The organism is Paenarthrobacter sp. 10N417 (assembly GCF_056394745.1).
Genome location: NZ_JBFTIL010000010.1, coordinates 1 through 57,671 on the forward strand (window position 1 = coordinate 1; position 57,671 = coordinate 57,671).

Annotated in this window: 49 protein-coding genes, 1 pseudogene and 1 riboswitch (1 of these 51 running past the window's edge); of the genes and pseudogenes, 33 read left to right on the forward strand and 17 right to left on the reverse strand. The window is 61.6% G+C overall.

Features of this window, described 5'->3' with window-relative positions; all coding sequences use genetic code 11:
* Positions 1-266 precede the first annotated feature (266 nt).
* Positions 267-791: a hypothetical protein gene (locus AC1DCM_RS13790; protein WP_477518659.1), complete on the forward strand. Its 525-nt coding sequence runs from the start codon at positions 267-269 to the stop codon at positions 789-791.
* Between the two features lie 152 nt (positions 792-943).
* On the opposite strand, the gene AC1DCM_RS13795 is transcribed toward AC1DCM_RS13790, so the two are convergent.
* Positions 944-1,657, reverse strand: a complete 714-nt coding sequence (locus tag AC1DCM_RS13795; protein WP_477518660.1) for a hypothetical protein — start codon at positions 1,655-1,657, stop codon at positions 944-946.
* A gap of 339 nt (positions 1,658-1,996) precedes the next feature.
* Between AC1DCM_RS13795 and AC1DCM_RS13800 the strand changes: the two genes are divergently transcribed.
* From AC1DCM_RS13800 to AC1DCM_RS13855, 12 genes and pseudogenes are all read left to right on the forward strand, one after another.
* On the forward strand, positions 1,997-2,353 hold the full coding sequence (locus AC1DCM_RS13800; protein ID WP_477518661.1) for a hypothetical protein: 357 nt from the start codon (positions 1,997-1,999) through the stop codon (positions 2,351-2,353).
* Positions 2,354-3,637: 1,284 nt separating this feature from the next.
* Positions 3,638-4,127 (forward strand): annotated as a pseudogene (locus AC1DCM_RS13805) (recombinase family protein).
* Between the two features lie 354 nt (positions 4,128-4,481).
* Positions 4,482-5,465, forward strand: coding sequence for an ABC transporter permease (locus tag AC1DCM_RS13810; protein ID WP_442019360.1), 984 nt, complete (start codon positions 4,482-4,484; stop codon positions 5,463-5,465).
* Positions 5,465-6,424 carry an ABC transporter permease gene (locus AC1DCM_RS13815; protein WP_477518662.1) on the forward strand — a complete coding sequence of 320 codons (960 nt, stop codon included), beginning with the start codon at positions 5,465-5,467 and terminating at the stop codon, positions 6,422-6,424. The genes AC1DCM_RS13810 and AC1DCM_RS13815 overlap by 1 nt, the downstream gene beginning before the upstream one ends.
* Positions 6,421-8,568 (forward strand): ABC transporter ATP-binding protein, encoded by a 2,148-nt coding sequence (locus AC1DCM_RS13820; RefSeq protein ID WP_477518663.1) that lies wholly within the window; start codon positions 6,421-6,423, stop codon positions 8,566-8,568. Before AC1DCM_RS13815 ends, AC1DCM_RS13820 begins: the two co-directional genes overlap by 4 nt.
* Positions 8,569-8,642: 74 nt before the next feature.
* The gene (locus AC1DCM_RS13825; RefSeq protein ID WP_477518664.1) at positions 8,643-10,370 is read left to right on the forward strand and encodes an ABC transporter family substrate-binding protein; all 1,728 of its coding nucleotides are present in this window, start codon (positions 8,643-8,645) and stop codon (positions 10,368-10,370) included.
* Positions 10,371-10,611: 241 nt separating this feature from the next.
* Positions 10,612-10,881 (forward strand): type II toxin-antitoxin system Phd/YefM family antitoxin, encoded by a 270-nt coding sequence (locus tag AC1DCM_RS13830; protein WP_477518665.1) that lies wholly within the window; start codon positions 10,612-10,614, stop codon positions 10,879-10,881.
* A complete protein-coding gene (locus AC1DCM_RS13835; protein ID WP_477518666.1) occupies positions 10,878-11,135 on the forward strand; it encodes a type II toxin-antitoxin system RelE family toxin in 258 nt (85 codons plus the stop codon). Before AC1DCM_RS13830 ends, AC1DCM_RS13835 begins: the two co-directional genes overlap by 4 nt.
* 14 nt (positions 11,136-11,149) lie before the next feature.
* Complete coding sequence (locus tag AC1DCM_RS13840) at positions 11,150-12,220, forward strand: Gfo/Idh/MocA family protein (RefSeq protein WP_477518667.1); 1,071 nt, start codon at positions 11,150-11,152, stop codon at positions 12,218-12,220.
* A 116-nt stretch (positions 12,221-12,336) separates the two neighbouring features.
* Complete coding sequence (locus AC1DCM_RS13845; RefSeq protein ID WP_477518668.1) at positions 12,337-13,044, forward strand: hypothetical protein; 708 nt, start codon at positions 12,337-12,339, stop codon at positions 13,042-13,044.
* A gap of 181 nt (positions 13,045-13,225) precedes the next feature.
* Positions 13,226-13,774, forward strand: a complete 549-nt coding sequence (locus AC1DCM_RS13850; protein ID WP_442004459.1) for an RNA polymerase sigma factor — start codon at positions 13,226-13,228, stop codon at positions 13,772-13,774.
* Complete coding sequence (locus tag AC1DCM_RS13855; protein ID WP_477518669.1) at positions 13,771-14,703, forward strand: hypothetical protein; 933 nt, start codon at positions 13,771-13,773, stop codon at positions 14,701-14,703. The genes AC1DCM_RS13850 and AC1DCM_RS13855 overlap by 4 nt, the downstream gene beginning before the upstream one ends.
* A 107-nt stretch (positions 14,704-14,810) precedes the next feature.
* Here AC1DCM_RS13855 and ald read toward each other — a convergent pair whose 3' ends face one another.
* Complete coding sequence (gene ald / locus AC1DCM_RS13860; protein ID WP_216926266.1) at positions 14,811-15,929, reverse strand: alanine dehydrogenase; 1,119 nt, start codon at positions 15,927-15,929, stop codon at positions 14,811-14,813.
* Between the two features lie 208 nt (positions 15,930-16,137).
* Between ald and AC1DCM_RS13865 the strand changes: the two genes are divergently transcribed.
* Together AC1DCM_RS13865 and AC1DCM_RS13870 are read left to right on the forward strand one after the other, a co-directional pair.
* Positions 16,138-17,352, forward strand: coding sequence for a PucR family transcriptional regulator (locus AC1DCM_RS13865; protein WP_477518670.1), 1,215 nt, complete (start codon positions 16,138-16,140; stop codon positions 17,350-17,352).
* Between the two features lie 129 nt (positions 17,353-17,481).
* Positions 17,482-18,402 (forward strand): AEC family transporter, encoded by a 921-nt coding sequence (locus AC1DCM_RS13870; protein WP_477518671.1) that lies wholly within the window; start codon positions 17,482-17,484, stop codon positions 18,400-18,402.
* A gap of 244 nt (positions 18,403-18,646) precedes the next feature.
* Here AC1DCM_RS13870 and AC1DCM_RS13875 read toward each other — a convergent pair whose 3' ends face one another.
* On the reverse strand, positions 18,647-20,026 hold the full coding sequence (locus tag AC1DCM_RS13875; protein ID WP_477518672.1) for a hypothetical protein: 1,380 nt from the start codon (positions 20,024-20,026) through the stop codon (positions 18,647-18,649).
* 2 nt (positions 20,027-20,028) lie between these two features.
* Positions 20,029-20,179: riboswitch (cyclic di-AMP (ydaO/yuaA leader) on the reverse strand.
* A gap of 410 nt (positions 20,180-20,589) precedes the next feature.
* On the opposite strand from AC1DCM_RS13875, the gene AC1DCM_RS13880 reads away from it, so the two are divergent.
* Positions 20,590-21,657, forward strand: coding sequence for an ATP-dependent DNA ligase (locus tag AC1DCM_RS13880; RefSeq protein WP_477518673.1), 1,068 nt, complete (start codon positions 20,590-20,592; stop codon positions 21,655-21,657).
* Positions 21,658-21,762: 105 nt separating this feature from the next.
* On the opposite strand, the gene AC1DCM_RS13885 is transcribed toward AC1DCM_RS13880, so the two are convergent.
* The 4 genes from AC1DCM_RS13885 to AC1DCM_RS13900 all read right to left on the reverse strand — a co-directional run bounded on the left by AC1DCM_RS13885 (position 21,763) and on the right by AC1DCM_RS13900 (position 24,851).
* A complete protein-coding gene (locus tag AC1DCM_RS13885) occupies positions 21,763-22,038 on the reverse strand; it encodes a DUF6480 family protein (protein WP_477518674.1) in 276 nt (91 codons plus the stop codon).
* Between the two features lie 148 nt (positions 22,039-22,186).
* A complete protein-coding gene (locus tag AC1DCM_RS13890) occupies positions 22,187-23,005 on the reverse strand; it encodes an alpha/beta fold hydrolase (RefSeq protein ID WP_477518775.1) in 819 nt (272 codons plus the stop codon).
* A 1,107-nt stretch (positions 23,006-24,112) separates the two neighbouring features.
* Entirely contained in the window at positions 24,113-24,319 is a 207-nt protein-coding gene (locus AC1DCM_RS13895) for a hypothetical protein (RefSeq protein WP_477518675.1), read from the reverse strand.
* A 124-nt stretch (positions 24,320-24,443) separates the two neighbouring features.
* Positions 24,444-24,851, reverse strand: coding sequence for a helix-turn-helix domain-containing protein (locus AC1DCM_RS13900; RefSeq protein WP_477518676.1), 408 nt, complete (start codon positions 24,849-24,851; stop codon positions 24,444-24,446).
* Positions 24,852-25,119: 268 nt separating this feature from the next.
* Here AC1DCM_RS13900 and AC1DCM_RS13905 point away from each other — a divergent pair, with 268 nt between their 5' ends.
* From AC1DCM_RS13905 to AC1DCM_RS13940, 8 genes are all read left to right on the forward strand, one after another.
* Positions 25,120-26,190 (forward strand): LacI family DNA-binding transcriptional regulator, encoded by a 1,071-nt coding sequence (locus AC1DCM_RS13905; protein ID WP_442004470.1) that lies wholly within the window; start codon positions 25,120-25,122, stop codon positions 26,188-26,190.
* Positions 26,191-26,270: 80 nt separating this feature from the next.
* Entirely contained in the window at positions 26,271-27,947 is a 1,677-nt protein-coding gene (locus tag AC1DCM_RS13910; RefSeq protein ID WP_477518677.1) for an ABC transporter substrate-binding protein, read from the forward strand.
* Between the two features lie 135 nt (positions 27,948-28,082).
* The gene (locus tag AC1DCM_RS13915) at positions 28,083-29,060 is read left to right on the forward strand and encodes an ABC transporter permease (RefSeq protein ID WP_477518678.1); all 978 of its coding nucleotides are present in this window, start codon (positions 28,083-28,085) and stop codon (positions 29,058-29,060) included.
* Between the two features lie 10 nt (positions 29,061-29,070).
* On the forward strand, positions 29,071-30,006 hold the full coding sequence (locus tag AC1DCM_RS13920; RefSeq protein WP_477518679.1) for an ABC transporter permease: 936 nt from the start codon (positions 29,071-29,073) through the stop codon (positions 30,004-30,006).
* Positions 30,003-30,983: an ABC transporter ATP-binding protein gene (locus AC1DCM_RS13925; RefSeq protein ID WP_477518680.1), complete on the forward strand. Its 981-nt coding sequence runs from the start codon at positions 30,003-30,005 to the stop codon at positions 30,981-30,983. The genes AC1DCM_RS13920 and AC1DCM_RS13925 overlap by 4 nt, the downstream gene beginning before the upstream one ends.
* On the forward strand, positions 30,980-32,125 hold the full coding sequence (locus AC1DCM_RS13930; protein WP_477518681.1) for an oligopeptide/dipeptide ABC transporter ATP-binding protein: 1,146 nt from the start codon (positions 30,980-30,982) through the stop codon (positions 32,123-32,125). The genes AC1DCM_RS13925 and AC1DCM_RS13930 overlap by 4 nt, the downstream gene beginning before the upstream one ends.
* Positions 32,122-33,675, forward strand: coding sequence for a glycoside hydrolase family 32 protein (locus AC1DCM_RS13935; RefSeq protein ID WP_477518682.1), 1,554 nt, complete (start codon positions 32,122-32,124; stop codon positions 33,673-33,675). The genes AC1DCM_RS13930 and AC1DCM_RS13935 overlap by 4 nt, the downstream gene beginning before the upstream one ends.
* A 127-nt stretch (positions 33,676-33,802) precedes the next feature.
* A complete protein-coding gene (locus tag AC1DCM_RS13940) occupies positions 33,803-37,471 on the forward strand; it encodes a glycoside hydrolase family 32 protein (protein WP_477518683.1) in 3,669 nt (1,222 codons plus the stop codon).
* Between the two features lie 218 nt (positions 37,472-37,689).
* Here AC1DCM_RS13940 and AC1DCM_RS13945 read toward each other — a convergent pair whose 3' ends face one another.
* Together AC1DCM_RS13945 and ptsP are read right to left on the reverse strand one after the other, a co-directional pair.
* Positions 37,690-37,968 carry an HPr family phosphocarrier protein gene (locus AC1DCM_RS13945; RefSeq protein WP_216926282.1) on the reverse strand — a complete coding sequence of 93 codons (279 nt, stop codon included), beginning with the start codon at positions 37,966-37,968 and terminating at the stop codon, positions 37,690-37,692.
* A 29-nt stretch (positions 37,969-37,997) separates the two neighbouring features.
* Positions 37,998-39,698: a phosphoenolpyruvate--protein phosphotransferase gene (ptsP, locus tag AC1DCM_RS13950; protein WP_477518684.1), complete on the reverse strand. Its 1,701-nt coding sequence runs from the start codon at positions 39,696-39,698 to the stop codon at positions 37,998-38,000.
* A 129-nt stretch (positions 39,699-39,827) separates the two neighbouring features.
* Here ptsP and AC1DCM_RS13955 point away from each other — a divergent pair, with 129 nt between their 5' ends.
* From AC1DCM_RS13955 to AC1DCM_RS13970, 4 genes are all read left to right on the forward strand, one after another.
* Positions 39,828-40,550, forward strand: coding sequence for a TetR/AcrR family transcriptional regulator (locus tag AC1DCM_RS13955; protein WP_477518685.1), 723 nt, complete (start codon positions 39,828-39,830; stop codon positions 40,548-40,550).
* Between the two features lie 66 nt (positions 40,551-40,616).
* Positions 40,617-42,647: a PTS mannitol transporter subunit IICBA gene (locus AC1DCM_RS13960; protein ID WP_477518686.1), complete on the forward strand. Its 2,031-nt coding sequence runs from the start codon at positions 40,617-40,619 to the stop codon at positions 42,645-42,647.
* Entirely contained in the window at positions 42,647-43,795 is a 1,149-nt protein-coding gene (locus AC1DCM_RS13965) for a mannitol-1-phosphate 5-dehydrogenase (protein WP_442019138.1), read from the forward strand. Before AC1DCM_RS13960 ends, AC1DCM_RS13965 begins: the two co-directional genes overlap by 1 nt.
* Positions 43,796-44,049: 254 nt before the next feature.
* Positions 44,050-44,388, forward strand: coding sequence for a DUF8129 domain-containing protein (locus AC1DCM_RS13970; protein WP_477518687.1), 339 nt, complete (start codon positions 44,050-44,052; stop codon positions 44,386-44,388).
* A 76-nt stretch (positions 44,389-44,464) separates the two neighbouring features.
* Here AC1DCM_RS13970 and cycA read toward each other — a convergent pair whose 3' ends face one another.
* The 5 genes from cycA to AC1DCM_RS13995 all read right to left on the reverse strand — a co-directional run bounded on the left by cycA (position 44,465) and on the right by AC1DCM_RS13995 (position 48,317).
* Complete coding sequence (cycA, locus tag AC1DCM_RS13975) at positions 44,465-45,925, reverse strand: D-serine/D-alanine/glycine transporter (protein ID WP_477518688.1); 1,461 nt, start codon at positions 45,923-45,925, stop codon at positions 44,465-44,467.
* Between the two features lie 161 nt (positions 45,926-46,086).
* Positions 46,087-46,848 (reverse strand): ABC transporter permease, encoded by a 762-nt coding sequence (locus AC1DCM_RS13980; RefSeq protein WP_477518689.1) that lies wholly within the window; start codon positions 46,846-46,848, stop codon positions 46,087-46,089.
* Positions 46,845-47,624 carry an ABC transporter ATP-binding protein gene (locus AC1DCM_RS13985; RefSeq protein ID WP_477518690.1) on the reverse strand — a complete coding sequence of 260 codons (780 nt, stop codon included), beginning with the start codon at positions 47,622-47,624 and terminating at the stop codon, positions 46,845-46,847. The genes AC1DCM_RS13980 and AC1DCM_RS13985 overlap by 4 nt, the downstream gene beginning before the upstream one ends.
* Positions 47,621-47,986 carry a DUF1048 domain-containing protein gene (locus AC1DCM_RS13990; RefSeq protein ID WP_477518691.1) on the reverse strand — a complete coding sequence of 122 codons (366 nt, stop codon included), beginning with the start codon at positions 47,984-47,986 and terminating at the stop codon, positions 47,621-47,623. Before AC1DCM_RS13990 ends, AC1DCM_RS13985 begins: the two co-directional genes overlap by 4 nt.
* Position 47,987: 1 nt before the next feature.
* Positions 47,988-48,317, reverse strand: coding sequence for a PadR family transcriptional regulator (locus AC1DCM_RS13995; RefSeq protein ID WP_431117042.1), 330 nt, complete (start codon positions 48,315-48,317; stop codon positions 47,988-47,990).
* Positions 48,318-48,402: 85 nt separating this feature from the next.
* Between AC1DCM_RS13995 and AC1DCM_RS14000 the strand changes: the two genes are divergently transcribed.
* From AC1DCM_RS14000 to AC1DCM_RS14010, 3 genes are read left to right on the forward strand one after another with little or no spacing between them, the layout of a single operon-like run.
* Positions 48,403-48,927, forward strand: coding sequence for an N-acetyltransferase family protein (locus AC1DCM_RS14000; protein WP_477518692.1), 525 nt, complete (start codon positions 48,403-48,405; stop codon positions 48,925-48,927).
* A gap of 49 nt (positions 48,928-48,976) precedes the next feature.
* Entirely contained in the window at positions 48,977-49,426 is a 450-nt protein-coding gene (locus AC1DCM_RS14005) for a MarR family winged helix-turn-helix transcriptional regulator (RefSeq protein WP_477518693.1), read from the forward strand.
* A gap of 33 nt (positions 49,427-49,459) precedes the next feature.
* Positions 49,460-50,698 carry an MFS transporter gene (locus tag AC1DCM_RS14010; protein ID WP_477518694.1) on the forward strand — a complete coding sequence of 413 codons (1,239 nt, stop codon included), beginning with the start codon at positions 49,460-49,462 and terminating at the stop codon, positions 50,696-50,698.
* A gap of 52 nt (positions 50,699-50,750) precedes the next feature.
* Here the strand turns inward: AC1DCM_RS14010 and AC1DCM_RS14015 are convergent, their stop codons facing one another.
* Positions 50,751-52,220, reverse strand: a complete 1,470-nt coding sequence (locus AC1DCM_RS14015; protein WP_477518695.1) for a sugar porter family MFS transporter — start codon at positions 52,218-52,220, stop codon at positions 50,751-50,753.
* A gap of 342 nt (positions 52,221-52,562) precedes the next feature.
* Entirely contained in the window at positions 52,563-53,777 is a 1,215-nt protein-coding gene (locus tag AC1DCM_RS14020) for a CaiB/BaiF CoA transferase family protein (RefSeq protein WP_477518696.1), read from the reverse strand.
* A 121-nt stretch (positions 53,778-53,898) separates the two neighbouring features.
* On the opposite strand from AC1DCM_RS14020, the gene AC1DCM_RS14025 reads away from it, so the two are divergent.
* Positions 53,899-54,738 carry an IclR family transcriptional regulator gene (locus AC1DCM_RS14025; RefSeq protein WP_477518697.1) on the forward strand — a complete coding sequence of 280 codons (840 nt, stop codon included), beginning with the start codon at positions 53,899-53,901 and terminating at the stop codon, positions 54,736-54,738.
* 86 nt (positions 54,739-54,824) lie between these two features.
* On the opposite strand, the gene AC1DCM_RS14030 is transcribed toward AC1DCM_RS14025, so the two are convergent.
* Positions 54,825-56,285 (reverse strand): purine-cytosine permease family protein, encoded by a 1,461-nt coding sequence (locus AC1DCM_RS14030; protein ID WP_477518698.1) that lies wholly within the window; start codon positions 56,283-56,285, stop codon positions 54,825-54,827.
* A 266-nt stretch (positions 56,286-56,551) separates the two neighbouring features.
* Here AC1DCM_RS14030 and AC1DCM_RS14035 point away from each other — a divergent pair, with 266 nt between their 5' ends.
* Positions 56,552-57,671 carry the 5' portion of an acyl-CoA dehydrogenase family protein gene (locus AC1DCM_RS14035; RefSeq protein WP_477518699.1) on the forward strand. Its footprint extends 71 nt past the window's final position, so only the first 1,120 of its 1,191 coding nucleotides appear in the window; the start codon lies at positions 56,552-56,554; its stop codon lies beyond the right edge, outside the window.

The following is a 57,671-nucleotide window of genomic DNA, read 5'->3' on the forward strand; positions in this document are numbered from 1 at the left end:
GCTATTTTGGCTCTCGGAGGAGTTTTCAATAACGCACTGACGCCTCTCTCAGTAGCGGTCCTGATCTTGACGGTTGCCGGTTCTGTGCTGATGTGGATGCCAGCATCCAGCGGATACATCCGACAGTGTGGCCCCTCCGGCGATTAAGCGCCTCCTCGCGAGCCCCAGCTCTAGAGCCCGTAGAGCGGTGCCTTCCTTCCTCCGCTGGCCTCAATGTCCGGTAAGGGATCGGCTTACGCTCATCAGTCCTTAGCATGCCCACGGCTATGTCGGGTGACGTGGTGCTCAATGCCGTTTCCGGCAGTGGCAGTTTCCTGCTGGATAATCAGGGCATGCTGATTCGAGAGTCCAAGGCCCAATTGGAGCAGATGCTTGCGGTGACAGGGGCCGACGAACGCATCGGCGCTCGGAATCCCGGTGCCGTGATGAACGTCTTCGAACGTTTCGCGGCTATACCGGCCAAAGATTGCGCCCCTGGGGACGAAGATGGCGATGGCGTTCTTGCCCAGTTCGGGACCTACGGGGCGCGGGGCATCCAGGAATTCAACGTGGATCTCACACGTCAGTTCATTGAAGCCGGTGACGACGATGCTCCGATGTGGCAGCTGTCATGCACGTTCTACTGGGATCCGACTCCTGAGACCGTTGCACTGGGCGGTGGCAGCCTGTGGTCCTTCGGCTCTCAGCTCGAAGACTTCTTCAGGAACGCTGCGCTGCTACCCGGATGGGGATGGGCGCTTGGCACAAATGAGCGGCCCAAGTCTCTGGAAATCACACTGGACCAGGTCTGAGTGAGCCCAGGGCTTAATGCTGAGCCCGAGATTTGCACCGAGCTATCTGGCAACCGAGAGTCCTTTCGAAGCGGCCGCCCGCTAATGGATCCTCTTCCGGACGGTAGCACCGAAGCAACTATGGAGGTGCCAGCGCGAGTGGAAGAGCTCCCTTAGGCCACAAACGCAGGTGGATGGTTTGTATGTATAAGGTCGACGCCTTGGATTTCTGGTCGCCAAAGGAGTGCATGCCTTTGTCCATCGGCGATTATGCTCAACTCCACGCTGTCTCCCTTGCGTACGGGTCCAACAGGGCTAGCGAATCGATAGAAAATACCAAAGGTGCTTGGTTCTCCTGAGACGCCGTCGGCCACTAGCCAAAGGATAACGCCAGCGCGGCCACCGGACTTATTTACAACCGTGGCTCTAATTTTCCGCCATTGAACACCGGAGGCGACGAGTCTGCGGGCAGCGCCAAAATCGGTGAGTTCCGTCCACAGCGCGAAAGCGACCGCGAGCGGTGCCACCACAAGAAACACCGCAAAGAGTATGGGGTTCGGATGGCCCGCGTCATCGATCCCGTCGAGCCAGATGTCGTGAGGATCAGATGCAGCGACGTTGATCCGGGCGTGCGATCCAACCGGTGGCAGGGTGATGCAGTAAGCATTAGTCTTGGCGACGCCGTGCAGCGCTTGCTCATCTACGGTGTAGCTCAGGTCGAGTTGGCACGAGGCAGTGCGACTGCGCGGACTTTCCGTTTGTGCCGTAACGGTTCCCTCGATCGTGGTGTAGGTGGCTGTTGCATGATTGATGCCGGCAACTACGGCCCACCCTAGCCATGCCGTGACGGTTCCGATGACGAGTATGGCTGCGGAGCGCTTTATCAAAAGTCTTCTGCGTAGTCGACTGCCTTCCCAGACTGGCTGTTCGCGGTCGGGCAGAGGGGAAGCTTGAAGGCGTGTCTGCTCAGTTATCTGTACCCAGTCACTCCCTGAACCTTGGGATTCGGAATCGATCAAGGCGTCGGTTTCTTCGCGTCGCACGGCATTCTTTTCCTCCAATGGAGCGCGTTCTGGATGCATCAGTGAGCGCACAGCACAGGCCCCTTGAATGAAATCACCCTACCGGGAGTGCGTGCCAGCGTGGCTATTACACGCTAACGTGGGCTGCCCGTAAGCCGGTGGCTATAAGGACACTCGGCACGGGACACGCCTTATGATCCAGCTATGACCGTTCCGGATCTTTCTGCAAGCCAGCGCATCCTTTTGTGGCAGGCAGTCGAGGACTATGGAGGTTTATGGGAATCCCCTTGGGAACTCCGAGCACTCTACCCTTCTGCCAGCGAGGAATACCTAGCGATGGAGGCAGCGAAAGCTGCCTCGGAACTCCTCAGCATGGGACTGGTTGAGCTCTACTACTGCCAGGAGCCTTACGGCGCAATGAGGCTGATCCCTGATGCTAAGGCCGCCGAGTTGCTTGGCACCAGCGACGTCTGGAGAGTGCCTCTACCAGGGGGCATTTCTGTGCGGTTTTCGGCAACAGAAGAGGCCGCCGCCATCTTCTTCAACAAGAACTGGCCTTAAACCCCATTCGGCTAGACCATCAACCAAGCGAATCTCTCTCGGAAGTCATCAAAGCACTTCGGGCAGACCCACGTATAGGAATCATCGCTAGTCACCCAGGCCTCGTTGTACTCGGCGTGCCCAGTCCGGTCATCTGATATCTCCGTCGAGCAGAAATCGCAGTGATCGTGGTCCCAGCCCTCCCGGTATGGAGTCCATGCAGTAAAGCGCATTCTGCGCCCAGCGAGATAACGCTCCTGCCCCATCAAACGCCAATCTTCGTCCACGACTTGAGAATACTGGCTCTAGGTGTCGGCTGGCAGGATGACCATGACGAATGCTGCACATTCGTCCGCACGGTAGCCGATCCTCCACCGGACGCGGCCATATTCTGCCCACGCCCATAGGGTCCGACGCCGGTTAGTCTGAGTGTATAAAGGCCTCGCGGAACTCTTATCGCTGCTCCCGTGCTGGTGATTATCGTGGTTGCAGTAATTGTGACCTGGGCAAGTTTCGGTGACCGCCCGGGCCCCATGACCACTGCGGCGCTCAGCAGCGTCCTCGGAAATGGATACGGAGCACTAACTTGGTGAGCAATTTTGCAGAGCGTCAGCTCCTGCCTGGCGTGACGGCCTATGAGCTTCTACTGTGGCGATATCGATGCACAACGGCAGGGTTGGTCGTGCTCGCAATAACGTTTGTCTGCAGCGTATCGGGTATACCGCAGTCCTGGTTTACGACGCTTTTGATGGTCGCAATCGGTTTAACATCGCTTCCGCTAATCGTTCTCATCGGTAGCGTCGGAATGCGGGAAAGAGCTGAACGTCAAGCTGGTTACACAACGCAAAGATTCGGGAGCAAAAAGTTGGAACAGCGGGACCCTTACCTAGGGCGCATCATCCGGCGTCCCGGCGAACCGTACCTCTCCCGAGACGAGTTCCTTCAGATAGTAAAAAACGCAAAGACTACGGCGGAACGGCTGGAACCAAGACCGTAGAAGCGCACAAGGTGCGCAGCGGGGTAAGGCAGCAGCTAGGGTCTCCGCAGACCCAAAGACCCCAGGGCTTTAAGGGCCAGGTTGTTCGTGCCGAACGCGCCCGTTAGCCGGTCGATCACCGTGCCCAAGAAGCGCGCCGCCACGTCCCATTTAGTTACTGGCCCAGACCATGTACGTAAGACCCGCACGATGAAATGCACGATGATGGGGGGATTACTGCAACCTTGTTTGCTATGGCTGGAATGAGAATCGGCTATGCCCGGGGCTCGACAAACCACCAGGACCTGACCGCCCAATGAAACGCTCTCCTGGCCCTTGGTTTGAACAGAAGCAGATCTTCGTCGATCACGGACCGGCGGGAGCGAACCGCGTCCGCCCAGGCCTCCGTGAAGCGATGGCGGCATGCCGAGCCGGCGACACGCTCGTGGTGACAAAGCTCGACCGACTGGCGCGGTCCCTTTCCGATGCCCGGGACATAGCCGATGAGCTGACGGAAAAGGGGTAGTCCTCAGTCTCGGCGGCAGCACCCACGACCCGACTGACCCGGTAGGCCGGCTGCTGTTCAACGTCATGGGAATGGTGGCCGACTTTGAGGCGGATCTGATACGGATGCGCACCCGCGAGGGCTTGGCGGTCGCTAAAGCGAAGGGACGCCTGAAGGGAGAGCAGCCAAAATTATCCAAGRCGCGCCGCAAGCATCTTCTGACGCTGCACGACGTCGGGGAGCACACCCAGCCTGAATTGGCGGAGCTATCCCGGACCACGGTGTACCGCGAGCTCCAAAGGCGCGCCATGTGAAGATCGACGCGTTGATCGACCTCCTTGCGGGCTGCGCCATGCGACAAATAGCGCCGTGAAAAAGCCGCCACGTACAGCCAAAAGTCAGAGCCTCCGCCGTCGAAATCGTGACGCGAAAACAGATAACAATCTGGCTGCAGGCGTGAAACCGGCCCTCATTGAGCGAAACGTGAAGCAGTTATTGTGGTAGTTTCCTCTTGAATGTGACCCATGCCATACAAGGGCGGTGTTCACGTGGAGGGGTCTTGGGGGGCCATCACCCCTCATGCCAATTCGTAGCTGACGCCGGCCACAGCCGGGAACCGCGGAAGGACGAGCATTGATCTTTGCCACGATCCAGGGCAGCCGCCCGACATGCTGAAATATCTGACGAAGCGGTCGGGCATCTACCTGATCATGATCTTCCTGACCACGAGCGCGGGCTATTTCCTGGCAGTATCAACGCTCAAACCCGCGGTCCTGGAACAGGAGAAGATCCCGCGGCCAACCCCGGAACAGGTGGCGGCCTCCTTCCGTGGACTCGGCCTGGACCCCGACGCCAGTCCTTGGGAAAGGTACATTGGGTGGCTCGGCGGCATCATCACCCGCTGGGACTGGGGGCGCAGCCCAAACGGGGCATTCGTCAACGCGGAATTCGCTGACCGGGTACTCGTGTCCACTCGCCTGTTTATCGCCTCCATCATCCTGACGCTGATCATCGGCGTCGCGCTCGGCGTTTATTCAGCAGCGCGGCAATACAAGTACCAGGACCGCGTGATCACGTCCTACAGCTACCTGGTGCACATCCTTCCGGCACCGATCGCCTACTTCCTGGTCCAGTTGGGCGCAATCAGCGTCAACGAAACCGTAGGCCAGCGCATCTTTTTCGTCACTGGAATCTCGACGCCGGGGATCGACCCGGGGTGGCCGGCTTTCGTTGACCTTGTGGCCCACTACGCCGTGCCCACCTTCGCGATGACCATCTTCGGTTGGGCCGGTTACCAGATCGCCCAGAGGCAGTATCTCCTGGACAACGTGAATGCTGACTTCGTCCGCACCGCCAGGGCAAAAGGGCTTACCCGCAACCAAGCCATCCGCAGGCACGCCCTGCGGGTGTCCTTCATTCCCGTCGCGCAGAGCATTGCCTTCACCATCCCCGCGATCTTTACCGGCGGCTTCTTTGCGGAGGCGATCTTCGCCTGGCCCGGCATCGGACTGTGGAGTATCCAGTCGATCGGTCTTCAGGACGTCAACGTCGCCACGGCAACATTGGCCTACGGCTCGGTGATCTTCGCAATCGGCGCCATCCTTGCCGACTTCGCGACGACGCTGGTCGATCCGCGAGTGAGGGTCCAGTAATGACGAACATCATTGATCCCATTGCGGAAATCGACGAGTCAAGGGTTGCCGACCAGGACGTCGTGATTGGGAAGTCCCGCATTATCTTCCGTCGTTTCATGCGGAACCGTACCGCCGTCGCCGGTTTGTTCATCTTCCTGGCCCTGTTCCTCTTCTCCCTGTTCGGCGGGTTCCTGACCCCCTGGAACAAAGACACCATTGATCCCCTCAACATCGGCATGGGACCATCACCGGATCACTTCCTGGGTACGTCGCAGGCCGGCATTGACCTTATGGCGCTCATCGTTGAAGGCACACGGATCTCCATCTTTATCGGCCTGATCGTTGGCGGCGTATCTGTCCTGATCTCCGCCGTCTACGGCTGCACCATGGCGTTCTTCGGCGGCAAAGTGGACGCCGTGATGTTGTTCATCCTTGAAGCCCTCATCATGATGCCGGCCATTCTGGTGGTGGCAGTGGCGACAAGTGGTGGCGGGGGACTCAAGGAACTTCCCAGTTGGCTCCTGCTGATCATCGTTTTGTTGTTCTTCAGCTGGATGGGTACCGCCCGCCTGGTGCGCTCCTTGTCGATGTCCCTCATGCAGCGGGACTACGTCAAAGCTGCCAAGTACATGGGTGTTCCCTCCCGCAAGATCGTGTGGCGCCACCTCGTCCCGAACATCGGCTCACTGTTGGTCCTAGATTTCACCCGCGGTATTACCGGTGCCGTCTTGGCGGAAGTGGCGTTCTCCTTCATCGGCATCGGTATCAAACTCCCCGATGTCAGCCTGGGAGTCCTGATCGGCCAAGCCACCGGCCAGGTGTCCTCGTTCCCGTGGATGTTCTGGGTACCGCTGACCGTCATGTTCCTCCTGACCGGTTCGCTCGCCATGATGAACGACGGCCTCCGAGACGCCTTCGACCCCAGCTCCAGTTCCATCGGTCGGGCCAAGACCAAGACCGCAAAGGCTGCCAAATGAGCACCAACATCTCCCACACGCCTGCAGAGCGACTTCGCGACGCCGGGCTCTACGCACCCGGCGACGCCGTCCTTAGCGTCCGGGACCTCAACGTCCGCTTCAATTCCGAGAACGGCGTTGTCCACGCAGTGCGCGGCGTCGATTTCGACCTTATGCCGGGCAAAACCCTGGGCATAGTGGGTGAATCGGGCTCAGGAAAGTCCGTCACGTCCATGGCCATCATGGGACTCCTCCCCGAGACCGCTGACATCTCCGGTTCGGTGCGCTACAAGGGCAAGGAACTCCTCGGCCTGAGCGACAAAGCGATGTGCAAGCACCGTGGCAGCGACATCGCCATGGTGTTCCAGGACCCGCTATCGTCTCTGACCCCCGTTTACACGGTGGGGAACCAGATCATCGAGGCCCTGACTGTCCACAACCCCACCATGAGCAAACAGGCTAAAGAAGCCCGCGCCGTCGAACTTTTGCGGATGGTGGGCATCCCGAGCCCCAAGGACCGGCTGAAGGCGTTCCCGCACGAATTCTCCGGCGGCATGCGCCAGCGCGTGATGATCGCCATTGCTATCGCGAACGATCCGCGGGTACTCATCGCGGATGAACCCACGACGGCGCTGGACGTCACCATCCAGGCGCAGGTGCTGGAAGTCCTGCACACAGCGCAAGAGGAGACCGGTGCCGCCGTCGTCATGATCACCCACGACCTCGGCGTCGTAGCGGGCATGGCCGACGACATCATGGTCATGTACGCAGGTAAGCCGGTGGAAACCGGGACTGTGGAGGACATCTACTACAACCCCCGCATGCCGTACACCATGGGTCTCCTCGGCGCCGTCCCACGCGTTGACACCGCCAACAAGCAGTCGCTGGTTCCGATCGAAGGCACGCCACCCAACCTGGCTCTTCCCGTGACCGGCTGCTCGTTCGCGCCGCGCTGCCCGCTGGCCAGCGAGGCCTGCCTCCACGGTGAGCCCGAGCTCTTTTCGGTCCCGGGTTCCGAAGGCCACCGGGCCGCCTGTATCAAAACGGACGAGCTGTCCGGCGACGCGGACGCGCACCAGATTTTCCAGGCGCCGCCCAAGCCCGTGTCAAAGTTCGACGGCGTTGCCCGCCTTGAGCGCGACAAAGTCCTTGAGCTCAAGGACGTGAAGAAACACTTCCCACTGCTCAAGGGCGCGCTGATCAAGCGCCGGATCGGCACGGTCAAGGCCGTCGACGGGCTGAGTTTCGACATCCGCGAAGGTGAATGCCTCTCAATCGTGGGCGAGTCGGGTTGCGGCAAGACCACCACGTTGCTGGAAATCATGGAGTTCCACCCGGACCAAGTTGGTGAAGTGGTCATCGGCGGCGTGAGCAACAAGGTTGCCACCGACTCCAAGACCAAGATGGCCATGCGCAAGGAAATGCAGATGGTGTTCCAGGACCCTACCGGGGCACTGGATCCGCGCTTCACGGTGTACGAAGTCCTTGCCGAACCGCTGGAGAACCTTGGCATGCCCAAGGCCGCCGTCCGGAAGCGGATCATGGAACTCATGCGGCTCGTGGGCCTGCAGGCGGACCACGTCAACCGTTTCCCCAATCAGTTCTCCGGGGGCCAGCGCCAGCGCATCGGCATCGCCCGGGCGCTCGCGGTGAATCCAAAACTCGTGGTGCTGGATGAACCCGTTTCCGCATTGGACGTCTCCGTCCAGGCCGGCGTTATCAACCTGCTGGACCAGCTTCGCGCCGAACTGGGCCTGAGCTATCTGATGGTTGCCCACGATCTCTCAGTGGTCCGCCACATCTCGGACCGCGTTGCCGTGATGTACCTGGGCAAGATCGTGGAAACCGGCGATGTGGATGAAGTCTTCGACAATCCGCGGCACCCCTACACCAGGGCCCTGCTCTCTGCCATCCCAGTACCGGATCCCAATCTGGAACGCACACGTGAACGCATCATCCTGCAGGGCGATCTGCCCAGCCCGCTTGATGCGCCAAAGGGTTGCAATTTCGCAACGCGTTGCCCCGTATTCGCCGCACTACCTGCCGCCAAGCAGGAGAAGTGCCTTACTCTGGAGCCGCCACTTGCTTCAGAAGGTCAACAGGAGTTTGCATGCTTCTTCCCGGACGGGGAAATAGATGCCGACATGCTGGTGGTGCATGCCTGACGACAAATGACTCATTGATTGAACCCTGTATTCAATTCGTAAAGATTTCCAGTCGTAAACATGAAGGGCAAACCATGAAGAAGTACACGACGATCGGCGGCGTAGCAGTTGCAGCAGCACTATTGCTGACCGCTTGCGGCGGGGGAACGCCGTCGGGTCCGGCCTCCCAGAAGGCCGAAGAAGCTGGCGGCGACATCAGCAAGCTCATTAGCGTTAACGCCAAGGAAGCCAAAGACCTCCAGCAGGGCGGCACTGTCACCCTTGCTGTGGGCAGCATTGGCCCGGACTTTAACGGCTTCTCCAATGTGGGCAACAGCGCAGACAACTCGGCGCTGATGACCCCGGTTAATACGGCTTCCATCAACAGCGGCGGCATTGGCGGCTGCTGGAAGTTGGACTTCGACGGCAAAGCAGAGCCCAACAAGGACTTCTGCGAAGACGTCAAGAGCGAAGTCAAGGACGGCAAGCAGACCATCACCATCAAGGTCAACGACAAGGCGACCTGGAACGATGGAACGCCGATTGACGTCAAGACCTTCGAGAACACGTGGAAGATGCTGAAGGGCGACGACAAGTCAATCGACATCGTTTCCGCCGGCGCCTACGCATTCGTTGACTCGGTCAAGGCCGGCGCCAACGACAAAGAAGTCATTGTCACCACCACCCAGCCGGTCTTCCCGCTGGAAGGCCTCTTCTTCGGCCTGATCCACCCCGCAATCAACACCCCGGAAATCTTCAACACCGGTTTTGCCGGCAACATGCACCCCGAGTGGATGGCCGGCCCGTTCAAGGTTGAAAACTACGACACCACCGCAAAAACGGTCACCATGGTTCCCAACGACAAGTGGTGGGGACAGAAGCCGGTCCTCGACAAGGTCGTCTGGCGCCAGATGGAACCCAGCGCTACGATTGCCGCCTTCAAGAACGGTGAAATCGACGCCGCCAATGGCCGTACGCTCGGCCGCTACAAGCAGCTCGAAGGTACCAAAGACGCCGACGTTCGTCGTGGCCAGCGCCTGTTCGCAGGTGGCCTCAACCTGAACGCCAAGCGCCCGGCCCTTACTGACGTTGCCGTGCGCAAGGCGATCTTCACCGCAGTGGACCGCAAGGCCATCCGCGATGTCCGCTTCAACGGCCTGAACTGGTCCGAGGAAAGCTCGGGCTCCATGATGCTCATGCCGTTCTCGGAGTACTACCAGGACAACTACCCCGTGAAAGACACCGGAACTGAGCAGGCCAAGAAGGTCCTCACCGATGCTGGTTATGCCCCGAATGACAAGGGCATCATGGCGAAGGATGGCGTCCCCGTGGCCTTCAAGATCACCAACTTCGGCGACGACCCCACCACGGCCGCAACCTCGCAGACCCTGCAGAAGCAACTCCAGGCTGCCGGAATGGATGTCTCCATCGACCAGCGCGGTGACGCTGACTTCGGCAAGGTCATTGGTGGCCGCGAGTTCGACGTAACCATCTCCGGTTACACCGTGGGCGCGGATGCCACGGACGCCGTGAAGCAGTTCTACGATTCATCGACCAACGAAAACGGTCTTGGCGATGCTGAGCTCGACGCCGAAATCAAGCGTCTTGCGACTATTGCTGATGACGCTGAGCGCAACAAGGCTGCCATGAACGTTGAGAAGAAGCACATGGAGAAGTACTTCTCCATGGGCACCGTCCTCAACGGCCCGGAGATCCAGTTCGTGCGCACGGGCCTGGCCAACTATGGCCCGTCCCTCTTCAAGAGCCTGTCCAACGTCCCGGACTGGACCACTCTTGGTTGGGAAAAGGGCGCCAAGAAGTAACGCTCTGCTCTGGGCCTAAGAACACCGGAGGGCTTAGACACAAGAAGGCCGGGAGCTTCCCTGAACTGTTCATTGGTTCGGGCGGCTTCCGGCCTTTCCCGTGCCATCCCTCTCTCACGTCCAACTGCCTTTCCCCGATCGTTCTCTCAGGTCCTGCCTCCTTTTCCGGATCCCTCTCTCACATCGCCTGTACATTTCGTCCCTTATGTACATTAGGTACAACTGGCGCTAGGATAGGCGCATGGGTGCTGCCGACTACTTCGTAGGTGTTGCTGACCTGAGAGTCCATCTCTCAGATACGATCAATCGCGCCGCATACGGGCACGAGAGGATCAACATCACGCGTCGGGGCAAGGTTGCGGCGGTGTTGATAAGCGCCGAGGACCTTGAACGTTTCGAGCGTCTCGAAGACGAAGCGGACGTTAGAGCCCTCAAGGAAGCTAAAGCAGAAGACGACGGTACCCGCGTAGGTCTTGACGAACTCCTGAAGGAGAACGGCATCAACCGTTGAGTTCGTATCGTGTGGAGTTAAGCAGCGGCGCGGCAAAACAGCTACGGAAGCTCGACCTTCCAATTCGGCGAAGATTGCTCCTGGCGATCGCCGATCTGGAAAGCAACCCTCGACCCGACGGGGTGAAGAAACTCAATGGCACATCAAATGCTTGGCGGATTCGAATAGGCGACTACCCGGTGCTCTACGAGATTCACGAAGACGAACTCGTCGTCCTGATCTTCCGCAGCGCGCACCGGCGGGAGGTTTACTGAATTAGCCTTGGGGCATGACTTCCAGGCCGATTCGCACCGCCATCGCAGGTTTTGGGTTATCGGGCAGCGTATTCCATGCGCCCTTCATTGCAAGCAACACTTCGTATGACCTTGCCGTCATTGCCACATCAGACGCCCAAAGGCAGGCAAAGGCGGCTGAACGGTACCCGCAGGCCAAGGTAGTCAACACGCCGCAGGACATCCTGGCACTGGCCGACGAACTGGATCTCGTCGTTCTTGGCACACCGCCTGCGACTCACTATCCGCTGGCGAGAGCCGCGCTGGAAGCCGGGCTCGACGTCGTCGTCGATAAGCCGTTTGTTGTCCACAGCTCGCAAGGCGAGGAACTGATCCAACTCGCCGCAGCAGCGGGCCGCGTCCTCACTGTCTACCAAAACCGCCGCTGGGACGGAGACGCGCTCACCCTGAAGAAGCTGCTCGACGCCGGGACGCTGGGTACCGTGACCAGATTTGAAGCGGGGATGGAGCGCTGGGCACCGGAGATCGCCAAAGCCTGGAAGGCAAGCGCTACTGCCGAGGATGGCGGTGGGGTCCTCTTCGACCTCGGTGCACACGTGCTGGACCTGGCCGTCCAGTTCTTCGGACCGGCGCACGTCACCTATGCCGAGATCTTGGCACGACGTCCGCAGGAGAAGGCCGACGACGACGTCTTCATCGCGCTCCAGCACCAATCCGGCGTCGTCAGCCACGTGACTCTGAACCTCAACAGCCACCTTCACGGACCGCGTTTTCGCGTGCTGGGCACGAACGGTGGATTTGTAAAGTTCGGCACCGATCCACAGGAGCCCTTTGTTCTTGGCGGTGGGCTGCCTGCCGATCCTGAGTACGGTGTCGAGCCTGCCGAAAACTACGGGACCCTTGAATCGGACGGGCAGCGCCGAACCATCCCCACCGAGCGCGGTGCCTATCCTGAGTTCTATCGCCTCCTGGCCGAAAAGATCGACGACGGCGGTGCGGCATCCGCGCGTTCCGCACCTGTGGATCCGGCTGACTCGGTGGAAGTGCTGAAGCTGATCGAACAGGCGCGTGCCGCGGCCCGAAAAACTATTTCGAGGAAGGCGTAACCTCAACCGTGCCCGGAACGATGTAGAGGGAGTGCGGGCCACGTCCGCACGCTGATCATCCGGCAGCGACCCAAACGCTGCCGGGGCAATCCCCACATCGTTTGTCGGAGGCTTTTATGTCCTTGTTCACTGTCCTTGCCACCAGCAAAGTCGCCGCCGGCGTCCTGGCTGCCGGAGCTGTAGCTGCCGGCGGAACCGGTGTCGCTGCCTTCAACGGCGCTCTTCCCACCGAAATTCAGCAGAGCGCCCACGACCTCGTCGGCGCACCAGCTCCCCTCGCCACGAAGGCAGCTGACGCAGCCGAGGCTGGCCAGGCCAAGGCGACTGACGCCGTCGAGACCGCACAGGCAAAGGCAACGGACGCTGCCAAGGCTGGCGAAGACAAGGCAACGGACGCTGTTGACGCTGCGAAGTCCAAGGCTGAAGACACTCTCGCTACAACCCCTGAAGCATTCGGTCTCTGCACCGCCTTCATCCATGGTGGACTCAAGGCTGACACCAAGGTGCCGGGTTTCCAGTCCATCGTGGTGGCCGCAGGCGGCGAAGCCAACGTTGAATCGCACTGCCAGGCCGTAGTCGACGCCGRCAAGGCTGCCGGTCTGAAGGCTGACGGCTCCGCAAACGCAAACGCGAATGCTGACGCTTCGGTTGCATCCAAGGTGCCTGCCGTTCCGGCTGTCCCGGCCGTTCCGGGAACGGACGGCGCCCCGGCTGTCCCCGCAACACCGGCCGTCCCTGCAGCACCTGCCGCCCCTGCGCTGCTGACGCAGGTGCCCACCGATGTTCCTGCCGCTCCGGGTGCAGGCCTCGATTCGGTCCGCTAAAGACCCAGAGGTTACGGTTTAAGGGTGGGGCTCCTTGGCTTGGACCGAGGAGCCCCACCACTTTACGGACGGCGGAGTACGTAACAGACCGCAGTGGCAATGGATGTCCTGAGCCCGGAAAACAACCGGGGACGGTGCTCCAAAGAGGCCGCTGCGCTGCGCGGGATGGAGGCATCCACGGGTGCTAAACCCACTAGCTGATGAATATGTGCAGACGGACGAGGACGATCCCGCTCTGCTCTTCACCGATGCCTACAACCAGTTTTCAGGGCCGGTTTTCGGTTACCTCCGAGCCCGTGGTGTGGACGATCCCGAAGCCGTCACGCAGGACGTCTTCCTTGCCCTGTATCCGAAGCTGCCGGACCTGGAGGGCGGTCTCCAAGGCGCCAGGACCCTGCTGTTCTCGATCGCCCACGCGCGTATGGTGGACCATTATCGCAAGCGCGAACGCACCCCGGATTCAGCTCCGTACGAGGCTGAGTTGGACGCGCGACGGGCGCCGTCGGCAGAAGACCAGGCATTTGGCCGCGGCAGCCTGGGCGTCACGGAACTTCTGGAGGACCTCGCTGCAGATCATCGCGAGGTTCTGGCATTGAGGGTGGTGGCTGACCTCTCGGTGGAAGAAACGGCGGCCATCATGGGCAAATCCCAAGGGGCAATAAAACAACTGCAGCGCAGGGCATTGAGTGCACTGAGGAAAAGTGCACTACGAAGGAATGGCACACCATGAGTGAACACATCACACCCGCCGGACGGCGGAGCGGTCGCACCGACGGTTCTCCGGGCGAGCAGGCCGTTGACCGCCTGTTGGCCGATTCCGGACTCGACGACGCCCTCGACATCCGTGCCGAACTTCTTGAACTGCGCTCCCTCGCCAGCACCCCTCCGACGCCCTCCGCGGCCGTCCGTGCGTTGATGATCAGCGACCCGGCTGCCAGCAGCAGAAGCACGACGGCGGAGGTCACCTCCGCGGTGGCAGGTGCACCGACGGCGATACTTACGTCAGTCCAAGGGCCCACTGACCCAACCCCGACTGGCTCAACCCCGACTGACCCAACCCCGACTGACCCAACCTCTACTGACGAACTCGCGGCCCGCCGTCGTCGTAAGCGCCGTGCTGCGATCGCCGGGTTCGCTGTGGCAGTGTCATTGGCAGGCGGTGCTACGGCTGCAGCCGCTTCCGAGGGCGGCATCCCGGGAGCTTTCCAACACCTGGGCTCCACAATCGGCACAGTAGTTTCGCAGCTCACGCCAGGATCAGGCAATGGATCAAGGCAGAATCCTGGTTCCCCCTCAGAGCAGGAGCGTGGCCGCACTGTGACTCCCGCGTACCCTTACCCATCCGGTCACAACCCAGCGGGCAACACGCCGACCGGGAAAACTGCCAACCCCAGCCAGGAGTCTCAAGACGGCACCAACGGAGCGTCAGGACACCCTAATGAACCCAAGGCTCCCAACGGGGGAATGCCCGAAACACCGAAGATCCCCGGAAATGGTCAGCCCGGCAACATCAGCATCCCGACTCCCGCGGCGCCCATCACGCCTCCCGGCATCGAGGCGCCGAACGTAACCCCACCGACCCTTCGGCAATCGGATATCCCCGTGCCAGTCCCCACTCACGTTGTCCCGGAGGAACCAGTCACTCCCGGCAACGGCTAGAGAGCCCGTTGACGCTCACCAATCCCCAGAGCGTGGAAAACCCGCTGTTTCGTCGCTGGGCAGCGACGAAACAGCGGGTCAGCGACTTGTCAACGCAAGGGCAAAGCCTAGGCGGTAACCACGCTGTGCCAGTCGGCCACGAGGGGCAGGTTGTGCGCCTCCGAAACCGAGTGGTGTGCCACGTGGCCTGCAGCGATGTTGAGGCCGGCGGCCAGGGCGGGGTCGCGGTCGAATGCGGCCTTGACGCCCAGGTTGGCCAGTGCCACGGCGTAGCGCAGGGTGACGTTGGTCAGTGCGTACGTGGAGGTGTTGGGAACAGCGCCAGGCATGTTGGCAACGCAGTAGAAGATCGAGTTGTGGACCTTGTACGTCGGTTCCTGGTGGGTGGTGGGATGTGTGTCCTCGAAGCAACCGCCCTGGTCCACGGCGATGTCCACCAGGACAGAGCCCGGCTTCATTCGGGACACAAGTTCGTTGGTGACGAGCTTGGGCGCCTTGGCGCCGGGGATCAGGACGGAGCCGATCACGAGATCTGCGTCGACAACTGACTTCTCGATCTCGTAGGCGTTGGATGCCACGGTCTTCAAGCGGCCCTGGTAGAGGGCGTCGAGTTCCCGCAGCCGGTTGATGTTGATGTCCATGATGGTGACATCAGCACCGAGGCCCAGTGCCATGGCGGCGGCGTTGGTTCCCGCAACACCTGCGCCGAGGACAACAACTTTGGCCGGGCGTACGCCCGGTACGCCGCCAAGGAGGATGCCCTTGCCGCCGGCCGGTGCCATGAGCGAAGAGGCGCCGACCACGACGGACAGGCGCCCTGCGACCTCTGACATCGGGGCGAGCAGCGGAAGGGTGCGTCCTTCCTGGACCGTTTCGTAGGCGATGGCCGTGACACCGGAGTTGATGAGCTCGGCGGTGAGCTCGGGCTCGGCGGCCAGGTGCAGGTACGTGAAGAGGATCAGGCCCTTGCGGAAGCGGTGGTACTCGGCCTTGATGGGTTCCTTGACCTTCATAACCATGTCGGCCCGGCCCCAGACGTCGTCCGCGTCGGCAACGATTTCGGCGCCGGCGATCGAGTACTCCTCGTCCGTGATACCAGAGCCCAAGCCCGCGCCCCGCTCAACCAGAACGGTGTGTCCGTGAGTGCGGAACTCGTGGACACCGGCGGCCGTGATGGCTACGCGGAACTCGTTGTTCTTGATTTCTTTAGGGACGCCGATGATCATTTGCTGGCTCCATCGTTAGCGGCTTTTTCGGCCGGATATTTGCTGCGGGCTGTGATTCCAGAATAAATCCGGCTGTGAGGCAGGCGACATGATCCTCCAGCCCAGCTGAAGCGAAATCCCTGTAAATTCAAGGATCTTCTTCCATTGAGGTCGACATTTGTCGAGTGCTAGAGCGTCAGGTGTCGCCTAGTGTTGGTACGCTTTCTGGATGCAGCAGGACGTCGAGGAGATCGTTGAACGCGTGGCGCTAAAGCTGGGCAGGGGGCTGTCCCTGGAGGACCTCGACGGCGTCCTCCTCGCCTACAGTTCCAACCAGTCACACGCCGACCGCGTCAGGGTGAACTTCCTCCTGAGCAAACGCGTGCCGAGCGATGTCAGTGCCTGGCAGCTCTCGCACGGCATCTCGACGGCGGTGCGCCCCGTTGTTGTTCCGGCGAACGACGAGCTGGGCATGCTCGGCCGGGTTTGCGTCCCGCTGCTGGTGCGGGGTTTTCGGGTGGGCTACTTATGGGTGCAGCAGGACCTTGAGGAGCAAACCGCGACGGCGATACTCGCCGAATTGCCCGGCGTGCGTGACGAACTGGACCTGTTGGCTGGTTTGTTGCTCGATTCCAACACAGCCGAATCAGAGTTCCGAAGGAGGCGGGAGCAGGAGTTCCTCTCCGCCTGTGCCGGCGAGTCGAACGCAGTGGCAGCGGTGGCCGGTTGGAAGGAGATCCAGGGCCGCGGTCCGTGGCAACTGGTGACCGTCCTGGACGCGGATGGTGGGGGAGCCGACGTCGACCCCATTGCCGCAACGCTAACCCACCGGACAGCAGCGTTGCAGTCCACCATTGGTGTCAACGCCGCGTTATTCAGCGCTGGGACGGAGACGCATTCCGTCGTCCTGTTCCGGGAATCCGGTGGCCGGGCGGATCACGCCCAGGTCCTGGTGCACTATCAATTGGAGCTCGCCAAGCGGGCGGGCCGCGCGGTGGACCGGGTGATCCTGGGCATTAGCGAGCCGTTCCAGGTCATCCGGCAATTGGCAGGCGCGTACAGGCAATCGAAAGTGGCAGCACAAGCCGCAGCCGTGGATCCACCCCTTGGGGAACTGGTGGAGAGCCGGGCGGTTGGCGTCTATCAACTCTTCGATCGTCTTCAAGCGCCGGGCGGCTGGGATGACACGGGCTCCGTTCATTTCCGCACCTTGGAAGACGCGGACAAGAACGGCGAACTCCTGCCAGTGCTGGAACTGCTCTACGACAACGACAGCTCCGTGCAGGACGTAGCAGCGAAACTCCACTTGCACAGGAGCAGCATCTACAACCGCCTCGGCCGGATCCGCCAACTCATCGGCGCTGATCCGTTGAGCGGTGGGATCCGGCTCGAGCTGCATGCTGCACTAAAGGCCCAGCGGTGGGCCTCGCGCCCCCGGATCTAGCGGGTGTCGTGCCGGTGAGTCGCCAAGTGTTGTGGAACGCGTGTTGGGGAACGGTAGCGCTGAAGTGGACACCCACGCAGGCGTCCCCTACGCTGAGAAAGCGGTTTCTCAACAATTTTTAGGAGCAAGGTGGGCGGCGTTGTCTCGGGGATCCTCATCGTCGCCTCGGTCATCGCGGTGGGCTATTTCGCCGCCCGCTACAAAGTGCTGGCCCCTGATGTCCAAAGCGCACTGACTCGAACGGCCTTCTACATCACCAATCCTGCGCTGCTGTTCACCGTGGTAGGGAAAAGCGATATCCGTGCCGCACTCGGGGTTGACGCCCCTCTGGCGCTCCTGTCAGCAGCCGTTATAGGCCTTCTCTATTGTTTGCTGAGCTTCGTGTTCTTCCGGCGGCCGGTCGCCGAAACGGCAGTTGGTGCCATGGCCAGTAGTTATGCCAACGCGAACAACATTGGCATTCCTGTCTCGTTGTATGCAGTGGGCACGGCGCAGCACGTTGCTCCAGTCCTTCTGGTTCAACTCCTGATCATGGCACCCTTCTACCTCAGCGTCCTGGGCGTGGCAGGTGGTACAAAAATCTCCTGGAAACGAATGCTGTTGCAGCCCTTCTCCAATCCCATGATTATCGCCTCGGGGCTGGGAGTGGTGATGGCTCTTACGGGGTGGGAGGCACCCGAACTCGTCCAGAAACCCATCGACATGCTGGCTGGCGCGGCCGTGCCCATGGTTCTGTTGGCTTTTGGCATGTCGCTGGCAGGCAAGGCACCTCTCCAAAAGGGGGATGGCCGCGTGGAGACCGTGGTGGCAACCACCCTGAAGGTGGCGGGCATGCCCGTGGTGGTCTGGGCGCTGGGACGCTTTGTGTTCGGCCTGGAGGGGCAGCACCTCCTGGCCAGCGTCATCATGGCAGCCCTTCCAACCGCCCAGAACGTTTTCCTTTTCGCTTCTCCCTACGGACGCGGAATGACAATGGCCAGGGACGTCATCCTCTGCACAACGGTGCTCTGCATCGGGGCACTGGTCATGGTCGCGTGGCTGCTGGGTTAGAAACGCCATGCCAGGAACAAGAGCCACACGAAACAAAAAGCGAGACGGAACAGATGAGGCAGGCACTCGCGCGGGTGCCTGCCTCATCTTGTTACCGTGATTGCTGTAGCTGTGATTCCTTAGGCCCGACGCAGCCGTTGGCAGCTCCAACGGCCCATCCGATTGCGGAAGGTGGCAGTGCGGCTGCTGCTGCAGTACCGGCCGTGCCATCCGACGTGCTTGCTGGTCCTGGGAAGTTGTGTGCTCACTTCAAGATCCCTGTGGCGCCGTCAAGTATGCCGTCCAGGTCCAAGGCTGAACCACTTGACGGCGTGGTGGCATTTGGATTTCCGGTTGGCTTTGGCTTCGGTGCCTGAGTCTGGGTTGGAGTAGGCGTCGGAGTAACCGTGGGGCTGGGCGTCGTTGTGGCGGGTGGGGTGGTAACCGTGTCCGACGGAACCGGGCTCGGGGCCGGCTGGGTTGGGACAGGAGTTGTCACGCCCGGCACAGGAACAACAGCCGACGGGGCCGACGAAGGGACCCAAACGGGATCCGCGAGTGAAACTTGCGGAGTCGGAAGTGACGACGACGACCCCTGAGCGGGTGCCTCTTCTGACGACTGCGTTGCAACAGTTGCCGGCTGTCCGGCCTCGCTGGTCGCCGACGACGCTGATGCAGTAGAGCTGGACGAGCTGGGTGCGGGGGTGGCCGAGGTTGACTGCCTGCTGTCGCCACCCGTCTTTGCGTCACTGGCTTCCTGAGCCGGTGTTTCCTGCCCGAAGAAGGGAAGCTCGAAGGCCCGGCTCATGGTGCCAACGGTCAATACCAGGCCCAATGCCCCAGCGACGACTGCCATGCGCTGGCCCATTGTCTTGACCGAGGCGGCCTTGGTGAGGACTGCATGTGGTTCGTGGCTGAAGGACGACGCTCCAAACGTGGGGACAACGCCCGTCGGGGACTCGGCAACCGTTGTCGCGGAAGGGGCTGTCCCGCTCCCGGATGCTTGGGCACGAAGGGCTTTCCGGCTTGCGAGACCAGCTGCCGCGGTGGCGGCTGCCGCGAGCTGGGCAGGGCTCTTCGCCTGTGCCGGCGAAGCAGGAAATGCCGGAGCCGCAGGCGTGGGAAGAGGGGTGGCAACGGTCGGAATTTCAGCTGTGACCGGATCCCCAGGGCCGGGCGTGGGCGCCTGCACTATCGGGATGGCAGCGGTGGCGGGCTCGGGTTCGTGCGCGGCGGGGGTGGGTGCAGCAGCAGCCACCATCGGGATGGCAGCGGTGGCGGGCTCGGGATCTGCAGCCGGTTCGGGAGCGACCGGCGTGGGCGCCAGAACTGTTGGAATCGCAGCCGTAGCCGGCTCCAGAGCAGCGGAGTCTACTGGGGCAGTTTCTGCCGGAGCTGTTTGAGGAGCGATTACAGCTTGGGCTGCCCGTTCACGCTCTGCCGCGCGAGCGGCTGCGCGCGTGGTGGGCGCCGCAGAGGTGGGAACAGAAGCAGTGGCGGGTTCCGGCGTCGTGCTTGTAGAACCTGTTTCTGCTTCCGGCGTGCTGGTGGAGGATCCGCTGGGTTGGGCCCGACGGCGTCCGGTTGGTTGGGTACGCTCGCGCGCTATTTGGGCGCGGCGCGGCTGATCCATGGTTGGGGACATGGTGGTTGCCTCTCAACGCCTGCGAGGTTAGCTGTCGGGTTCGGACGAGGCCGTCCGGCCGCACATGGCGGCTTCACCCCAAGGGCCTATGGAAAATCAGGCCCGGGAACTCTGGGTCCCCCGTCTCTGCCGCTAGTCTGGCGGATCCCGGTTTGCGGCAGAGCTCGGCGTCAACCCGGAAGCGGCCCAGCGGAGATACGGGTCGCTCTTAGACCGTACATGAGCGCCATAGTAAAGTCACATTAATGTAACGGGCGGGACGCCTTCCAGCGCGAAGGTCCGCTAGGACTTAGGCTCCGGGGCCGGAGCCGGGGCTGGCAGCTCTTGCTGGATCCTTTGGACTTGGTGTGCGTAATGGGTCTCGGGTCGGAAAATTTCGTCCGCCACGCCCAGGATCCCACCCGCGGCGCCGCGCCGGACTTTCCCCTTGCTGTTCTGTCGCGAGACCCAGAACCAAAGGGCCGCAATGAAGGCAGGTGCTGCCAGTACAGCCACTAGAACGGCCAAGATATCCATCGCCCAAGACTAGCTTCCGCCGCGGCTGGCAGGTAGAACATAGTCGTATGGACCTCCCAGTGATGCCGCCCATTTCGCCCATGCTTGCCAAGTCCGTTCCGTCGATCCCTGATGTGGGCCATTTTGAGCCCAAGTGGGACGGGTTCAGGACCATCGTTTTCAAAGATGGTGACGAGATCATCCTGGGCAGCCGCAACGAACGTCCCATGACGCGGTACTTTCCCGAGTTGGTGGAAGCCCTTCAGAAGAACCTCCCGGACAAATGCGTGATCGACGGCGAGATCGTCCTCATAGCTGACAACAGGCTCGATTTCGAGGGCCTTCAGCAGCGCATCCATCCTGCCGATAGCCGTGTGCGGATGCTTGCCGAAAAGACACCGTCCTCCTTCATTGGATTCGACATCCTTGCCCTGGGCGGGGAGAACCTCATGGACAAGCCGTTTTCGGAGCGTCGAGCCGCCTTGGAGAAGGCAATGGCCAAGGCTGAGGCGCCCGTGTACGTAACGCCTGCCGTGACAGAACTTGATCAAGCGCAGGAGTGGTTCGTGCAGCTGGAAGGTGCTGGGCTTGACGGCATACTTTCCAAACCGCTCGGGGGGACGTACCAGCCGAATAAGCGCGTCATGTTCAAGACCAAGCATAAACGGACCGCGGACTGTGTGGTGGCTGGATTCCGGTGGCACAAAACGGGAAAGGTTGTGGGGTCGATGCTGCTCGGGCTATATAACGACGCCGGCCAGCTGCAGCACGTGGGGGTGGTGGCTTCATTTCCCATGGCCAAGCGCGAAAGCCTGGTGGCCGAACTTGAGCCGTATCAGACGGAATTCAGCGAACATCCTTGGGGCCAGTGGGCCGATCAAGGAGACGCGGCAGCTACAGGTTCTCGAATGCCGGGCGCACAGAGCCGGTGGAGCGCCGGTAAGGACTTCTCCTTTGTTCCCCTCCGGCCGGAACTCGTCATTGAGGTTGCCTACGACTACATGGAGGGCGAGCGGTTCCGGCACACCACCCAGTTTCGTCGGTGGCGGCCGGACCGGACTCCGGAGAGCTGCACTTACTCGCAACTCGAAGAGCCTGCTGATTACGACCTCGGGGAGATCCTGAGACTGCCGTAGCCTTGGTTGGTCCTCGGTTGTGGTTCTCCGTTGTTGGACCGCTGTTAAGTCGTTGAGCCGCTAATACGTTGTTGCCCAACAACGTAACAGCGGCTTGGCGACGACCTACTCTTCGTGCCCCTGGTCGCTGCTCATGCTGTCCTCTGCAGGCGGGGTTTCGCCCGGGGGTACGCCGCCCCCAGGCTCAAGTCCTGTGACGTTGCCATCCAGGGGGTCGGGGTTGGCGGAAGCTGCGGGATCGTCCTCTTCGTCCTGGCGCATGTCTGGGTCGGTGTGGACATCATCCGGATCGCCGGCAGTGTCGCCCGCGGTGTCGTCCGGCTCGGCTGCGCCCGAGGCGCCGAAGGTCCGGGGATCGTCCTCTGGGTCATAGCTGGTCATGGTCGCCCTTCCTAAGCAAACTTACTATAGTGCTTGCCCGGCCAGCCTAGTCTCCAGATCGCAAACCCAACAAGGGGCACCCATGCCGGGATTCGCCGTCGTGCACTAGTGCATGACTCCGGCGGGACGCCTAACTCTTGCGGGACACCTAACTCTGCCGGGATGTCGCCGCGACAAAGCTCCTGATAGCGTCCGCCACGGCCTTGGGGCGCATGTGCTGTGCAACATGGCCCACGCCCGGGATCTCCACCAGCCGCCCTTGAGGAATTGCCCGCGAGAGGCGAAGAGCCCAGTCCGGCCCCGCGACGTGATCGCGGCTCCCTCGGAGCACCAGCACGGGAGTTCGGACTTTGGCCAGCTGCTTCTCCGTCGGGTACTTCATCATCACGGGCAGCTCCGTGAGGTACCAGCGCGGCCCACATTGCAGGTAGTCCGTGACCACAATCCAGTTGGACGATGGGCTTTCGCGGAGTAGGCCATCCAGGAACAGGGCCAGCGACTGCCGGGCCACGTTCTTGTGCCGGGAGTCCACCACAGGGCCCATGAGCGCCAGCTGCTGAGCGCATTCGGGCTCGTGGAGGGCCGCTTCGATAGCGAACTGCACGCCCATGGAATGCCCCACCAGAATGTACGAATCGATGCCGCACGCCTTAAGTGCCTCAGCAATGAATGCGCCATAGTCCTCAACGGACAGTTGCCGGCCGGGTTTCGGAGTCCCGGCAAAACCCGGAAGATCCAGCGAATAGGTGGGGACGCTGGCGGCAAGGACGGCATGAAGCCTGGCCAGGTAGCGGTGCGAAACGCCGATCCCGTGGATGAGGACATAGGCGGGCTCCCTCTGGTCCCCGGATTCGAGAGGCTCGGGGTTGGCATGGCCGCCCGGCCGCGGCGGTGCCGTTCCATGCGTCCAAAGAATCCGGCCGGTCAGCCCGCAGGCCTCGACGTCGGCAGATAGTAGCGTCGTCAGCTCCCGAACCTCCGGTTCTCAATTGTGCTTTGGATAGCCCTGCGGCTCCATAGCTCTTCTTGCCTGTTTATTGAGAATAGCGCCCGAGGCTTCCTGTAAGGGAGGAGCTGGCAGATGGGAAATTCGCGGCGCGGTTGCAGATCATACACAGCGCCGCGGTAGCCCTCCTGTGGATAAACCCGGATCTGAGGAAGGCCAGGCAAATCACGTGCTTAGACTGGCAATTCAAAGAAATAACCCCGGCCGCATCATGGCTCTGGTCCAGAGAGGCGGGTCCGGGGACTTCGCACTCAGCCTAGCAAGGAGCATGAGGACTTGGCCAATCTTGAAACATGGTCCAACGGTGCTCACAACCGAGCTCTCGATGAGGCAATTACGCCTGTCCGGATGGCAACTTACGCGGCTGCTGCCTCCCACGATGCGTCGCTGGCCAGGCGGCTCTATGTCTGGGACCGCGACGTGGCGATCGCACTTCTTGCTGATATTGCAATCGTCGAGGTAGCTCTGAGGAATGCGATGGCCAAGCAGCTGGACACTGTCTTTGGTCGATTCTGGTATGCGAACGACATAGGCCTTGATGGCCCTAGCCGGAGTAAGTTGGCCGAAGCGTGGTCCAAGCTGGGCCAAGACCGACGAACATCTGGTCATCTTATCGCTGGGCTGATGTTCGGCTTCTGGAAAGGTCTGCTTGAGCCAGGCGGCTACGTAGGCAGAGAACCGCAAAGATTTCACATGTCTCATGAAAATCTATGGAACTCGTGCCTGAATAAGGCATTCCGCGGCGGCAGGACCGTGGCGGCCGCAGATGGCGAACGATTCACGAGGTCTTGGACCCTAGGCGTTGTGGCAATGGTTCATGCTGTACGGAACCGTGCTGCCCACCATGAGCCGTTCGTAGCGGGTTTTCCCCTACCTGGGCAGCGTCAGAGGCTCACTGCAGAGCAGGGGCATGAGGCTTGTCTGAAGTTGGCTCGGATTCTGGACCGGGATCTTGCAGAGTGGCTGGCGGCAACCACTCAACTCCCTCAAGTGTTGTCAGCCCGCCCCTGCTAGAGAAGGAAGCGGTGCCGGATGCTGAAGTGGGTTCCAAATCCGACCCCCCGGAACCTAGTCCCGGGTGACGTCGTCGGACTCAGTGGGGTCGCCAGCCGCACGCGAAGCGTCAGGGGCGGCGGCAGCATCAGCCGCTTCCCGGCGTCGGGCGATCTTGGATTCTGTCCACATGGCGACCGCCACGAAGACAACGCAGGCAAACATGAACGTGGCTACGAAGTTCAATCCCATGGCCGATCCCAAGGGTGCGGCAAGGGCCATTGCGGCCACCCCGGCCACTATATGCCACCCTTTGAAATTGCCCACCAAACAAGCGTAACCCCGGCCTAATCAGGTGCTGGCCCGTTGGCTGGGATCGTTGCTTGATCCTTATCACTCCGACGCTTTAGTCGCTCGGAGCGTCATTTCCCGCGGAGGTCTCGGCCTGCTTGCGCTTCTGGGTTTCCAGCCATTCCATGATCGCAGCCTGGCGGATTCGCCGATGCGTGCCGCGGTATTCCACGGGGATCTCTCCGCGGTCGGTCATATTGCGCAGGTAGGTATGTGAGATGCCCGCGAGTTCAGCGGCCTGCGATGTTGTTAGCATTTCCTCCACGCTGCTGACCGTGACAGTTTCGCCGCGGCTCAGCCTCGCAAGAAGATCGACGACGGCGTCCCTCGCCTGATCGGGCAGGCGGTGGACCGTGCCATCGACGAACACGGTGATGTCGTCGCTGTCCTGGAGGGAGCGTGCCAGATTCCGGGCGTCGTCGGCGGGGAGCCCGGCTGTAACGCGGGGAGCTATCAATGCCATGGCAGAAGCCTAGCGCGGTGGTGGCTGGTGGCTGCGCTGGACGAGGGGAGATGGCCCGGTTCTATGGTTCGCTGCGTGCTAGACGGTAGGAGTCGTCTTGTGTGCAGCGCGTCGTCTATTCGGGCGGGGCAGGGCGTGGGCGGATAAAAAGAAGGCGTTGACAAGAAACAGGTAACGCGCGTAACCTAAATCACACGTTCCAAGTAACGCGCGTTACCAAAAGTATTCCCAACCAGAACCAACAAGAACCAAGACCCCGGAGCATTCAATGGCGAAAAGCACCACCCCCAACAAAGCCGCGGCTGTGCGGCAGCGGGGAGTCACCATGAATGACGTCGCCAAGCACGCCGGCGTCTCCCGGACCGCGGTCTCGTTCGTGCTGAGCAACCGCGAAAACGCCAGCATCTCCGAGGAAACCCGCACCCGTATCAACGATGCCGTGCAGGCACTGGGCTACCGCCCGAACGCCGGAGCACGGGCGCTGGCATCTCAGCGCAGTGATTGGTACGGGCTTGTCACCGAGATCGTGACGGCACCGTTCGCCGTCGACATCATCAAAGGAGCGCAGGACCAAGCGTGGCTTGATCGTCGGTTCCTGCTCATCGCGCCCTCCGACCAGGCCGATGCCGTAGGACCCAACAAGGGCTTGGAAGATGCCGCCATCGAAAAGCTGCTGGAACAACGAGTGGAAGGACTTCTCTACGCAGCCACCTTTCACCGGGGCGTGCATGTTCCGCAGAGTGCCAACGAAGTACCAACCGTCTTGATCAACTGCTTCGACGCGGACGGAAAGCTGCCCTCGATCGTCCCTGACGAGCGTGCGGGTGGCAGGGTCGCCGTCGAGCGCTTGCTTCAAGCCGGCCACACCCGGATCGGAATCATCAACCTTGACCCGGTCATTCCTGCAGCAGTCGGACGTTTGGAGGGTGCCCGCGAAGCACTCGCCAAAGCCGGGCTGGAGCTGGACCCGGAACTGGTGGTGTCCGGATACGCAACGGCCGACGGCGGCTACGAGGCCGCCTGCGAAATCCTGGACCGCTATCCGGAAAAGGACAGGCCAACCGCACTGTTCTGCCTCAACGACCGCATGGCGATGGGCGCGTACGACGCCATCAAAGAACGGGGCCTGACCATCCCCGGAGACATCGCCGTGATCGGCTTCGACAACCAGGAGCTGATTGCGGCCTATCTGAGGCCAAAACTGACCACCGTTGCCTTGCCGTTCCAAAAAATGGGAGCCCTGGGAGTCCAGACGCTCGCCGCTCTTACAGCAGGACAGCCGATCATTGCCGACCAGCAATTGGTCGACTGTCCGCTGCTAGAACGCTCTTCGGTCTGACCGCGAAATCAACCTCGAAGAGCAAACCCCTTACCCACCCCTTCACCTTGGACGATGAAGATAGGAAAGAGATAACCATCATGACACAACCCCGATTCCTGAGGTCTGCCCGCATCACGGCGGCCGGACTGGCGGTGGGCGCTATGCTGCTGACCGGCTGTGCCGCCACCGTCAACAAGACCGCCGGCACGGACGCCGCAGCAAACGCGAGCGCGTTCCTCACCATTCCGCGTGAGGACATGGGCACGTTCGTGCAGAACTTCAACCCGTTCGCGCCCACCGTCAACCCGATGGTCCAGCAGTCCATTTACGAGTCCTTGCTGATCTTCAACCCGGCAAAGGGAGATACGGTGCCGTGGCTGGCAACTGAGTGGAAGGCAGCCGACGACGGCAAATCGATCACCTTCACGTTGCGTGACGGCGTGAAATGGTCCGATGGCCAGCCCTTCGTCGCTGACGACGTGGCTTACACCTTTGAGCTTCAGAAGAAGATCAAGGGTGGCTATGAGTACCTGGATAGCGTGACCGCCGAGGGAACCAACAAGGTCACCTTCAACTTCAATAAGCCGTGGTCGCCGGCCCTTTACGACGTCGGACAGCTCAGCATCCTGCCCAAGCACATCTGGTCCGCGCTGGCGGACCCGGAGAAGGATGCCAACGCTAAGCCCGTGGGCACCGGCCCCTACACGGAAGTGGACAGCTTCCAGGCCCAGTCCTTCGTACTGAAGAAGAACCCCAACTACTGGCAGCCGGAAAAGCAGAAGATCGCCGGCATCAAGATGCTCGCTTTTGCAGGGAACGACGGCGCCAACCTCGCCGCCGCGAACGGGGACGTGGACTGGGCCCCGCAGTACATCCCGAACATCGAAAAGACGTTCGTTTCCAAGGACAAGGAACACCGCCAGTACTGGTTCCCGGCAACGGGCGCCATGATCAACTGGCAGCTCAACACCGCCAAGGCTCCCTTCAACGATGTTGATGTCCGCAAGGCACTGAGCATGGCCGTTGACCGCGACCAAGTCACCAAGATCGGCATGAGCGGCTACGCCAAGCCTGCCGACTGCACTGGCCTTTCCGGCAACTACGAGAAGTGGAAGAACTCCGAGGTCAAGGACAACTGCACCTGGACCAAGCTGGATGTGCAGAAGGCCAACGACCTGCTGGACAAGGCCGGCTACGCCAAGGGTGCTGATGGCAAGCGCAAGCTGAAGGACGGCTCGCCGTTCGAGTTCAAGATCTCCGTGGGCGCCTCATCTTCTGACTGGCTTTCAGTAGCCAACGTGATTTCGCAGAACCTCGCCGAGGTTGGCGTCACGGCCAAGGTTGACTCCCCGGACTGGGCTGCCGTGGTTGCGGGTTACGAGACGGGCGACTTCGATTCCGGCATCGTCTGGAGCGCCAACGACCCCAGCCCGTACAAGTACTTCAACACCTCCATGGGCACGGCAACCGTGAAGCCGGTGGGAACCAAGACGTTCGATAACTACCACCGCTTCGGTGACACCAAGGCTGATGCCCTGCTGGCCGACTTCGCAGCAGAGGCCGACGAGTCCAAGCAGAAGGACATCGCCAACAAGCTCCAGGAAGAGTACAACGACGTCGCACCACTGGTGCCGCTGTTCTCCGGCCCGGAATGGGGCGCCTTCAACGACACCCGCTTCACGGGCTGGCCCACTGAGGGCAACCCGTACGCAACCCTCTCGGTACGGTCACCCACAACGGTGCTGGTGCTGACCACGCTGGAACCGCGTAAGTAACCTTCGCCTGAATGTAGGCCCCATAGGGCCTCACACTGCACGCCCGGCGGCGAGCCGCCAACTGGCAACCGCCACCCGGTAGCTCCCGCCGGGCGTGCCCCCAAACTTTCCGTAATTCCCGAATGGAGGGAAACCGTGCGCTTTATCCTGCGCCGCCTGGGTTTCTACCTGATCGCCTTCTGGGCATCCATCACCCTGAATTTCCTGCTCCCGCGCTTCATGCCCGGCGACCCCGTCTCCCGCATGTTTGCCCGCTCCCAGGACAGAATGCAGCCCGAACAGATCGAGGCCCTGCGCAAGCTTCTTGGCGTGGACGATCGGCCCATTTGGGAGCAATACGTCGACTACATGCACAACATCTTCACGGGCCAGATGGGCGTCTCCATCTCCCGTTTCCCAACACCGGTTACAGAGGTTATCTCCTCCCAGATCGGGTGGACCCTCCTGCTGGGCGGAACCGCGCTGGTGATTGCCGCCGTCGTGGGTAACCTGCTGGGCATCCTGGCCGCTTGGCGGCGGGGCGGCGCGATCGACTCGGCACTGCCGCCGGTGCTCGTGTTCATCGGCTCGTTCCCGTACTTCTGGCTCGCGATGGGTGCGCTGTACCTGTTCGGCGTGGTGCTGGGTTGGTTCCCGATCCGCCACGCGTTCACGGATGGTTTGGAACCCGGGTTTACCTCCGAGTTCATCGGCGACGTCGGTGCGCACCTCGTGCTACCGGCGCTGACGATCGTGCTGGTTTCCATTGGTGGCTGGATGCTGGGCATGCGCAACACCATGATCGCCACGAACTCCGAGGACTACATCACCATGGCCGAGGCCAAGGGGCTCCGTCCTGGCCGCATCATGCTCCGGTACGCCGCCCGGAATGCGATGCTGCCGTCCGTCACGAGCTTCGGCATGGGACTGGGATTCGTGGTGGGCGGTGCCCTGCTCACGGAAGTGGTGTTCGCGTATCCCGGCGTGGGCTACCAACTCCTCAACGCCGTCCAAGGCCTGGACTACCCCCTCATGCAGGGCCTGTTCCTGACCATCACCGCAGCCGTGCTGCTGGCGAACTTCCTGGTGGACATCCTCTACGTCCGCCTCGACCCGCGCGTGCGCAGCAACTAGAGGACTGATCATGACAACCGCACTTCTGAAGCAGCCAACTCCAACCCCGGCTGTCCGCAAGCCCAACCGCAGCTTCGTCCACGGGCTTCTCACCAACAAGAAGGCCATGCTGGGCATGGCCGTGATGTTCGTGTTCATCGCGCTTGCGTTGCTGGCGCCCGTGCTCTTCCCTGGCGACCCATCGCGCATCACGGGGATGGCCTCCCTGGAACCTTCCCCCGAGCACTGGCTGGGCACCACCGCCAAGGGACAGGATGTGCTCGCACTGACAGTTCACGGCTCGCGGAGTTCCCTGTTCGTTGGACTGACTGTGGGCTTCGCGTCCACGTTCGTCGGCATCCTGGTGGGCCTGGCTTCTGCCTACTTCGGCAAGTTCATCGACGAAGCACTCTCTTTGGTGACCAACGTCTTCCTGCTCCTTCCCGGCCTACCGTTGCTGGTCATCCTGGCCGCCTTTCTGCCACCGGGCCTTGGCACAGTGATCCTGGTCCTCGTGGTCACGGGATGGGCCGGCTCGGCCCGCGTGCTGCGCTCGCAGGCATTGTCCATCCGTTCCAAGGACTTCGTGGCCGCAGCCGTGGTGTCCGGTGAACGGGCGGGCCGGATCATGTTCCGCGAAATCCTGCCGAACATGGCCTCGATCGTCATGGGCACGCTGCTGGCCTGCGTCATCTACGGCATCGGAGCACAGGCTGGCCTAGAGTTCCTGGGCCTGGGCGACGTCAGCACGGTCTCGTGGGGCAACAACCTCTTCTGGGCCGGCAATGAAGGCGCCCTGCTGACTGGAAGCTGGTGGGTCTTTGTTCCCTCCGGTGTCTGCATCGCTTTAGTCGCCTTCGCTCTGGCACTTATCAACTACGCCGTGGACGAGGTCACGAACCCGCGGCTGCGGAAGATCAAAACACCCAAGACCCCTGCAATCACCGAAAGGAGCGCCGCCAAGTGACTGTCTCCCAAGTCTCCTTCGGCTCCCACGAGCCCGTCCTGGACGTCAAGAACCTCACCGTAAAGTACGTGGGCGATACCCGCTCAACCACCGCCGTCGATCGCGTTTCCTTCAGCATCGGCACCGGTGAGGTGTTCGGGCTGGCTGGCGAATCGGGCTGTGGGAAGTCGACCATCGCCAACTCGATCATGCGGCTCCTGAAGGATCCCGCCAAGATCGCCGGGGGCAGCATCTCCTTTGGTGGCAAGGACGTCCTGGCCATGAGCCCGGAGGAACTGCGGCGTTTCCGGTGGCAAGACGTGGCCATGGTGTTCCAGTCAGCCATGAATTCGCTCAACCCGGTGCTGACCATCGGCGAACAGATCGTGGACATCTTCACCACCCACGCCGGCTACTCGCGCAAGGAATCCCTCCGCCGGGCGGGCGATCTGCTGGAGCTCGTGAGGATCGACCCCGCGCGCCTCAAGTCCTACCCCCATCAGCTCTCGGGTGGCATGAGGCAGCGTGCCGTGATTGCCATGGCCGTCGCCCTCAAGCCGTCGCTGCTGATCCTGGATGAGCCAACTACTGCACTGGACGTTGTGGTGCAGCAGGAAATCATGGCCCAAATCAAGGAACTCCAGCGCGAACTCGGGTTCTCCGTCCTCTTCATTACGCACGACATGTCCCTCATGGTGGAGCTCTCGCACCGCATGGCCGTGATGTACGGCGGCCGGATCGTGGAAACTGCCAAGGCGCAGGACGTTTACGCGAACCCGCGCCACCCCTATACACAGGCGCTCATGGGTGCGTTCCCGCCGCTCACCGGTCCTCGAGTTCCGCTCACAGGACTGCCCGACGGCGTGAAGTTCCGGAACATCCCGGACCTCACCGAGGTGGCGCCCGGCCATCTGGTGGCCCCGTTTAGTACGGATGCCCTGATGGTGCCCGGCCCTTCCACGGTCGATCCCGCAATCCTGGAAGGAGTCGCACGATGAGCCACTCTGCCGTGTCCACTACGTCACTGTCCCCTGCGATCGAAGGTGCGGCGCGCCACGCCGGTGCTTCCGAAACACCCGCCCTGGAAGTCCGCGGTCTGGGCAAATCGTTCCCCATCGGAGGCCTGTTCTCCCGGCAGTCCGTACGCGCCCTGCACGGCGTTGACCTCACCATTGGCCGCGGCGAAATCGTGGCACTCGTAGGGGAGTCCGGTTCCGGCAAGAGCACCCTGGCCCGCTGTGTTGCCCGGCTCGAAAAGCCGAGCTCCGGCGCGATCCTGGTTGACGGCGTCGACGTCCTCAAGCGCGACCGGTTCCAAGCGTCACGTGCCTTCCGGTCACAACTGCAGATGGTCTTCCAGGATCCGTTCGGTTCCCTGAATCCGGCCCACAGGATTGAGCACTTCCTGCGGAGGTCCTTGGCCATCCACGGGAAGGGCGGTTCGGAGTCCGAAACCCAGCGCCGGCTTGAAGAACTCATGACCACCGTTGGCCTGCAGGCGGACATGCTCAACTCCTACCCGCACGAACTCTCGGGTGGGCAGCGCCAGCGCGTCGCGATCGCCCGTGCGCTCGCCGTGGAGCCGGAGGTCATCCTGGCTGACGAACCCACGTCCATGTTGGACGTGTCAGTGCGGATCGGCGTGCTGAATCTGATGCGGAAACTCCGCGCCGAGCAAGGCATCTCCATGCTCTACATCACCCATGACCTCGCCTCGGCACGCTACCTGGCCGACCGCACGGCGGTGATGTTTGCTGGCGAGCTCGTGGAGGAAGGGGAGTCCCTGGACCTGCTGGCCAACCCGGCCCACCCCTACACGCAACTCTTGGTGTCAGCCGTTCCGGACCCGGCGCGCGCAGGTTCCTATGATCCTGTCCGTCGCGCTGAACTGCGGCAGGCCGTCATGGCTTCCACGGGCTGCGCTTTCGACGGCGATCCCCACCAGGCCTGCTCCGCTTCCGAACCGGTACGCCATCAGGTGGGCGACCCCGAAAACCGCCACTGGGTGCGCTGCCACCTCTACCGGCCGCGGGCTGGGGCGGGCGGACATGCGCTGGCTACCGAACCGGCTGAGGCTGTACCGGCTGTGACGACTGAACCCCTGGCGACCGAAAAGACAGACAAGAAGGCTTCCGCATGACTGAACTGACCCACCCGCTCGCCACCGTTCCGCGTGACGAGCTGGTTGCCCGCGCCGAAGCCGATCCTCTCCGGCCGCGATTCCACTTTGTTTCCCCAGCTGGCTGGCTCAACGACCCCAATGGCGTGAGCCAGTGGAACGGCGTCTACCACCTCTTCTACCAGTACAACCCGGAGGGCGCGTTCCACCACCGCATCCAGTGGGGCCACGCCACCAGCACCGATCTCGTCACCTGGACGGACCAGCCAATTGCTTTGGAGCCGTCGGCGGGTCCGGACGCGGACGGTTGCTGGTCAGGTGTGTTGGTGAACGACGGCGGTACGCCCACCTTGGTGTACTCGGGACGACTCGACGAGCGTGAGCTGGCCTGCGTTGCCGTGGGCTCTGCTGACCTCATGACGTGGACCAAAGTGCCCGAAAACCCGGTGATCGCCGCCCCTCCGGCCGGCGTCGAGATCACCGCGTACCGGGACCACTGCGTGTGGCGCGAGGGCACCACGTGGCGGCAGCTGGTTGGCTCGGGCATTCGAGGGCGTGGTGGGACGGCGTTCTTGTACGAGTCCTCGGATCTTCGTTCGTGGACCTATGTGGGTCCTTTGTTCATTGGCGACGCATCCCAGGGCGATCCCGCAGATACCGACTGGACCGGGACCATGTGGGAATGCGTGGACCTGTTCAGGGCGGGTGGCGGTGCTCTGGGTTCTGCCCCGCTCGCTTCCCTTGAGGCGGGCGAGGATCCTGATGTGTTGGTTTTCTCTGCCTGGGACGACGGCGACACCCGCCACCCGTTGTATTGGACTGGACGCTACTCGGGGGACACCTTCGAGCCCGCTGCCCTGCACCGGCTCGACTACGGTGGACGGTTCTTCTACGCCCCTCAATCGTTCGAGGATGAATCAGGCCGCCGCATCATGTTCGGGTGGATGCAGGAAGGCCGCAGCGATGCCGCCATGGTGGAGGCAGGGTGGTCCGGAGTGATGAGCCTGCCGCGGGTCACCACGTTGGCCGACGACGGAACACTGGAGTTTGCGCCGGTTCCTGAGGTTGAGAAGCTCCGCCGGAACCACGTGAGCGTACCGGGCAAGGTGCTCGTCGGGGGCGGTACGCCTGTGGATACCGGTGTCTCAGGAAACCAGTTGGACCTTGAGCTGGACGCGCAGTTGGCACCGGGTGCGGTGCTGCGACTGGGCATTCTGGGTTCCGGGGACGGCGTTGAGGAGACGGTCATCGAAGTCAGCCGCTCTCTTGAGGGCGAAAACGGCATCCTCCGGCTCGACCGCACCCGGAGCAGCCTTGACTCCGAGGTGGATGTGGAGGACAAGTCCGGCCCCGTCCCGTTGCCCGACGGATGCGTGCGCCTGCGCGTCCTGGTGGACCGGTCCGCCGTCGAGATTTTCGCCAATGGAAAGCCGCTCACGGCTCGTATATATCCGACTCTGGGCGGTGAAAGCGTGACCCTGACAGCGGCAGAGGGCACCGTCAGCCTGGCGAGCTTCGAAGCGTGGACCATGGCCGACACCTGGGGAGGCCCGCGTCCCCTCTTCCCGTAACTCTTCCCCTAGCACCGCCGCCAAACCATCCCTCTCTCACATCCCGAGCGTTTTCCGCCGATCTTCTCTCACGTCATGGGAGGTTTTGGCGAACGCTCTCTCACCCCTGAGATCAAAGGCGATCTGAATGCATCAGAGAATAGTTGCCGGCCTCACGGCCGCGGTCCTTGGTGTTGGCTTGGCCGGGACGGGGGTCACTGCTCCAGCGGTGGCCCTCGATCCGGCGCCTGTCACCCTCAACAGCACCACGAGCCCCATTCCGGACGTCGTCGGAGTCAGCGGTTCGTGGACCCGGACAGCGCAGGGCGGGTACACCGCCGTCGCGCCTTCCGGCCAGAATGCGGCGGCGACCAGCGAGCAAGTGGTTGCAGGAACCGCCCGGTATACGGCCTCGGTGAAGGTCGACGCCGGGAGTCCCTACGGTGTGGGGACGCTCGTCTTCCGCGCAACACCCGACGCCGGTGCGGGTTACGCCGCGACGATCGACCCCAATCTGGACCGGGTGAGGTTGTTCGACCTCGCGACCGGACAGGACGTTGTAACCCCTGTGTCCCTCCCGCTGAATACGGGGCAGGCCTACACGGTGGATGTCCACGTGGACGGCCCGCGAATCTATGTGGCCGTCGATGGAATCAAAAGGATTGACGCCACGGACTACCGCTACGAATCGGGCCGGGTGGGCCTGCACGCGTTCAACGGGACCGTGTCCTTCGGCGCTCCCGGCGTGCGGACCATTGATGCGAACGTCAGCGGCTGGGCTGTAACGGGCACGGGCTGGCAGGCCTCGGCCACGGGCTTCCGCGGTGTCGCACCGGCGAACAGCAACATCCGGGCCATCGCCACCGGGCAGTCGCCCACAGACGTTGACTTTTCCACAGACATCCAGGTCACCTCACAGTACGGCGTGGGCACGGCACTGTTCCGCACCAACGTCTCGGGCACATCGGGTTACGCCGCGGAGGTGGATCCGAACGCGGGACGTTTGCGCCTCTACAGGGTCTCGGACAACGCCACCCTGGGGACGTTCACCACCGCCATCACCGTCGGCCAGGTCTATCGCCTTCGGGTCACCGCGCTCGGCAACCAGTTGGCCGTCTACTGGCAGACCGACTTCCTGGACCCGAACGGCGCCAACCCGGCTATTACCGCCACGGATTCCGCCCACGCTTCCGGCCATGTCGGGCTGGGTTCCTTCAATGGCACCGCCGTGTTCCAGAGCATGACGCTTCGCGGCCTTGAGACATCGTTGCAGGGTTGGCGTGTTGCCTCCGGTTCGTGGGAACCGGACTCCGCTGGCCTGCGCGTATCGATGGCGACTGGAACCGCGGCGCGGTTCATCCCGGCGGTGGCGTCCGACGTCGTTGCCTCCTTGGACCTGACCGTCACCTCACCTGCTACTGCTTCAGTGGCAGTTCGCAGCACTGCCGACGGCAGCGGCGGTATCGAACTCCGCATCGATCCCGGAGCGGGTACGGCGAAGCTGTACAACCGGGCCACCGGGGCGTTGCTGCACTCCGGCAACCTTCCCTCCACAAGCTTCAAAGCCGGCCAACTCAACCGCGTCCAGCTCACCGTCCAGGGCAGCGAGGCGTCTGTGTTGATTAATGGCACGCCCGTGCTAAATGGCGCAGTACCGGCCTCCGCCGGAGAGGGTTTCGTCCTGCTGGCTACCGGAACGGCCTGGTTCCAGAACGTCCGTGCAGACGATGTGAATCAGTATATAAACGGCCTCTACCAGCCTGGCTACCACTACAGCCAGAACTCCGGGAACAGCTCCGACCCCAACGGGCTGGTCTTTTTCGACGGCGAATACCTTCTCTTCCACCAAGACCGAGGACGCTGGGCGCATGCCGTCAGCACAGACCTGATGCACTGGAAGCAACTGCCCATCGCCCTCCCGCACATGGACGCGGGGGAGTCGTGGTCCGGCTCGGCGGTGGTGGACGCCTCCGATTCCAGCGGCCTCTTCGACGGCGGATCCGGGCTCATCGCCTACTACACAAGCTTCAACCACGACGCTTGGAACGGAAACCAGTCCATCCGCGCCGCCTACAGCAAGGACAAGGGACGCACTTGGCAGACGGTCCAGACCGCTCCGATGGTGGAAAACCCGGGTGGCCCCGACGGCGGTTGGGACTTCCGCGATCCCAAGGTCACCTGGGACGCGGCTTCCAGTAAATGGGTGATGGTGGTGGCTGCGGGCGACCACATCCGCTTCTACTCCTCCACAGACCTCATCCACTGGACGTTCGCCAGCACCTTCGGCTACGGCGACTGGGTTCGCGGGGGCGTGTGGGAATGCCCGGACTTCTTCGAAATGCCTGTGGAGGGACAGTCCGGCGTCAAGCGCTGGGTGCTGTGGTGGAGTACTGGAGCGGTTCGCTCTACCAACGGCTCCGCGGCGCAATACGTGACGGGCGCGTGGAACGGTACAGCATTTATGCCCGACACCACCGCTTCGCAGGTATTGCAGGCTGACCATGGCCGGGACTACTACGCAGCAATGAGCTTCTTCGGCGCGCCCGATGGCCGACGGATCATGATCGGTTGGATGAGCAACTGGGACTATGCGTTCAGCCCGCCCACAGGCCGCTGGAATGGTCAACTGTCCATCCCCCGCGAGCTCAAACTCGCTAACGTTGACGGCGCCGGGCTCCGGCTGACGCAGGCTCCCGTTGTGGAGGTAGAGTCGCTGCGCACGTCAACCTGGCAGGCCTCCGATGTCACTGTGACGCCGAGCTCCGCGAACGCTCTCGCGGGTGCTTCGGGCCGCTCCTTCGAGCTCGAAGCGGAGGTTGGGATTCCTTCTTCCGGTGGTGCCACGTCCTTCGCGTTCGGGCTGAGGAAAGGGACCGGCTCAACTGGTACTCCCGCTCAAGAAACAACAGTAAAGTTCGACGCCGGTGCTGCCGCACTCACCGTGGATCGCGGCAATGCCGGACGCGAGGACTTCACCCGGTACTTCGCGGGTTCCGCAGCGGACAATTCCACAGCACCCTGGAGCTCCACTGTGGTGGGTTCCGAGCGTCGCGTGAAGCTCCGAATCCTGGTGGACGCATCCTCGGTGGAAGTCTTCGGTGGGGACGGTACAGCGGCCATCACTTCGCTGATCTTTCCCGACCCTTCCTCCACAGGCCTGTCCTTCACAGCCACCGGAGGGAATGCCCGGCTGGTGTCCGTCAAAGTACACCAGCTCAGCGACACGGCCCGCCTGACCACCGCGCCGCCGTCGAACGTTTTGCCTGCCGCGGGTGGGACGGCTCGCCACAACCTTGGCACATATTCAGTGGTCCCCGGCGGCAAATGGGAGAGCACAGGCGCAGGCCTGGCAGGTACGTTCGACAAAGACTCGACGGCCATGAGCGCAGCCGCATTCACCAATGTGCGGGTGCAGGCAACGGTGAAGTTCGGCGGCGAAGCCTTTGCCGGCGAGACGCTGAACCGGGACTTGGCTCCGGAGAAAGGGTACGGCGGCGCGGGTTCGGTGTTGCTCAGATCCTCCGCCGATGGATCCAGCGCCTATTACGTGAATCTGGACCCGAATCTCCGCGTGGCGCGGGTGTTCTCGTTGAATAACGGCGTGTTTTCGGTGCTCGCGAGCGTTCCGGCGGCCTTGGGCCATGGGGTGAGCTATGCCCTGGACACGTCGATTGTTGGCAACAGGATCACCGTCTCTGTTGATGGAACGCAGCTGATCGATGTCACGGACTCGGCGCTCACATCGGGCAAGGTCGGCGTCAACGTGTTCGACGGACGTGCGGCCTACCAAGACGTGGTGGTGTCCGCGCTGCCATAGGCCGGGCGAGCCCGATTCGATGACTCGCTGCAGACCAGACGACTCCTACCGTCTAGTGCGCAGCGCATCATCGAATCGGGCACATCTCATAGCCCGAAGGTACCCTGATGAGGCTCGCCGAGTCACCCATTTCGCTGCTTCCCTGCGCACTGTGCCGTGCGCACGGCATGATGCGCAGCGCATCATCGAATCGGGCAGCCGAACCCGCCGCGCAAGAACTACACCGCGTCCAAATCCGTCTCCAGCAACGCCACCAGCGCGTCCAGGGCAGCGTCGGCGCCGTCGCCCTCGGCCCGCAGCACGACGACGTCGCCCTTAGCGGCACCGAGCGTCATGAGCGAGAGGATGCTGGCGGCGTCGAGAGCTTCATCGGCGGGTTCGCCCTGCATGGCAATGGTGACTTCCACCGGCTGCTCACCTGCCGCTTCGGCGAACAAGGCGGCGGGCCGGGCGTGCAGGCCGGAGCGGCTGGCGATGGTGGCTGTGCGTTCGGGCATGGGTTTCTCCTTATGGTCGGAAGCGAAAATTAAAGGCCGAGCTCTTCGAGCACAGGGAGCTTGGCCCGGACCCAGTCGCGGGCCTCGGTAGCGCTCGGCGCGGTGAGGGCCAGCCGGGCGAGTTCCTGCGCCTGCTCCAGGGTGACGGTTTTCAGCACAGTCCCGACGGCGGCCAGCGAGCGCGCGGTCATGGACAGCGTGCTGACGCCCAGTCCGGTAAGTACGACGGCGAGGGCCGGGTCCGCGGCTGCCTCGCCACAGACGCCCACGGGTTTGCTGGTGCCTTCCCGGCCTGATGCTTCCTGCGCTGCACCTTCCACTGTGAGCTGCACCAGCCTCAGGACCGCGGGCTGCCACGGAGTGTTCAGTTCCGCGAGGGGCCCGAGTTGGCGGTCGGCGGCCATGGCGTACTGGGTGAGGTCGTTGGTGCCCAGTGAAGCGAAGCCAACTTCCCGGAGCACGGAGGCGGCGGTCAAAGCGGCGGAGGGAACTTCCACCATGACACCCGGGGTTTGGATGCCGGCAGCAGCACACAATGAGGAGAACCGACCGGCCTCCGCAGCCGTGGAGATCATCGGGGCCATGACCCAGACGTCGGCTTCGGATTCCGAAGCGGCCCGGGCAATGGCTTCGAGTTGGCGTTCCAAAACGCCCGGCGTGGTGAAGTCTGTCCGGTAGCCGCGAACACCAAGGGCAGGGTTGGGTTCGGTGGCGTCGGTGAGGAAGGGGAGGGGCTTGTCCGCGCCGGCATCGAGGGTCCGCAGCACTACTTTCTTGCCCGGGAACGCGTCAAACACAGCCTTGTACGCTGCGGCTTGTTCGTCGACAGAGGGCTCGGTGTCGCGCTCGAGGAAGCAGAACTCGGTGCGGAACAGGCCAACACCCTGGGCGCCGAGGCCCGCTGCTGCCACCGCATCCTTGGCCCCACCCACGTTGGCGAGAAGCGGGACCAAGTGGCCGTCCGCCGTCGTGCCGTTTCCGTCGAAGGCGGCCAGCGTAGCGGACGTTTCCGCCCAGGCTGCCGCAAATGAACGCTGCTCCTCCGACGGGGAGACAACCACGAGGCCAGCGGCCCCGTCCACGTAAACCTCGCTGCCATCTGCAACAGAATCCACGCCATGAGCGGCGACCACAGCCGGTAAGCCCAGTGAGCGGGCGATGATCGCCGTGTGCGACTGCGGTCCGCCGCCCGAGGTCACCAGGGCCAGCACCTTCTCAGGGTCAAGGGTTGCTGTGTCTGCAGGGGCGAGGTCTTCCGCGAGCAATATGAAGGGCGTCTCCGATGAAGGGATGCCTGGCGCGGGGACTCCCCGCAGCTCAGCCACAATGCGGGCGCGCACGTCCAGCACGTCGGTGGCGCGTTCGGCCATGTAGCCGCCCAGGTTGTGCAGCATTTCGGAAACGGAGGCGCCGGCTTCCCAGATGGCCCTTTCGGCGGACGAACCCGCGTTGATGAGCTTGGCCGCCGATTTCAGGAGCATGGTGTCCTTGGCCATGAGGGCGGTGGCCTCGAGGACGGCCTTGCCGTCGCCGGAGGCAGAATCCGCGCGCCCCTTGAGTTCGTCATGGACGGATTGCGCTGCGGCTTTCAAGCCCGCGACGGCGTCCTCCGGACTGACGTCTGCGGCCAACCGCTCGCCCGACGGCGGTTCACTCACGGGTTTGGGCATCTGGCGGACGGAACCAATGATGCGGCCAGGGCTTACCCCTACTCCTTGGAAATTCTGCACTGAATCCTCTGTTCCTGCGTGTTGGTTCAGACCCGGCGGCGACGGCACCACGAGCCTGCGAAATTAGCCTACAAAATTCTGTTGTGAGCCACTTCATATAGCAACGCTATAGGTGCTAGGGTAGCGGTTATGAGTTTCGATGACCAGCTTCCGCCAAAAATTCGGTTGCTCCGTGCAGCTGCTGAATTGCTGGCAAGTTCGGAAGGGTCAGCGGTCTCTACGCGCCAGATCACAGCGTTGGCCGGGGTTACGGCCCCAACGCTCTACCACCACTTTGGAGACAAAGAAGGACTGTTCGACGCCGTCGTTTCCGCCGGCTTTGAAGAGTACGTGGCGGGGGAGCGGGACTTTGCCCCGTCCGGGGAGCCCTTGGAAGATGTCCGGCGGATGTGGGACAACCACGTCCAGTTCGGGCTGACCCAACCCCACCTGTATCTGGTGATGTTTGGCAATATCAGACCGGAAAGCCGCCCGGCAATCGTGGCCGATGCTGAAGCGCTTCTGGAAGAAATGCTGAACAAAGCCGCCATCGCCGGTCAGATCAACGTGCCGCCCCGCGAAGCGGCACGAAGCATCCTCGCGGCCAACGTGGGTGTAACGCTCATGCTCATCGCCGAACCGGTGGAAGAAAGGAACCTCGAGCTCTCAACGATGACCCGGGATTCCATGATTTTCGCCGTCTCCACGGATACCGCCCGTGGCGCCGCACCGGAGGACTCCGGTAAGTCCTCCGTGGTTGTTGCGGCAATCGCCCTGAATGCGGCACTGCAGGCCTCGCATTCGGACCAACTTTCCAGCTCTGAATTGAAGCTCTTCCTTGAGTGGCTTCACCGCATTTCCAGCAGCTCCTAAGGCTGTTCTCTCTCGATCTATATCGACTGACCCCGCGCCGCCGCGGGACACACGTTAGGAATTCACATGGCAACAGAGTCAGTTGCGAAGCCCCGCACCAGCATGCGGGTTGGTGTCCAAAAGTTCGGAACATTCCTGTCCGGCATGATTATGCCCAACATTGGCGCCTTCATCGCCTGGGGCCTCATCACAGCCCTGTTCATCAAAGTAGGCTGGATTCCGGTCGCGGAACTGGGCGGTTTCGGCACAAATGCCGAGGGAGTTCCCAACATGGGCATCGTTGGCCCCATGGTCAAGTATCTGCTTCCGATCCTGATTGCCTATACCGGTGGCCGGATGGTTTATGACGTCCGGGGCGGCGTGGTGGGCGCCATCGCCACCATGGGTGTCATTGCGGGTACGGACTCGCCAATGTTCATCGGGGCCATGATCATGGGCCCGCTGGGTGGATGGACCATGAAGCAACTTGACCGCCTCTGGGATGGCAAGATCCGGCCGGGCTTCGAGATGCTGGTCAACAATTTCTCCGCCGGTATCTGGGGTGCAGCGTTGGCTTTGGGTGGCTTCTATGGCCTCTCATGGGTTGTCAAGCGATTCACCGAAGGCGCTGGGACCGTTGTCGAGTTCCTGGTCAACAATGGCCTGCTCCCTCTGACCAGTATCTTCATTGAGCCTGCCAAGGTTCTCTTCCTCAACAACGCCATCAATCACGGTGTGCTGACCCCACTGGGCATTCAGCAGTCCCTGGATCACGGCAAGTCCATCCTGTTCCTGCTCGAAGCGAACCCCGGCCCAGGCCTCGGTATCCTGCTGGCCTACATGTTCTTCGGCCGTGGCGCAGCGCGGGCATCCGCTCCAGGTGCTGCAATCATCCAGTTCTTCGGTGGCATCCACGAGATCTACTTCCCGTACGTCCTGATGAAGCCCATCCTGATCCTCGCTGCCATCGGCGGCGGCATGACGGGTATCGCAACCCTGGCCATCACCAACTCCGGCCTCGTGGCTCCCGCCGCACCAGGATCCATCATCGCCGTGATCGCCCAGACCTCCCGTGACAGCTATGTCGGCGTGATCTTGGCCGTAGTCCTGGCAGCTACTGTTTCCTTCCTGATTGCTTCACTGATCCTGCGCACCTCCAAGGACAAGGGCGAGGACGATCTCACCGAAGCCACATCCCGCATGGAAGCCATGAAGGGCAAGAAGAGTTCCGTATCTTCAGCCTTGGTTGGCGACAGGGTGGGGGACCGGGCAAGCGATCGTAGCGGCACCGTTCTTACCCGCCCCGTTCAGAACATCGTGTTCGCCTGCGACGCCGGGATGGGCTCCAGCGCAATGGGGGCCTCGGTCCTGCGCAACAAGATCAAGGCCGCTGGCTTCCCGGAGGTCAAGGTCACCAACTCGGCCATCGCCAACCTGAGCGATACCTACGACGTCGTCGTTACCCACGAAGACCTCACCGAACGCGCCCAGCCCCGGACAGCCAGCGCAGTGCACTACTCGGTGGACAACTTCATGAACAGCCCGAAGTACGACGAAATCGTTGAGCTGGTCAAGACGAGTAACACCGAAGGCCCGGCCGCCGCGTATGCCGACGGAGCTGTTGAAGCAACAGCAGCCCCCGCCCACGGTGCCCATGCCGCCGAGCCAGCTCCCGCCGTCGGGGGTAAGGAAGTACTGCTCCCCGAAAGCGTTGTGCTGAACGGAATGGCGCACGACCGTGATGCTGCGATCGACGAAGCCGGGCAGCTCCTGCTGGACCGCGGCGCCGTGGATGTCAGCTACGTGCACGCCATGCACGAACGCGAGGAATCCGTGTCCACGTATATGGGCAGCTTCCTGGCGATCCCGCACGGCACCAACGATGCCAAGGAGCACATCAGGCACTCGGCCGTTTCCATCATTCGGTACCCGGAGGGCATCGACTGGGGTGGCAAGCAAGTGAAGTTCGTGGTCGGCGTGGCTGGCCTTAACAATGAGCACCTCCACATCCTGTCCTCTATCGCCAAGATCTTCACCAACAAAGCCCAGGTGGCCCAGCTGGAGGAAGCGACCACGGTTGAGGAAGTGCTGGAGCTGTTCGGAAAGGTCAACGCATAGTGAAGGCAGTCCATTTTGGGGCAGGCAACATCGGACGCGGCTTCGTGGGGCTGTTGCTGCACGAAGCCGGCTACGAGGTGGTGTTCGCGGATGTTGCGGATGCACTGATCAGCCAGCTCGCCTCCGCCAGCAGCTACGACGTCCATGAGGTGGGCGAGAACCCGGCGGTCAAAACCGTGGACGGGTTCCGTGCGCTGAACTCGAGTACGCAGGAAGATGCCGTTGTTGAGGAAATCTCGACGGCGGATGTGGTTACCACCGCGGTGGGGCCGCACATCCTGAAGTTCGTAGCGCCGGTGATCGCGCGTGGGCTGGCAGCACGGGAGCCTTCGTTGCCACCGTTGCAGGTGATGGCGTGCGAGAACGCCATCAACGCGACGCACCTCCTGGAAGTGGAGGTCCGTGCGGCCTGGGACGACTCCGCGGCTGATTTGGACTCCGCGGCTGTCTTTGCCAACACGGCAGTGGACCGCATTGTCCCGAATCAGGAGCCGGGCCAAGGCCTGGATGTCACGGTGGAGACGTTCTACGAATGGGTCATCGACCGCACCCCGTTTGGTGATCGCGTCCCCGTCATTCCTGGAGCCACTTTCGTGGACGAGCTTGGCCCGTACATCGAGCGCAAGCTGTTCACGGTGAACACCGGCCACGCTTCTGCTGCGTACTTCGGGTACGCGGCGGGCCTGGAGAAGATCTCCGAGGCCATGGCTGATCCGTCCGTGGCAGCGAAGGTCAGGGCTGTGCTGGAAGAGACCAAGGAACTGCTCGTGGCCAAGCACGGATTCGTGGAGGCAGAGCAGGAAGCGTACGTGCAGAAGATCCTGTCCCGCTTCACCAACCCGTACCTGCCGGATACCGTGGTTCGCGTCGGCCGGGCACCGCTGCGGAAGCTTGGTCGGCACGAGCGGTTTGTCGGACCAGCGGCTGAGCTTGCCGAGCGTGGTGTAACTCCGGTCGCGTTACTGGAGGCGATGTCGGCCGCCCTTCGTTTCGACGACGGATCCGACGACGAAGCCGTGGAACTCGCCAACATGCTCTCCGAACTGGACGCGGCTGCCGCCGTCGAGCGCATTACGGAACTTCCGCCGTCGCACCCGCTGTTCCCGGCGATCCAGAAGCTCATAGAGGACCGCAAAGCCGAAGCCTGATTCTTCTCTCACGTCCTGCGGCTTTTCGGCCGACGTTCTCTCACGTCCTGCGGCTTTTTGGCGGACGTTCTCTCACATACGAAAAGCGCGACGTCGGCACCCAACCCTTGGGTGCCGACGTCGACCGTTATACCGCTCCTCCGAAAAGATCAGCAGCCTTATTTTCTTCTCCGAACGCTGCTACGTTGGCATTGTTAGCTGACGTTGATTGCCGGTCAGGACGCTGACCCGCAGCGGACAACAGGAGGTCTTCAGTGAACGAAATCCCTCAGCACAGTGAGTTGCCCTTGGCGGATTACGACCATATTCCCAGTGGAACCTTGCCGTCGCGCATTTCTGGCCTCGACCAAAACGGCATCGAGCAGCTGCTCAGCTACGAACGGGCACACGGCAGCAGGCTCCCCGTCATCCAGGTACTTGAGCACCGGCTGGAAGCACTCAAGAACGGCGCTGAGCCGAGCGGCACGAGCTCCCCGACCACCCCGGAAGTCAGCCAAACCAGCACGGGTTCGCATGTCAGCCCCGCAACTGCGGGACCGCCGATTAACCCTCCATCACAAGGGGTTCCGACCAATCCGTCCCAGCCGAGATGAACTCACCCGAAACCCGCGGCATGTGAGAGAACATCGCCCAAAACCCTGCGGGATGTGAGAGAGGATCGGGAGGGGGTTAGCGCACCGCCGCCGTTTCGGCTTCCGCCATCGCCTTCCATTCGGCCACGCGGGCCTGGTGAAGCGGCGATTTGCGGACCACGGCGTAAGCGATGCCAAGAATCGCGAACCAGATAGGCGTCACCAGCAGGGCCGTGAGCGTGTCCGGCTGCGTGGTGAGGGCCCAGACCAGGAACGCGAAGAAGGCGAACACAACCCACACCATCGGAATGCCGCCGGGCATCTTGAACGGCGACGCCGCGTGCTGCTCGGGACGGCGCTTGCGGTACACGAGGTAGCTGACAAGGATGATGGACCAAACGAACATGAAGCAGACCGCGGACACCGTGGTCACCATGTCGAACGCTGCGCCGACGTCCTTGCCCGCGTAGAGGAGTACGACGCCGGCCAGCAGCAGGACGCAGGAAAGGAACAGTGCGTTCTGGGGTACTTTGCGGCTGGAGAGCCGGCCGAAGACCTTGGGGGCGTCGCCATCGTTGGCCAGGCCGAACACCATGCGCGAGGTCGAGTAGATGCCCGAGTTGGCTGACGACATGGCCGAGGTGAGCACCACGAGATTGACCACTGTCGCTGCCATGCCCAGGCCTGCCAGGGAGAACATGGCGATGAACGGGCTGTGGCCTGCCTTGAACTCGGTCCACGGGGTGACGGACATGAGGATCACGAGGGCGCCTACGTAGAAGAGCATGACGCGCAGGGGAATGGCGTTGATGGCGCGGGGAAGGTTGTGCTCCGGGTTTTTCGTTTCGGCTGCGGCAGTGCCCACCAGCTCGATGCCCACGAACGCGAAGACTGCGATCTGGAAGCCGGCCACAAAGCCCATGAATTCCTTGGGGAAGAACCCGCCGTGGCTCCAGAGGTTGGTGAAGCTGGCGGTGCCGGCGTTGGACTGGAAGCCGGTGAAGATCATGACCAGGCCAACGACGATCAGCGCGACGATTGCCACGATCTTGATGAGCGCGAACCAGAACTCGGTTTCGCCGAATGCCTTCACGGTGGGGAGGTTCAGGAGGAGCAGGATGATGATGGTCGCAATTCCCGGGACCCACAGTTGAACGCCTGGCCACAGCTCATTGGCATAACCGGCAATGGCGATAACGTCCGCAACACCGGTGACCACCCAGCAGAACCAGTAGGTCCAGCCGGTGAAGAAGCCCGCCCAGGGCCCAAGGAGGTCGCCTGCGAAGTCGCTGAAGGACTTGTAGTTCAGGTTGGACAACAGGAGCTGGCCCATGGCGCGCATGACGAAGAAGAGCATGAAGCCGATGATCATGTACACGAAGATCACGGAGGGTCCAGCCACGGAGATGGTTTTGCCCGAGCCCATGAAGAGGCCCGTTCCGATGGCCCCGCCGATGGCCAGGAGCTGGATGTGGCGGTTGCTGAGCGAGCGTGACAGATGGGGCTCGCTGTCCCTGCTGGAGACGCCGGTCTGCGCCTGTGTTGTCTGATCGGACATTAGTTCAAGAACCCTTCGAAGACCCGGCCAAAATGGTGACGGCCGTTACAAATCTGTTTCGATAAAGCTATAGCTAATGTCTGACCAATTGCTAATCGACACTCACGGCGAAAGCTCCCCTGTGGAAAAGGGGAGCTTAGGCCTGGTTTATACCGCGGCCCTTAGGCGATCTGCTTCCGATACGCGGCCGCCGCGAATGCATAGGCGAGCACGAGGATCCCCAGACACCAGGCCAGGGCAACCCAGATGTCGCCGCCCACGGGTCGCTGTGCGAACAGATCCTGGATGGTGTTCACGATGGACGTCACGGGCTGGTTTTCAGCGAACCAGCGGACCGGGCCAGGCATGGTTTCCGTGGGGACAAAGGCCGAGCTGATGAACGGCAGGAAGATCAGCGGGTAGGAGAACCCGCCGGCACCATCCACGGACTTCGCGGAGAGGCCCGCGATGATGGCGATCCAGGTGAGCGCCAAGGTAAAGAGCGCCAGGATTCCCGCAATTGCCAGCCAGTCCAGCACGCTTGCCGAAGTCCGGAATCCCATAAGGAGGGCCACGGCCACGATGATCACCAGCGAGAGCCCGTTGGCTACCAGCGAAGTGAGAACGTGGGCCCACAGAACCGAAGAGCGTGCGATCGGCATGGACTGGAAGCGCTCGAAGATGCCGCTCTGCATGTCCGTGAACAACCGGACTGCCGTGTAGGCGATGCCGGACGCGATGGCGATCAGCATGATGCCCGGCAGGAGGTAGTTCACGTAGTTGTCCGTATCGGTCCTGATGGCGCCACCGAATACGTAGACGAACAACAACATGAGGGCGATCGGAGTGATCGCTGTGGTGATGATGGTGTCCACGCTGCGGAAGATGTGCCGCATTGAGCGGCCCAGCAGCACGGACGTGTCGGCGAAGAAGTGGGTGCTCATGACCTGTCCTTTACTGACTCGTTGTTACCAGTGCCAACCAAGGCGAGGAAAATGTCCTCCAGGCTCGGCTGCTTCTCGACATACTCGATCTTGGCCGGCGGCAGCAGTTGCTTGAGCTCGACCAGGGTGCCGTTCGCAATAATGCGTCCTTCATGCAGAATGGCAATCCGGTCCGCGAGTTGCTCAGCTTCATCCAGATACTGGGTGGTGAGCAGGACCGTGGTCCCTTGGTTCGCGAGGTTCTTGACGATCTGCCACACCTCGAGGCGGGCTTCGGGGTCAAGGCCGGTGGTCGGCTCGTCCAGGAAAATTACCTTGGGGTTGCCGATCAGGCTCATGGCGATATCCAGTCGGCGACGCATGCCGCCGGAGTATGTCGACACCTTGCGGGCTCCTGCCTCAGTGAGGCTGAACTGAGCCAGCAACTCGTCGGCGATCATGCCTGGGTTTTTCAGGTGTCGCAGTTTCGCTACCAGGATCAGGTTCTCCTTGCCGGACAGCACATCGTCCACTGCGGCGAACTGCCCGGTCAGGCTGATGGACTGCCTTACTTGGAGCGATTCTGTGGCAACATCAAAACCGTCGACGGCGGCAGCGCCGGCGTCGGCTTTCAGCAGGGTGGACAGGATCTTCACCATGGTGGTCTTGCCCGCTCCGTTGGAGCCGAGGAGGGCGAAAATGCTGCCCGACGCTACCTCAAAATCCACCCCGCGCAGAACATGGAGATCCTTGTAGGACTTCTCAATACCTTCTACCCGGATTGCCGTTGTGGTCATGATTCAGCCTCCTTAGCTTTATCGACAGCCTTTGTGAGGCGCTCGCGTTCCTTATCAATCCAGCGCTTTCCGCCGTAGGCTTGGGCAAAGGCCTCCGCGAATTCGATCGGATCTTCGCCCACGATCTCGCTCACGGGCGTTCCGTCGATGGCGGCGCGTTCCCACAGATCCGCGAGATCAGTGAACATCTGCACCATGGTGTCCCCTTCGGTAACCCCGCCGTAGTACATGAGGTACCGGTTGAAGGCTGTGGCCACGGTGAGGTAAGGCTCGGGCAGGGCATCCAGCCGCGCCTTGGCCTGCTTGTACTGCTTCTTCTGCTCGAGTGATCCGGTGACCAGTTCGATCCATTTTGCTGCCATGTCAGTTTCCTTCCTTGCGGAGCTCTTCAAGCCGTTCGGACAAGAAGCTCCAGGTGTTCCAGAATTCGTCCAGTTCGTTTTTGCCCTGCGCGTTGAGCGTGTACACCTTGCGGGGTGGTCCCTTTTCGGACGGGCGCTTTTCGACGTCCACCAGCCCCTTTTGTTCGATCCTGACGAGCAGCGCGTACACAGTGCCCTCAGCGATCTCGGTGAAGCCCTGCTCCCGGAGCAGTGTGGTGATCTCGTATCCGTACGCTGCCTTTCCGGTCAGGAGGGCCAGCACAATGCCCTCCAATGTGCCTTTGAGCATCTCCGTCATCTGCTTGCCCATCGGACACCTCCTTCACTACTCAGTATTACTAGCTACCACTACATAGTACAACTAAGTACCGGTACTTAGCAATACTGAGTTCTGAATGAAATGGCATGCTGGGGTGGTGACCACAGACCCTGCCGCCGCGCCCGCTTTGATGACTGCCGACGTCGACTCCGGAACCTTTAGTCTTCGACGCGCTACCAAGGCTGATTTGCCGCGAATCCTTGCGTTGCTGGTAGATGATCAGTTGGGCGCTACCCGCGAAAATCTGGACGACCTTGCGCCGTACGAGCGTGCTTTTGAAATGATCGACGGCGACCCCGCCCACCTTTTGGTGGTGGGCGAACTCGGCGGGGAGGTCGTTGCCACTTTCCAGCTCAGCTATCTCCCAGGCCTGTCGCGCAGGGGATCGTTGCGTGCCCAGATCGAGGCGGTCCGTGTGGACGATGCGCTCCGCGGGCAGGGGGTGGGCGCGCTCATGATCCAGTGGGCGATCGATCAGGCGCGGGCGCGGGGATGCTCCCTGGTCCAGCTGACCACTGACAAGTCCCGCGCGGCTGCACATCGTTTCTACGAGCGATTGGGTTTTGTCGCTAGCCATGAGGGCATGAAGCTGAAGCTTTGACCTGCTTACGCTTGACTCTTAGGGCACCTAACTATTAGGCTACCTAAATATGACGAGCACTTCGGCTTCCGACCCCCGGCTTCTCCATATAGCGCAGCAATTCCGCGAATCACTGCGCCTGGGCGTGTACATGTTCCGCCGCCTGGATCCGGAAGGTGAACTCACCGCAGCGCAGCTCAGCCTGCTCTCGATGATTTCCGACGGCGGACTCCGCGTGGGTGACATCGCCAAGAACCTGGGGATCAAGGTCCCCAGCGCCACCGAGCAGATCATCAAACTCGAACGCTCAGGCCTCGTCAGCAGGCAGCCCGACGTCAACGATTCCCGCGCAGTCCAGGTGGTCATCACTAAAGCCGGGACCGCCGCCGTCGAATCTGCCAACCAACGCCGAAACGCGATGGTGGCCGAATTGCTCCAAGAGCTCAGCAGCGATGAAATCGAGCAGCTCGCCGCGGCGCTCCCCATCATCAGCAAGCTCAACAGCTCATTCCAGAACTAATCAGAACTAAACGCACCGACAAGGAGCCCTTGAATGTCACGCCAACTGGCTGACGCTTCAGAAAGCGCCGACACAACTACCGAAACCACCCTCGAAGCTGAAAAGGCTTCGTTCCTCAAACAGCCGAAGGCCGTGTGGGCCACTGCGCTCGCTGCCGTGTTCGCGTTCATGGGCATCGGACTTGTGGACCCGATTCTGCCGGCAATCGCCAAGAACCTGGACGCGTCCACCAGCGAAGTTTCCTTGCTCTTTACGAGCTACTTCCTGGTGACGGCGATTGCGATGTTGATCAGCGGCTTCGTGTCCTCGCGTATCGGCGGGAAGAAGACGCTACTGATCGGGCTGGCCGTGATCGTGGTGTTCGCATCGTTGTCCGGTTTGTCCGGCAGTGTTGAGCAGTTGGTGGGTTTCCGTGCTGGTTGGGGATTGGGCAACGCCCTCTTTGTCGCGACCGCGCTCGCCGTGATCGTTGGCGTGGCCAGTGGTGGGACCGGAACGGCCATCATTCTCTACGAAGCGGCGCTCGGCCTGGGTATCTCGCTGGGCCCGCTTCTTGGGGCATTGTTGGGCGGCTGGCAGTGGCGGGCACCGTTCTTTGGAACCGCGGTCCTCATGGCTGCTGCTTTTATCGCACTGCTGGCTTTGCTTCCCAAGACGCCCGCTCCCGCCAGGAAGTCACGTCTGCGGGATCCGCTCCTTGCGCTGGGACACAAGGGCCTCAGCACCACGGCAGCAAGCGCCTTGTTCTACAACTACGGCTTCTTCACCATCCTCGCCTTCACGCCGTTCATCCTCGGCATGGACGCATACGGCATCGGGGGAGTGTTCTTCGGTTGGGGCGTTGCCGTTGCCGTGTTCTCGGTGTTCGTGGCTCCCGTGCTGCAGAAGCGCTTCGGCGCCGTAAAGGTCCTGACCGGCACTTTGGCCGCGCTCATGCTCGACCTCATTGGGCTGGGCCTTGCTGCCGGGCACTCGGTGACTGCCGTCGTCGTGCTTGTGATCGTGGCAGGTGCCCTGCTGGGCATCAACAATACGATTTACACCGAACTGGCCATGGGCGTCTCCGATTCTCCGCGACCCGTCGCATCCGCAGGTTACAACTTTGTGCGATGGATGGGTGGTGCGCTGGCTCCATTCGCCGCGGCCCAGCTGGGCGAGCACTTTGGACCGCAGGTGCCCTTCTTTGCCGGTGCTGTTGCCATGGTGATCGCGATTCTCATTGCCTTCGGCGGCCGCAGTTACCTGAAGTCGCACGAACCGCACCTCGTGTAGCCGTCCCCTTAAGCAGGAAAAAGCCCGACGGAATCCGTCGGGCTTTTTCGCGCTACTTGGGCTCGTTGGACGTCACCGGCAGCGGCACTACCGGTGCGCCCTTGGGAACGAATAGCGTCTCGGCCTGCTCCAGCGACATCCCGTTCGTCTCGGGAACCTTGAACATCACAAAGAAGAACGACGCCGCAGCGAACGCCGCGTACAAGGCGTACGTCAGTGGCAGCGAACCCGCCGCCATGATGGGGAAGCTGAGCGTGATGGCAAAGTTGGCGATCCATTGCGCGGCCGCCGCCAGCCCGAGCGCGCGGGCTCGAATGCGGGACGGGAAGATCTCGCCAAGCAGCACCCAGACGAGTGGACCCCAGGAAGCGCCGAAGCTGATCACGAAGACGTTGGCCGCCACGAGGGCAACCGGGCCCCAAGCGCCGGGGAGGCTGATCTCGGAGCCCGTGCCAACAGCGGAGGAAAAGGCCAACGCCATGACGCCGAGCGAGACAGCCATGCCGATGGAGCCGGTCAGCAGGATGGGGCGGCGGCCAATGCGGTCCACCAGCGCGATGGCCACCAGAGTCACCAAGATGTTGGTCACCGAGGTGGCAACCGAGATGGTCAGGGAGTCCTTCTCCTGGAATCCGACTGCTTTCCAGAGGGTGGTGGAGTAGTAGAAGATCACGTTGATACCAACGAACTGCTGCAGCACTGACAGGATGATGCCGATCCACACCACTGCCTGCAGGCCGAATGTCTTGCCGCGCAGAGAGCCCTTCTTGGTGGACAGTTGGTCCTGCTGGATGGATTCGCGGATATCGCGGATGTGCCGTTCAGTATCGTCGTTGGGGATGAGGGTATCGAAGATGGTCCTAGCCTGGTCTTCCTTGCCGTTGAGCACCAGGAAATGCGGCGACTCGGGCAGGCGGAACGCGATCCAGCCGTACACGGCGGCCGGCACGGCGCAAGCGATGAACATCCAGCGCCAGGCTTCCATCCCAAGCCAGAACGTGCTTCCGGCGCTGCCGGCCGAGTTGGCCAGGACGGCGTCGGACAGCAGTGCAGCAAAGATACCGGTAGTGATGGCGAGCTGCTGGAGCGATGCCAAGCGGCCTCGCACGTGCCGCGGGGAAATCTCGGAAATGTAGGCCGGTGCGATGACTGAAGCAAGGCCGATGCCCAAGCCCCCAACCAGGCGCCAGAAAATCAGGTCCCACACACCAAATGCCAGCCCTGTACCAATGGAGCTCACCAGGAACAGGAGGGCGCCGATCTTCATGGCCGGAATGCGGCCGTAGCGGTCGGCGACCTTGCCGGCCAGGTAGGCTCCCAGGGCGCACCCCAGCAAGGCGACGGCGACAGCAAAGCCCGTGACGGCCTCGCTCATCAGGAATTCGGCCTTCATGGCATCCACGGCACCGTTGACCACGGAAGAATCGAAGCCGAAAAGGAAGCCGCCCACCGCTCCAGCGACGGCCAGGCCGATCACTTTCCTGGACACTGGGGGCACGCCTTTGGTGCTGGGATTGGACATGGATCTCCCTTGGGAATGGTGGTGTGGGATTCACTGTGCGGGACGTCGTCGGCTGTTCCGACGGGGACGCCGGTGCACACGCGCTACACAGTGTGGCATGGCCTATCCGCCAAGTTCCAGTCAAGGCGATTCAGATGACGTGCATTCACTAAATGAACGCAGCGGTCCTGATTGGTGGCTGGGAGAGGGCTGGGAGGTTCCGGAGGTGCCTGCGCACGGCACAGTGGGTCACCCTTGGCGCCACTACTTGAAGGCAAAGCACGACGGCGGCAGGTGCGTCGCGAGTCAAACGCACGTGCCGCCGTCGCCGACTTCCACGTCAACAAGTCCGGCTCCAAAGTGCTAGCGGCTATTTCCGAACGTCCTGCCAGTCCATTGCGAAATGAGGTGGTTATGTTGACCAAGCTGTGGAGCCGGGCGTGGTGGCACGGACCCTGTTAGACGCAAGGGGGACGCCAGGGTAGCGAATCCGTCTTCCTCCAGAGCCACCAGACCGCGTTCCTGTGCGTGCTCATTGGTAAGGGCATCCGTAACGGTACGCACCTGCGCAACGGGAACCTGATGGTGCTCCAACAGGGCCACGGCTTTCTCTGTTGCCATGGCGCCAAGGGCATCTTCCAACTCAATGCGGAACTCGGCCGAATGTCTGTTTCTCGCGGTCTGCTGGCTGAATCTCGTATCGGACAGCCACCTGTTTCGATCGAGAGCCGCCGCTAACCTGGGAAACAGTCGGTCGCCTGCAATGGCTATGGCGATTGAGCCGTCCATCGTCTTATAGGTGCTGAATGGCGTGGACATGGCGTGGTCGTTGCCGCAGGCTGTAGGTTCTTCTCCGTGCAGGGCGCGCATGCCTACTGATTCCAAAATGGAAACCAGGCTGTCCAGCATTGCCAAGTCGATGTGTTGGCCTTTTCCGGTGGTATGGCGTTCCTGAAGAGCGGCCAGTGCGGCAGTAGCCCCATAAATTCCAGGAATGACGTCACCGAGGCTGACTCCTACTCGCGTCGGCTCGCCGTCAGGCCAGCCGGTGACCGACATGAGACCGCTCATGGCCTGGGCGATCAAGTCATAGGCGGGGGCGTTGCGAAGCTTGCTGGTTTGCCCGAATCCACTGATGCTCACCACGATGAGACGCGGATTGATCTGCCGTAGTTTTTCTGCACTGATGCCGAGGCGTTCCATGACTCCCGGACGGAAGTTCTCAACCAGGATGTCCGCTGTTTGGGCAAGGTCGACGAGAGTGCTGGAATCTTCGTCGTCCTTCAAGTTAAGGGTGATGCCGTACTTGCTTCGGTTGAACAGCCGGTAATAGCCCGATTGACCGTTGACACTTGGGCCGAAGTGGCGCGAGTCGTCTCCCTCGGGACTCTCAACCTTGATGACCTCGGCGCCGAGGTCGGCAAGGATCATTGCACAGAAGGGGCCAGCGAGAACGCGGGAAAGATCCAGGACCCGGATACCGTGGAGTGCGCCTTGAGATCGCGAAGCTGTGGCATCTTCCGGCTGTCCATCGTGCACGGGCAGAAGGCCGGAAGGGACTCTTTGCGTGGTGGTCATTTGTGTTCCTTACATTGGCAGGTCTTCTTGGTTCCATCTCAACAGCACGCCCTTTTGGAATGAAGTGAAGGACCTCCAAGCTGTCCGACATACCGGACGATACGAGGAGTATGCTTCGGACATGAACGGAGCTTTGCCGAGATCGAAAGCGCCCGCTGCCGCGCAGGTACTTGCCGTGCTGAGGTACGTTGCCGGTCAAGCGGGACCAGTGAGCGCTTCAGCAATTGCGAGGGACGTAGGGCTGCCTCGGTCCACTACTTATCAACTGATCTCTGCGTTGATTGATGATGGATTCCTGCTGCATCTTCCCGAGGAGAGAAAATATGCGCTTGGAGTTACGGCCCACGAGCTGGGGACCGGCTATTCGCGTCAGGCTCCTCTTCAGCGCATAGCGCGCTTTCCATTGGAGCGACTGGTCGCCCGTACGAGGCGGACAGCACACCTCGCGGTGATGCATGGGAGGGACGTCGTTTATGTCATTGAGGAACGTGCTCCCCGGCAGCGTCCCCTGGTGACGGATACCGGGGTAAGGCTGCCCGCTCATTTGACCGCGAGCGGAAGGGCAATGATGTCGCGGATGGACCGTGCCCAAGTCTCGGCGCTCTTTCCTGGCCCGGAAGCCTTTTCGGCCCGGAACAGCAATGGTCCTCAATCAGTGCCCGCACTGGAGGATCTCCTGGCAAGAGCGCGTACCCTCGGTTACGCCTGGGAGCAGGACGAGATTACTGAGGGCTTTTCCTCCGTGGCCGTTGCTGTACTGGATAGGCAACGATATCCCGTAGCAAGCGTGACGTTGACTGTTTCTAACCGGGCATTCCTACCGAGCGAGAGGCGTCTTAGAAACGACGACGAGTCGGCTGAGGAGAGGGCATTAAGGATCGAAGACGTTGCCCGGACCTGGATCCCAGAGGTTAATCGGTGTGCCCGGGAGATCTCACGGAGGCTTGGAACCCACAACTGACGAAAACGAGCAGCTGGGCGCCTTGAGGGGCGCCCAACTGCTCGTTTTGCATCTCCTCGCCGCGCTTTGTTGGGCGAGCTAACGCTTTAGTGGTTTAGGGCTGTGCCCACTCCGGCAGGGACAGCATCGACGGGATAGATCATTTCGCTCGGGGCGGTCGAATTCCGCTTAGCCAAGGGGAAATACAGGGCTGCTGTCACAACCAGTCCGACCAACCAGGAGATGTCGGCTCCGCCCAGCAGCTCAGTCATCGGACCGGTGTACAGGGCTTGGGCCAGGAATGGTATCTGGACGAGAATACCCGCAGCGTAGGACAGCAACGCAGTCTTGTTCCACCGCCCGTACCGTCCGTTCAAGTCGTAGAGTGCCGGGATATCCACCTTTTCCTTGGAAACCAGGTAGTAATCAACAAGATTGATGGAACTCCACGGGATGAAGACCATCAGCAAGAGCAGCACGAAGTTCTTGAAGTTTGCTATGAAATCCGGTGAGGCGACAACAGCAATGACTACGGACAATCCAATGAAGCCCACCACGTACGCGAAGCGGGTCCACGTTGCCACCTTGGTCTTCCTGGTAAACGCTGTAACGGACGTGAGCATCGTCATGTATCCGCCGTAGGCGTTGAGAGTGTTGACTGTCAGTTTGCCGATGACGATGACCAAGTAAATTACGAGTGCTATGGCACCTCCACCGCTGAGCCCTCCAAGGAATGCAACCTGTCCGTCCAGGAACCTCGAACCCTTCGGCAAGGCAAGGGAGGCGAAGAGCGCGCCGAGAGTCATGGACCATTGAGAGCCGATAACCGTGCCCAGGTAGCAAGCCCAGAAGGTCTGGCGTACCGGCGTTTTCGATGGGAGATAGCGGGAGTAATCGGCAACGTAAGGGCCGTATGTCAACTGCCACCCAGCGCTGAGGGAAACGGCCAACAGGAATGTGGGGAACTGGAACTCAGCGGATCCGAGGAGCGCACCCACATCATGGCTGGTAAACAAACGAATGCCCAAATACCCAAAGCCCAGGATGCCGGCAACCGTCGCGATGCGCCCCATGAGGTGGATGTACCGGTAACCCAATGTTGCAACAAGGATTGTTAGGGCCCCGAAAATCACCATACCCACAGCGGGTGTGCCCGTCTGCAGGATCTGATCCACTGCCTGGCCGGCAAGCACAGTTCCAGTGGCGGCAAAGCCGAGATACATGATGACAACCAAAATCAGGGGAATTACTGCACCCAGGATGCCGAACTGTGCTCGGCTGGAAATCATCTGTGGCAGTCCCAGACGCGGTCCTTGGGCGGCGTGCAGCGCCATCACTGCAGCACCCAGAAGATTGCCGATTAAGAGGCCGATAATGGCCCATAGCGCGTCTGCTCCGAAAAGTACCGCCAAGGCGCCATCAACGATCGCAGTGATCTGCATGTTGGCCCCAAACCACAAAGTAAATTGCTGGGCTGGTGAACCATGGCGTTCGTTTTCGGGAACGAAGTCGATGGAACGCCGCTCGACCCGTGTCCCGCCTGCCCCAGTATTTGTTGCTGTCTGCATGGTGTTCCTTAATTATTTGAACGGAGAGTCCAGGTCCCCCTACCTGCGATCCATCTGAGCATGATCGGTGTTTTACATCACGAAAAACAAGTCACGTTCCGTCCGGTATTTCGGACGATGTCTCGAAAACTGTGACCTGAGCCATTTCGCGGTCCTCCGACGTATACCTTCAGAAAAGACTGCCGAACGCTGAAGCTTCCCGAGACGCTCCCTTCTGGCCGTTCATTGAAACCACCTTCCCGTACACGCCTTCAATGGAGGACCGCATGACTACACAATCTGTTGCCAAGGTAGATCTCCCCTATTCCGATGGGGACTTCTTCCACTTTGAATCGATGCTTCCCGCCAACGAATCTTGCCGTCTGGATGAGATAAGGAGCTGGCTTGAGGCGGAGGTCCGCCCAGTAGCAGCTGACCACTGGAACCGTAGCGAGTTTCCCCAACACCTGATTCCCAAGGTTGCGGAACTCGACATCATCAGTCCTGTCCGCCGACAGGGGCATTCCCACCTTTTTGCCGGCATGTTGACGGCGGCAATCCACAGGGTTGACGCGTCCTTCGGGACATTCTTCAGTGGCCACGACGGCTTGTTCACGGGTTCCATTGAGCTGCTGGGTTCCGAGGAGCAGAAGGCTGACTGGCTACCGGATTTCTACTCCCTCAAAAAGACTGGCGTCTTTGCCATTACTGAACCGTTGGCTGGTTCCGATGTTGCCGGAGGGACTCGGACCACGGCGCGTCGGGATGGGGACAACTGGATCCTCAACGGCGAAAAGCGATGGATCGGCAATTCGACGTTTTCGGACTACGTGATTGTCTGGGCCAAGGACACCCATGATGAGCAAGTTAAGGGCTTCCTCGTAGACACGTCAACGCCAGGGTTCAAGGCGACGCTTATTCCGAACCGAATAGCATTGCGCGCGGTGCAGAACGCCGACATCGTTCTGGAAGACGTGATCGTCCCCAACGGTATGAAGCTCGCGGGAGCGAACAGCTTCCGTGACACCAACAAGGTCCTGAAGAGCACACGTGCCACTGTCGGTTGGCAAGCCGTGGGACTTCAAATGGCCGCCTTTGATGTGGCACGCAAATATGCAGTAGAACGCCACCAATTCGGCAAGCCCATCGCGAGCTTTCAGCTGATCCAAGAACAACTTGTCACCATGCTGTCCAACGCCCAAAGTTCCATGGGCATGATGGTCAGGCTGGCCCAGCTCGAGGACGAAGGCAGGTCCAAGAACGAGCATTCGGCGATGGCAAAGGCATTCGTCACAAAACGGATGCGCGAGTCGGTCGCCATCGGCCGCAGTGTCCTCGGTGGCAACGGGGTGGCCGTTGACTACGAGATGGCAAAGATCTTCTGCGATGCGGAGGCCATCTATACAT

What these genes read in the sequence shown, in the direction of transcription:
- AC1DCM_RS13790 (WP_477518659.1), top strand. Translation starts at nt 267, where the DNA reads ATGTCGGGTGACGTGGTGCTCAATGCCGTTTCCGGCAGTGGCAGTTTC.
- AC1DCM_RS13800 (WP_477518661.1), top strand. Translation starts at nt 1,997, where the DNA reads ATGACCGTTCCGGATCTTTCTGCAAGCCAGCGCATCCTTTTGTGGCAG.
- AC1DCM_RS13810 (WP_442019360.1), top strand. Translation starts at nt 4,482, where the DNA reads ATGCTGAAATATCTGACGAAGCGGTCGGGCATCTACCTGATCATGATC.
- AC1DCM_RS13815 (WP_477518662.1), top strand. Translation starts at nt 5,465, where the DNA reads ATGACGAACATCATTGATCCCATTGCGGAAATCGACGAGTCAAGGGTT.
- AC1DCM_RS13820 (WP_477518663.1), top strand. Translation starts at nt 6,421, where the DNA reads ATGAGCACCAACATCTCCCACACGCCTGCAGAGCGACTTCGCGACGCC.
- AC1DCM_RS13825 (WP_477518664.1), top strand. Translation starts at nt 8,643, where the DNA reads ATGAAGAAGTACACGACGATCGGCGGCGTAGCAGTTGCAGCAGCACTA.
- AC1DCM_RS13830 (WP_477518665.1), top strand. Translation starts at nt 10,612, where the DNA reads ATGGGTGCTGCCGACTACTTCGTAGGTGTTGCTGACCTGAGAGTCCAT.
- AC1DCM_RS13840 (WP_477518667.1), top strand. Translation starts at nt 11,150, where the DNA reads ATGACTTCCAGGCCGATTCGCACCGCCATCGCAGGTTTTGGGTTATCG.
- AC1DCM_RS13855 (WP_477518669.1), top strand. Translation starts at nt 13,771, where the DNA reads ATGAGTGAACACATCACACCCGCCGGACGGCGGAGCGGTCGCACCGAC.
- ald (WP_216926266.1), bottom strand. Translation starts at nt 15,929, where the DNA reads ATGATCATCGGCGTCCCTAAAGAAATCAAGAACAACGAGTTCCGCGTA.
- AC1DCM_RS13865 (WP_477518670.1), top strand. Translation starts at nt 16,138, where the DNA reads ATGCAGCAGGACGTCGAGGAGATCGTTGAACGCGTGGCGCTAAAGCTG.
- AC1DCM_RS13875 (WP_477518672.1), bottom strand. Translation starts at nt 20,026, where the DNA reads ATGTCCCCAACCATGGATCAGCCGCGCCGCGCCCAAATAGCGCGCGAG.
- AC1DCM_RS13880 (WP_477518673.1), top strand. Translation starts at nt 20,590, where the DNA reads ATGGACCTCCCAGTGATGCCGCCCATTTCGCCCATGCTTGCCAAGTCC.
- AC1DCM_RS13885 (WP_477518674.1), bottom strand. Translation starts at nt 22,038, where the DNA reads ATGACCAGCTATGACCCAGAGGACGATCCCCGGACCTTCGGCGCCTCG.
- AC1DCM_RS13895 (WP_477518675.1), bottom strand. Translation starts at nt 24,319, where the DNA reads ATGGCCCTTGCCGCACCCTTGGGATCGGCCATGGGATTGAACTTCGTA.
- AC1DCM_RS13900 (WP_477518676.1), bottom strand. Translation starts at nt 24,851, where the DNA reads ATGGCATTGATAGCTCCCCGCGTTACAGCCGGGCTCCCCGCCGACGAC.
- AC1DCM_RS13905 (WP_442004470.1), top strand. Translation starts at nt 25,120, where the DNA reads ATGGCGAAAAGCACCACCCCCAACAAAGCCGCGGCTGTGCGGCAGCGG.
- AC1DCM_RS13910 (WP_477518677.1), top strand. Translation starts at nt 26,271, where the DNA reads ATGACACAACCCCGATTCCTGAGGTCTGCCCGCATCACGGCGGCCGGA.
- AC1DCM_RS13920 (WP_477518679.1), top strand. Translation starts at nt 29,071, where the DNA reads ATGACAACCGCACTTCTGAAGCAGCCAACTCCAACCCCGGCTGTCCGC.
- AC1DCM_RS13930 (WP_477518681.1), top strand. Translation starts at nt 30,980, where the DNA reads ATGAGCCACTCTGCCGTGTCCACTACGTCACTGTCCCCTGCGATCGAA.
- AC1DCM_RS13935 (WP_477518682.1), top strand. Translation starts at nt 32,122, where the DNA reads ATGACTGAACTGACCCACCCGCTCGCCACCGTTCCGCGTGACGAGCTG.
- AC1DCM_RS13940 (WP_477518683.1), top strand. Translation starts at nt 33,803, where the DNA reads ATGCATCAGAGAATAGTTGCCGGCCTCACGGCCGCGGTCCTTGGTGTT.
- AC1DCM_RS13945 (WP_216926282.1), bottom strand. Translation starts at nt 37,968, where the DNA reads ATGCCCGAACGCACAGCCACCATCGCCAGCCGCTCCGGCCTGCACGCC.
- AC1DCM_RS13955 (WP_477518685.1), top strand. Translation starts at nt 39,828, where the DNA reads ATGAGTTTCGATGACCAGCTTCCGCCAAAAATTCGGTTGCTCCGTGCA.
- AC1DCM_RS13960 (WP_477518686.1), top strand. Translation starts at nt 40,617, where the DNA reads ATGGCAACAGAGTCAGTTGCGAAGCCCCGCACCAGCATGCGGGTTGGT.
- cycA (WP_477518688.1), bottom strand. Translation starts at nt 45,925, where the DNA reads ATGTCCGATCAGACAACACAGGCGCAGACCGGCGTCTCCAGCAGGGAC.
- AC1DCM_RS13980 (WP_477518689.1), bottom strand. Translation starts at nt 46,848, where the DNA reads ATGAGCACCCACTTCTTCGCCGACACGTCCGTGCTGCTGGGCCGCTCA.
- AC1DCM_RS13985 (WP_477518690.1), bottom strand. Translation starts at nt 47,624, where the DNA reads ATGACCACAACGGCAATCCGGGTAGAAGGTATTGAGAAGTCCTACAAG.
- AC1DCM_RS13990 (WP_477518691.1), bottom strand. Translation starts at nt 47,986, where the DNA reads ATGGCAGCAAAATGGATCGAACTGGTCACCGGATCACTCGAGCAGAAG.
- AC1DCM_RS13995 (WP_431117042.1), bottom strand. Translation starts at nt 48,317, where the DNA reads ATGGGCAAGCAGATGACGGAGATGCTCAAAGGCACATTGGAGGGCATT.
- AC1DCM_RS14000 (WP_477518692.1), top strand. Translation starts at nt 48,403, where the DNA reads ATGAAATGGCATGCTGGGGTGGTGACCACAGACCCTGCCGCCGCGCCC.
- AC1DCM_RS14005 (WP_477518693.1), top strand. Translation starts at nt 48,977, where the DNA reads ATGACGAGCACTTCGGCTTCCGACCCCCGGCTTCTCCATATAGCGCAG.
- AC1DCM_RS14010 (WP_477518694.1), top strand. Translation starts at nt 49,460, where the DNA reads ATGTCACGCCAACTGGCTGACGCTTCAGAAAGCGCCGACACAACTACC.
- AC1DCM_RS14015 (WP_477518695.1), bottom strand. Translation starts at nt 52,220, where the DNA reads ATGTCCAATCCCAGCACCAAAGGCGTGCCCCCAGTGTCCAGGAAAGTG.
- AC1DCM_RS14020 (WP_477518696.1), bottom strand. Translation starts at nt 53,777, where the DNA reads ATGACCACCACGCAAAGAGTCCCTTCCGGCCTTCTGCCCGTGCACGAT.
- AC1DCM_RS14025 (WP_477518697.1), top strand. Translation starts at nt 53,899, where the DNA reads ATGAACGGAGCTTTGCCGAGATCGAAAGCGCCCGCTGCCGCGCAGGTA.
- AC1DCM_RS14030 (WP_477518698.1), bottom strand. Translation starts at nt 56,285, where the DNA reads ATGCAGACAGCAACAAATACTGGGGCAGGCGGGACACGGGTCGAGCGG.